Annotated in this window: 49 protein-coding genes, 2 tRNA genes, 2 pseudogenes and 2 CRISPR repeat arrays (2 of these 55 cut by a window edge); of the genes and pseudogenes, 19 read left to right on the forward strand and 34 right to left on the reverse strand. The window is 68.5% G+C overall.

The genetic code is table 11. The annotated features are described in order from the left end of the window. The 4 genes from AMK10_RS35255 to AMK10_RS35270 form a co-directional block, all read right to left on the reverse strand. Positions 1-861 carry the 5' portion of a bifunctional DNA primase/polymerase gene (locus AMK10_RS35255; RefSeq protein ID WP_079181001.1) on the reverse strand. Its footprint begins 252 nt before the window's first position, so the window shows 861 of its 1,113 coding nt (coding positions 1-861); its start codon is at positions 859-861; the stop codon falls past the left edge of the window. Between the two features lie 673 nt (positions 862-1,534). Continuing rightward, a complete protein-coding gene (locus AMK10_RS35260) occupies positions 1,535-1,915 on the reverse strand; it encodes a DUF6009 family protein (protein ID WP_073753644.1) in 381 nt (126 codons plus the stop codon). A gap of 127 nt (positions 1,916-2,042) precedes the next feature. Continuing rightward, entirely contained in the window at positions 2,043-3,590 is a 1,548-nt protein-coding gene (locus tag AMK10_RS35265) for a DNA primase family protein (RefSeq protein WP_073753645.1), read from the reverse strand. After that, positions 3,587-4,603: a bifunctional DNA primase/polymerase gene (locus tag AMK10_RS35270; RefSeq protein ID WP_073753646.1), complete on the reverse strand. Its 1,017-nt coding sequence runs from the start codon at positions 4,601-4,603 to the stop codon at positions 3,587-3,589. The genes AMK10_RS35265 and AMK10_RS35270 overlap by 4 nt, the downstream gene beginning before the upstream one ends. An 894-nt stretch (positions 4,604-5,497) precedes the next feature. Here AMK10_RS35270 and AMK10_RS35275 point away from each other — a divergent pair. After that, the gene (locus AMK10_RS35275) at positions 5,498-6,340 is read left to right on the forward strand and encodes a glycosyltransferase family 2 protein (RefSeq protein WP_241839794.1); all 843 of its coding nucleotides are present in this window, start codon (positions 5,498-5,500) and stop codon (positions 6,338-6,340) included. 39 nt (positions 6,341-6,379) lie between these two features. Here the strand turns inward: AMK10_RS35275 and AMK10_RS35280 are convergent, their stop codons facing one another. Further along, on the reverse strand, positions 6,380-7,132 hold the full coding sequence (locus AMK10_RS35280) for a transcriptional regulator (protein WP_073753648.1): 753 nt from the start codon (positions 7,130-7,132) through the stop codon (positions 6,380-6,382). Positions 7,133-7,658: 526 nt separating this feature from the next. On the opposite strand from AMK10_RS35280, the gene AMK10_RS35285 reads away from it, so the two are divergent. Continuing rightward, positions 7,659-8,144, forward strand: a complete 486-nt coding sequence (locus AMK10_RS35285; RefSeq protein WP_073753779.1) for a glycine-rich domain-containing protein — start codon at positions 7,659-7,661, stop codon at positions 8,142-8,144. Between the two features lie 802 nt (positions 8,145-8,946). Here AMK10_RS35285 and AMK10_RS35290 read toward each other — a convergent pair. The 5 genes from AMK10_RS35290 to AMK10_RS35310 form a co-directional block, all read right to left on the reverse strand. Further along, a complete protein-coding gene (locus AMK10_RS35290) occupies positions 8,947-9,573 on the reverse strand; it encodes an NADPH-dependent F420 reductase (RefSeq protein ID WP_073753649.1) in 627 nt (208 codons plus the stop codon). 181 nt (positions 9,574-9,754) lie between these two features. Then, positions 9,755-10,126 carry a fic family toxin-antitoxin system, toxin component gene (locus AMK10_RS35295; RefSeq protein ID WP_073753781.1) on the reverse strand — a complete coding sequence of 124 codons (372 nt, stop codon included), beginning with the start codon at positions 10,124-10,126 and terminating at the stop codon, positions 9,755-9,757. Between the two features lie 2 nt (positions 10,127-10,128). Continuing rightward, the gene (locus AMK10_RS35300; protein ID WP_079181002.1) at positions 10,129-10,389 is read right to left on the reverse strand and encodes a hypothetical protein; all 261 of its coding nucleotides are present in this window, start codon (positions 10,387-10,389) and stop codon (positions 10,129-10,131) included. Between the two features lie 633 nt (positions 10,390-11,022). After that, on the reverse strand, positions 11,023-11,547 hold the full coding sequence (locus AMK10_RS35305) for a S1 RNA-binding domain-containing protein (RefSeq protein ID WP_241839795.1): 525 nt from the start codon (positions 11,545-11,547) through the stop codon (positions 11,023-11,025). A 258-nt stretch (positions 11,548-11,805) separates the two neighbouring features. Further along, entirely contained in the window at positions 11,806-12,456 is a 651-nt protein-coding gene (locus AMK10_RS35310; protein ID WP_241839797.1) for a TetR/AcrR family transcriptional regulator, read from the reverse strand. Between the two features lie 116 nt (positions 12,457-12,572). On the opposite strand from AMK10_RS35310, the gene AMK10_RS35315 reads away from it, so the two are divergent. Together AMK10_RS35315 and AMK10_RS35320 are read left to right on the forward strand one after the other, a co-directional pair. Continuing rightward, positions 12,573-13,271, forward strand: a complete 699-nt coding sequence (locus AMK10_RS35315) for a hypothetical protein (RefSeq protein ID WP_073753652.1) — start codon at positions 12,573-12,575, stop codon at positions 13,269-13,271. Between the two features lie 251 nt (positions 13,272-13,522). After that, positions 13,523-13,596: transfer RNA gene (locus AMK10_RS35320), tRNA-Ala, on the forward strand. A gap of 193 nt (positions 13,597-13,789) precedes the next feature. On the opposite strand, the gene AMK10_RS35325 is transcribed toward AMK10_RS35320, so the two are convergent. From AMK10_RS35325 to AMK10_RS35350, 6 genes are all read right to left on the reverse strand, one after another. Continuing rightward, complete coding sequence (locus AMK10_RS35325; protein WP_073753653.1) at positions 13,790-14,125, reverse strand: hypothetical protein; 336 nt, start codon at positions 14,123-14,125, stop codon at positions 13,790-13,792. A 287-nt stretch (positions 14,126-14,412) separates the two neighbouring features. Beyond that, positions 14,413-15,711 carry a ParB/RepB/Spo0J family partition protein gene (locus tag AMK10_RS35330; RefSeq protein ID WP_073753654.1) on the reverse strand — a complete coding sequence of 433 codons (1,299 nt, stop codon included), beginning with the start codon at positions 15,709-15,711 and terminating at the stop codon, positions 14,413-14,415. Then, positions 15,708-16,865, reverse strand: a complete 1,158-nt coding sequence (locus tag AMK10_RS35335) for a ParA family protein (protein WP_073753655.1) — start codon at positions 16,863-16,865, stop codon at positions 15,708-15,710. Before AMK10_RS35335 ends, AMK10_RS35330 begins: the two co-directional genes overlap by 4 nt. Before the next feature lie 204 nt (positions 16,866-17,069). Continuing rightward, positions 17,070-17,342: direct repeats of the CRISPR family, unit length 29 nt; unit sequence CTGCTCCCCGCGCACGCGGGGATGGTCCC. A gap of 283 nt (positions 17,343-17,625) precedes the next feature. Continuing rightward, on the reverse strand, positions 17,626-18,375 hold the full coding sequence (locus tag AMK10_RS35340; protein ID WP_073753785.1) for a hypothetical protein: 750 nt from the start codon (positions 18,373-18,375) through the stop codon (positions 17,626-17,628). 302 nt (positions 18,376-18,677) lie between these two features. Then, on the reverse strand, positions 18,678-19,538 hold the full coding sequence (locus tag AMK10_RS35345; protein WP_073753656.1) for an oxidoreductase: 861 nt from the start codon (positions 19,536-19,538) through the stop codon (positions 18,678-18,680). Continuing rightward, a complete protein-coding gene (locus AMK10_RS35350; RefSeq protein WP_073753787.1) occupies positions 19,535-19,756 on the reverse strand; it encodes an Atu4866 domain-containing protein in 222 nt (73 codons plus the stop codon). The genes AMK10_RS35345 and AMK10_RS35350 overlap by 4 nt, the downstream gene beginning before the upstream one ends. A gap of 200 nt (positions 19,757-19,956) precedes the next feature. Between AMK10_RS35350 and AMK10_RS35355 the strand changes: the two genes are divergently transcribed. Then, positions 19,957-20,799: a helix-turn-helix transcriptional regulator gene (locus AMK10_RS35355; RefSeq protein ID WP_073753657.1), complete on the forward strand. Its 843-nt coding sequence runs from the start codon at positions 19,957-19,959 to the stop codon at positions 20,797-20,799. On the opposite strand, the gene AMK10_RS35360 is transcribed toward AMK10_RS35355, so the two are convergent. Continuing rightward, positions 20,703-21,212: a hypothetical protein gene (locus tag AMK10_RS35360; RefSeq protein ID WP_338014687.1), complete on the reverse strand. Its 510-nt coding sequence runs from the start codon at positions 21,210-21,212 to the stop codon at positions 20,703-20,705. The genes AMK10_RS35355 and AMK10_RS35360 overlap by 97 nt on opposite strands. A 408-nt stretch (positions 21,213-21,620) precedes the next feature. Between AMK10_RS35360 and mobF the strand changes: the two genes are divergently transcribed. Continuing rightward, positions 21,621-25,706 carry a MobF family relaxase gene (gene mobF, locus AMK10_RS35365; RefSeq protein ID WP_073753658.1) on the forward strand — a complete coding sequence of 1,362 codons (4,086 nt, stop codon included), beginning with the start codon at positions 21,621-21,623 and terminating at the stop codon, positions 25,704-25,706. 310 nt (positions 25,707-26,016) lie between these two features. On the opposite strand, the gene AMK10_RS35370 is transcribed toward mobF, so the two are convergent. After that, positions 26,017-28,578, reverse strand: a complete 2,562-nt coding sequence (locus AMK10_RS35370) for a helix-turn-helix domain-containing protein (protein ID WP_198959862.1) — start codon at positions 28,576-28,578, stop codon at positions 26,017-26,019. A gap of 178 nt (positions 28,579-28,756) precedes the next feature. On the opposite strand from AMK10_RS35370, the gene AMK10_RS35375 reads away from it, so the two are divergent. From AMK10_RS35375 to AMK10_RS35395, 5 genes are all read left to right on the forward strand, one after another. After that, positions 28,757-29,845, forward strand: coding sequence for an alpha/beta hydrolase (locus tag AMK10_RS35375; protein WP_073753660.1), 1,089 nt, complete (start codon positions 28,757-28,759; stop codon positions 29,843-29,845). Between the two features lie 58 nt (positions 29,846-29,903). After that, positions 29,904-31,064, forward strand: coding sequence for a serine hydrolase domain-containing protein (locus AMK10_RS35380; RefSeq protein ID WP_073753661.1), 1,161 nt, complete (start codon positions 29,904-29,906; stop codon positions 31,062-31,064). 299 nt (positions 31,065-31,363) lie between these two features. Next, a complete protein-coding gene (locus AMK10_RS35385) occupies positions 31,364-31,588 on the forward strand; it encodes a hypothetical protein (protein WP_073753662.1) in 225 nt (74 codons plus the stop codon). Between the two features lie 443 nt (positions 31,589-32,031). Then, positions 32,032-34,059: a Hint domain-containing protein gene (locus AMK10_RS35390; protein ID WP_073753663.1), complete on the forward strand. Its 2,028-nt coding sequence runs from the start codon at positions 32,032-32,034 to the stop codon at positions 34,057-34,059. 104 nt (positions 34,060-34,163) lie between these two features. Next, positions 34,164-34,568 carry a hypothetical protein gene (locus AMK10_RS35395; RefSeq protein WP_143195006.1) on the forward strand — a complete coding sequence of 135 codons (405 nt, stop codon included), beginning with the start codon at positions 34,164-34,166 and terminating at the stop codon, positions 34,566-34,568. Positions 34,569-34,782: 214 nt separating this feature from the next. On the opposite strand, the gene AMK10_RS35400 is transcribed toward AMK10_RS35395, so the two are convergent. From AMK10_RS35400 to lanL, 10 genes and pseudogenes are all read right to left on the reverse strand, one after another. Continuing rightward, entirely contained in the window at positions 34,783-35,940 is a 1,158-nt protein-coding gene (locus AMK10_RS35400) for a tyrosine-type recombinase/integrase (RefSeq protein ID WP_241839804.1), read from the reverse strand. After that, positions 35,940-36,479 carry a hypothetical protein gene (locus AMK10_RS35405; protein WP_073753669.1) on the reverse strand — a complete coding sequence of 180 codons (540 nt, stop codon included), beginning with the start codon at positions 36,477-36,479 and terminating at the stop codon, positions 35,940-35,942. Before AMK10_RS35405 ends, AMK10_RS35400 begins: the two co-directional genes overlap by 1 nt. A 123-nt stretch (positions 36,480-36,602) precedes the next feature. Continuing rightward, positions 36,603-36,794: pseudogene (locus tag AMK10_RS35410) on the reverse strand (type I restriction endonuclease subunit M); the annotation flags it as partial. 772 nt (positions 36,795-37,566) lie between these two features. Continuing rightward, positions 37,567-37,731 (reverse strand): DUF6228 family protein, encoded by a 165-nt coding sequence (locus tag AMK10_RS38565; RefSeq protein WP_338014688.1) that lies wholly within the window; start codon positions 37,729-37,731, stop codon positions 37,567-37,569. A gap of 4 nt (positions 37,732-37,735) precedes the next feature. Continuing rightward, positions 37,736-38,173, reverse strand: a complete 438-nt coding sequence (locus AMK10_RS35415) for an Imm1 family immunity protein (RefSeq protein ID WP_073753671.1) — start codon at positions 38,171-38,173, stop codon at positions 37,736-37,738. 215 nt (positions 38,174-38,388) lie between these two features. Further along, positions 38,389-39,138 (reverse strand): hypothetical protein, encoded by a 750-nt coding sequence (locus tag AMK10_RS35420; RefSeq protein WP_073753673.1) that lies wholly within the window; start codon positions 39,136-39,138, stop codon positions 38,389-38,391. A gap of 1,133 nt (positions 39,139-40,271) precedes the next feature. Next, positions 40,272-41,069, reverse strand: coding sequence for an ABC transporter permease (locus tag AMK10_RS35425; protein ID WP_073753789.1), 798 nt, complete (start codon positions 41,067-41,069; stop codon positions 40,272-40,274). Between the two features lie 71 nt (positions 41,070-41,140). Next, complete coding sequence (locus tag AMK10_RS35430; protein ID WP_079181006.1) at positions 41,141-42,259, reverse strand: ABC transporter ATP-binding protein; 1,119 nt, start codon at positions 42,257-42,259, stop codon at positions 41,141-41,143. 300 nt (positions 42,260-42,559) lie between these two features. Further along, positions 42,560-42,715, reverse strand: coding sequence for a VenA family class IV lanthipeptide (locus AMK10_RS37875; protein WP_198959863.1), 156 nt, complete (start codon positions 42,713-42,715; stop codon positions 42,560-42,562). 44 nt (positions 42,716-42,759) lie between these two features. Continuing rightward, on the reverse strand, positions 42,760-45,441 hold the full coding sequence (lanL, locus tag AMK10_RS35435) for a class IV lanthionine synthetase LanL (protein ID WP_073753675.1): 2,682 nt from the start codon (positions 45,439-45,441) through the stop codon (positions 42,760-42,762). A 702-nt stretch (positions 45,442-46,143) separates the two neighbouring features. Between lanL and AMK10_RS35440 the strand changes: the two genes are divergently transcribed. Beyond that, positions 46,144-46,217: transfer RNA gene (locus AMK10_RS35440), tRNA-Ala, on the forward strand. 458 nt (positions 46,218-46,675) lie between these two features. Next, positions 46,676-47,131, forward strand: a complete 456-nt coding sequence (locus AMK10_RS35445) for a hypothetical protein (RefSeq protein WP_073753677.1) — start codon at positions 46,676-46,678, stop codon at positions 47,129-47,131. Positions 47,132-47,509: 378 nt separating this feature from the next. Here AMK10_RS35445 and AMK10_RS35455 read toward each other — a convergent pair whose 3' ends face one another. Further along, positions 47,510-47,839, reverse strand: a complete 330-nt coding sequence (locus AMK10_RS35455) for a DUF6233 domain-containing protein (protein ID WP_073753681.1) — start codon at positions 47,837-47,839, stop codon at positions 47,510-47,512. Between the two features lie 5 nt (positions 47,840-47,844). Further along, entirely contained in the window at positions 47,845-48,198 is a 354-nt protein-coding gene (locus AMK10_RS35460) for a hypothetical protein (protein WP_073753683.1), read from the reverse strand. Positions 48,199-48,430: 232 nt separating this feature from the next. Then, a CRISPR array of direct repeats spans positions 48,431-48,704; the repeat unit is 29 nt; unit sequence GTGCTCCCCGCGCACGCGGGGATGGCCCC. A gap of 886 nt (positions 48,705-49,590) precedes the next feature. Between AMK10_RS35460 and AMK10_RS35465 the strand changes: the two genes are divergently transcribed. After that, the gene (locus AMK10_RS35465) at positions 49,591-50,415 is read left to right on the forward strand and encodes an MBL fold metallo-hydrolase (protein WP_073753685.1); all 825 of its coding nucleotides are present in this window, start codon (positions 49,591-49,593) and stop codon (positions 50,413-50,415) included. Positions 50,416-50,603: 188 nt separating this feature from the next. Here AMK10_RS35465 and AMK10_RS35470 read toward each other — a convergent pair whose 3' ends face one another. Then, positions 50,604-51,131 (reverse strand): GNAT family N-acetyltransferase, encoded by a 528-nt coding sequence (locus tag AMK10_RS35470; protein ID WP_079181007.1) that lies wholly within the window; start codon positions 51,129-51,131, stop codon positions 50,604-50,606. Further along, positions 51,128-52,114 (reverse strand): XRE family transcriptional regulator, encoded by a 987-nt coding sequence (locus tag AMK10_RS35475; protein ID WP_241839798.1) that lies wholly within the window; start codon positions 52,112-52,114, stop codon positions 51,128-51,130. The genes AMK10_RS35470 and AMK10_RS35475 overlap by 4 nt, the downstream gene beginning before the upstream one ends. 496 nt (positions 52,115-52,610) lie before the next feature. On the opposite strand from AMK10_RS35475, the gene AMK10_RS35480 reads away from it, so the two are divergent. The 4 genes from AMK10_RS35480 (at position 52,611) to AMK10_RS35500 (ending at position 55,888) form a co-directional block, all read left to right on the forward strand. After that, positions 52,611-53,090, forward strand: coding sequence for an ATP-binding protein (locus tag AMK10_RS35480; protein ID WP_143195007.1), 480 nt, complete (start codon positions 52,611-52,613; stop codon positions 53,088-53,090). A gap of 219 nt (positions 53,091-53,309) precedes the next feature. Continuing rightward, positions 53,310-53,987 (forward strand): hypothetical protein, encoded by a 678-nt coding sequence (locus tag AMK10_RS35485; protein WP_241839799.1) that lies wholly within the window; start codon positions 53,310-53,312, stop codon positions 53,985-53,987. 339 nt (positions 53,988-54,326) lie between these two features. Beyond that, on the forward strand, positions 54,327-54,773 hold the full coding sequence (locus AMK10_RS35495; RefSeq protein ID WP_073753697.1) for an NUDIX hydrolase: 447 nt from the start codon (positions 54,327-54,329) through the stop codon (positions 54,771-54,773). A 263-nt stretch (positions 54,774-55,036) separates the two neighbouring features. After that, complete coding sequence (locus AMK10_RS35500) at positions 55,037-55,888, forward strand: arylamine N-acetyltransferase family protein (RefSeq protein WP_073753699.1); 852 nt, start codon at positions 55,037-55,039, stop codon at positions 55,886-55,888. Between the two features lie 187 nt (positions 55,889-56,075). On the opposite strand, the gene AMK10_RS35505 is transcribed toward AMK10_RS35500, so the two are convergent. Continuing rightward, positions 56,076-56,816 carry an MBL fold metallo-hydrolase gene (locus AMK10_RS35505; RefSeq protein WP_198959864.1) on the reverse strand — a complete coding sequence of 247 codons (741 nt, stop codon included), beginning with the start codon at positions 56,814-56,816 and terminating at the stop codon, positions 56,076-56,078. Between the two features lie 268 nt (positions 56,817-57,084). On the opposite strand from AMK10_RS35505, the gene AMK10_RS35510 reads away from it, so the two are divergent. Then, a complete protein-coding gene (locus tag AMK10_RS35510) occupies positions 57,085-57,657 on the forward strand; it encodes a MerR family transcriptional regulator (protein WP_073753703.1) in 573 nt (190 codons plus the stop codon). On the opposite strand, the pseudogene AMK10_RS38830 reads toward AMK10_RS35510, so the two are convergent. Next, a pseudogene (locus AMK10_RS38830) lies at positions 57,645-57,671 on the reverse strand (transposase) (its annotated part continues 288 nt past the right edge of the window); the annotation flags it as partial. The gene AMK10_RS35510 and the pseudogene AMK10_RS38830 sit on opposite strands and share 13 nt — an antisense overlap.

A 57,671-nucleotide genomic window follows, 5' to 3' on the forward strand; every position in this document is an offset into this window, starting at 1 on the left:
GGATCGCAGGGCGCCCCCGGTACGGGCCCGGCCGTCACCGCCGGCCAGGACGGCCTGCAGCGCGCGGGGCGGCACGGGGTGGGACCCCGGGACGCGCGGGACGGGCAGGTGCCCCGTGCGCTCCAGCTCCTGCGCGAGCCAGGGGGGCAGCGGTGCGGGACGCCTCACCGCTCCGACCACCTTGTAGGTCCCCGCACCGGTGGTCGTCCCGGGCGCCACGATGTAGCCGCCGTAGGCCCGTACGTCCACCTGCCAGGCGAGGGCCCGCCCGCCCCCCGATCCGGCCGAGGACCTCCACCGGCGGGCGTCGGGGGCCAGATACCAGACGTGCAGGCCGCCCGAGGGGGTCCGTACCCGCAGGGTCGACTCGTCGGTCGCCGGATCGGTCGCCCCGCGCAGGGCGGCCAGCACCGCCAGGGTGTGGAACCCGTTGGCGAGGCCGGTGAGGTCGACCTGTTCGGGGACCGGTATCCCCGGTAAGAGACGGTCGCGGCCCGGGAGGCCCTGTTCGTGGGCATCGATGTCGATGACCACCAGCCGGGCGGGACCGCAGGAGACGCCCACCCCGAACTCGGGGTGCTCGCCCCACCATCGGCCGATCCGGGCGGGGTCACGGGTGGCGGCGTGGAAGCCGTGGCACCAACGGCCCGCGGCCGCGCAGGGGCAGCCCTCGCGCGTATGGCCCGGCCGTCGGCAGGCGTCGCAGTTCCCGGCCGGCGTCTTGCGCCCGGCCGCGAGCGGATGGACCGGCCAGCCCTGCCGTGCGCACCACCGGGCCGTGTCCAGGGACCGGGGAGCTGTTGAGTCCGCCGAAGCCGCACGCGGGGATCGGGTGCTCGGGACATGCAGCTCAGTAGCCATGCGCACCCCCCTGATAGCGACTGAAGCGACCCAACAACGCACATAGATTAGCGAATACTTGCCAGTGTCATGGGTGGCTGCTTCACGAATCTCACATCATGCAACCGGCTCGGCGGCCAGCGACCGGGATCCTGGGGCGGAGCGACCGGGGGAGGTTTCGGTAGCTGTCCGTGCCGCGCCCGAGAACAGCAGGTCAGACCAGGCGGGCGGGGCCGGAGAGCGACCGAAGCGACTGAAGCTCGCTATATATGACGCACACGCACATCTGTGAATGCCTTCATATACCCGAACCTTGGGTCGCTTCGGTCGCTGCCAACGCTGTCACCACCTGTGTGACCTGTGTGTCCACGGGGCCAACGGTCAGCGACCGAAGCCGCGGCCGGTCGCTGGCCTTCGGTCGCTCCCTCGCGCCCGCGGCCCGCCGCGTGAAGTCGCGGCCCGCCCCACGCGGCGGGCCGCGACTTCCGGGGACGGCTGGGTGCGGTCGCCCGGATCAGGGAACTGCGTCGGACACGGCGACCGTTGTGAGCGCTAGCCCGCGGGCAGAAGTGGGGCGGTGCGGGACGACGAGGCCAAAAGCCCAGAAGCAGCCGTCCGCGATCGCAGTGGTCCTGCCGACGGCGTCCTTGACCTCGGGCAGCTCCATGCCGTGACTCTTCGCGGTTGCCCACCGTCAGGAGGGCACTATCTCGTTTCTGCGCTTCCCCTGCGAACGCGGGGTCTTCTCCCCCACTCGCCGCGGCTCGATCGTCCGCGGGTCGACCGCCTCACCCGGGGCACCCTCCTTGTAGAGGCCCTCGGGCTCGTTCGGCCTGTCGTGGGGCAGCAGGAAGAACGTACGGCGCTGGAAGAGGCCGCTGTCGGGATTGGCCTCGGCGTCCTTGTCCAGCTCCGCGTAACCGACCATGCGTCCGTCACGGGCGTAGCGCGGCTTCCCGCCGCGGCGGGCGCTCTTGTCGAGCGCCTGCCGCACGTAGTCGAGGTCGTCGAGTTCCTCCAGCCACACCACGTTCGCTTCGTGTGCAAGCTGGCTCTTATGCAGCAGCGAGCTCATGAACGTAGCTCCTTGTCGGTGGTGTGCTGGTAGTTGCGGCTGCTCGGTACGGACCGGGCAGAGAAGTGGTCCGGAACGTTCCCATAGTAGGACGATGCCCGGATCCTGGGCAGAAAGCCGTAGTGCCTCATGGGCGACCACCTGCCGGTCCGTCGGGACGGACGATGTCGTCCTTCAGCAGCGCCAGGGCGGGGTAGTACTTCTTTCCGCTGGACTTCAGCATCTCGGCGGGGGACGCGAGCCCGACCTCCTGCCGGATACGGCCGGCGAAGGCCCGGGCCGTGTCGGCCCGGATGCCCTCCGAGCTGCACCAGCCGGTGTACGTCCCGTAGAGGAGCCCCTGTTCGACGCGCAGGTCCCCGGTGTCCGGCCCCTGGCGCAGGCAGCACTCCCCCAGGAAGCGTCCGACGTGGTCCTCGGTCGTCTCGTACGCGGCCGTGGCCATGCGTACGGACGACGGGCCGCTCAAAGGGTCCCGGGTGGTGAGGTAGCGAATCGCACCCTGGATCAGCCAGTGCAGGATGCCCGGTCCCTCTTCCTGGACGAGCTCGCCGGCCAGATTGTCGATCTTCCGGTCGGCGGCGACGACGCGTTCGAAGGGGATAAGCCTGATACGGCGCCAGAAAGCGTGTCCGCCGGTTCCGACCTCGGGCTGGTGGTTGCCCAGCAGCCAGAGCTTGTGGGTCGGAGTGAAGCTGAAGTAGTCCTGCCGCATCCGACGGGCCTTGATCTTGTCTCCGCCGGTGAGGAGTTTGACCCGGGCCTCGTCGAACTTGTCGTTGGGCTTGAGCTCGCTGCAGACGAAGATGCGACGGCCGTGCAGCTCGGTCAGCTCCGTCGAGTGTTCGGCGAAGTTCCCCTTGTCCATCAGGAAGCCGGGTGGGGCCGCGTCCGCGTAGTCCCCCATGACCTGGATCATGACGTCCAGGAGGACCGACTTGCCGTTGGCTCCCTTGCCCCAGAGGAAGGGCAGGACCTGCGCGCCGACATCGCCGGTGATGGAGTACCCGAGCAGCAGGTGCAGGAAGTCGATCATCTCCTGGCCCTTGGCGTCGGCGCCGAAGGTGTCGTCCAGGAAGGCGTGCCAGCGTGGGGTCTGCATGGCCTGAGGAGCCACGCTGGTGGCACGTGAGTGCAGGTCCTTGAGTGGATCGGGCTTGTGCAGGCGACCGTTGCGCAGATCGACGACGCCCGCGGGGGTGCACAACGAGTAGGCGTCGCCGTCGAGGACGTCGGGGTCGAGGCTGAGCACCGGCGCGGCCTTCGCCTGGTGGAGCAGAGCCTTCATTCCGCTCGTCGACATGGTGCGCCGGCGGTGCTGGGCGATCTCCCTGTCGCTGAAGACGCCTCGGGGATCGGTGGCGGACATCTGCTCGGCCATGTCCCCGGCGGCCCACAGGGCGGCTTTCTCGCCGCCGACCCGCTTCCACCTGAACTGGTCCCAGCAGTACCAGCCGAGGCCTTCGACATGGCGGAACTGGTCGCTGTAGAGCTGGGCGAAGAGCTTCGCGTTTCCGCGGTCGGTGAGCATGGGCGGCAACAGAACCGGCGTATCCGTCACAGCGGGCGCCTGTACCTGCTGAGGGGGAACCCACGCGGGGGCGGCGGCCTCGAGGTCGAGCATCTGCTGAGCGGCGGCAGCCGCGTCGAAACGGCTGCTCTCTGCGCTACTCATGCGAGTCCTTTGGGGTGGAACGGGCGGCTGGCGCCTGCGGAAAGGGCTGCGTCGATGATCGTCTCATTACGGCGGGTCTGGTGGGGACGAGCATAGTGAGCGGCTTCTGCCAGTTCTTGTCGGGCTTCGGCTTGATTCAGGTGCCCCGCTCCTGCGAGTCCCCCTGCCGTGTAGGCCGCGCGGTTGAGTTTCTCGGTGAAGCCAGTGCCTTCCGCGCTGGCGGCACATTCACGAACGGTCTCGATGAGCGACCGCACGAGCGCCTGCGCGGCGCCGGCCCGGGGAACCGGTGCTCGCCGGGCCGGCCTCGGGCCGGGAACCGGGGACGTCTGTATGACATGGCCCGTGCGCCTCAGTTCAGCGGAAAGCCATGCGGGGAGCGGAGCGGGCTCCCGGACGGCGCCGAGGGGGGTGTAGAGGCCCGCTGACGTACGGGTGGTCGGAGCCACGATGTACCCACCGTGGGCTCGTACGTCGACCTGCCAGGCGAGCGCGGTCCTGGGGCTGGATCCGGTGGAGGACCGATAGCGAACGGTGGGCTCGGAGTTGACGTACCAGATGTGGAGTCCCCCGGACGGCGTGCGGACACGCAGGGTCGTCTCGTCCTCGGCCGGGTCTGGTTCCCGACGGTAGGCGGCGAGGAGGGCAAGCGTGTCGAAGCCGGAGGCAAGCCCGGAAAGATTGACCTGCTCGGGGATCGGGATGCCCGGCAGGAGGCGGTCACGGTCCGGAACCTGCGCCGCGTGGGCGTCGATGTCCAGGACCACGAGGTGCGCCGGCCCGCACGACACGCCCACACCCGCACGGGGCTCCCGGCTCCACCAGGCGTCGATACGCGCGAGATCGGTGGTCGCGCTGTGGAAGCCGTGACACCAGAGGCCTTGTTCATGGCAGGGGCAGCGCGAGGGTTCGTGGCTGCGGACCCGGCACTGCTCACAGTTGGCAGCGGGCGTCTTGCGTCCTGGAGCCAGAGGGTGGACCGGCCACTGACGGCCTGCGAGCCAACGGGCCACCTCCGCGGGTCGCGGCTGCGGCGCGACTCCTGACGAGGCGGTGTCGGCGGGGCGCTGCACTGTTCGTCGATCCGTTCCTCTTGTGTGGTCAGGCTTGGTCCCTCGCACCCAGGCTCCTGCTGTTTTCCCAGCTCAGGGAAGGTTGCACGAGGGACTGAGGGACTGAAGGGACTGACTTTCACATATGGCGGATCGAGCCTAGCGCACGGGTCTGCCCCTCCGTGGGAGGCATGAGCACCTAGTCCAAAATCAGTCCCTTCGGTCCCTCGGTGCCTGAGTCGGGCGGAGCCACGGCGGAACGGCCCGTCCAGCGGGTGGGGGGGAGGGACCGAAAGCCTGCCAGAGGCGAGGGACTCAACGGTCCCCTTTCAGTCCCGGTCCCATTTCCGCAGGTCAGAGCACATGTGGCCAGGGACCGAGGGACTGAAGGGACCCATTTTCGTAGTTATCAGCGCACCAGGATATGTAAGGGTCAGTCTTACGTACGCGTGCATACACGCGCGCCCACGCAGCTGGAACAGGGAGTTTCGGTCCCTTCGGTCCCTTCAGTCCCGGGCGGATCGCTCTGACCTGGTGTTTTGCAGGGGGACTGAAATGAGGAGGGACCGAAGGAGTTCGGTCCCTCCTACCGGGTGGAGCGCTTCCCGAACACCTGCCCGGGCCCTCCCCCTGTCAGGCTTTCTCTGACCTGAGGTCAGGCCGAGTCGGCTTGTGAAGAGGGTGCTCGGCGGTCACTCGCCAGGTAGGTGCCGAGGGACAGAACGGGCACGGGATTCTCCTTGCCTGGTGCGGTGCATGGGGTGCAGGCGGCTAGCATCACGGGCTCGGGCTGGGCCGATGAGTTGGTGGGAGTGTGTGGTGACGCGTCCGCGTGTGGGTGTGGCGGTGCTGACAATGGGCAACCGACCTGCCGAACTGCTGGCCCTGCTCGAGTCAGTGGCCAGACAGGACGAAAACGCGGTGCGCATTGTCGTGGTCGGCAACGGGGCGGGCTCGCTGCCCGTACTGCCCGACGGGGTGGACGGGGTGGAACTTCCCCATAACCGGGGAGTGTCCGGCGGGCGCAACGTCGCCTGGGAGCATCTGCGTGAGTGTGGCGACGTAGACGTGCTGGTCGACCTCGACGACGACGGGCTGCTGGTCGACACCGACGTCATCCGGCAGATCGCGGATCTGTACGAGAGGGACCCCGGCCTCGGTATCGTGTCGTTCCGGATCGCGGACAAGCATGGGCAGACGCAGCGGCGTCATGTGCCGAGGCTGCGGGCCAAGGACCCGATGCGGGGCGGGGAGGTCACCACCTTCCTCGGCGGCGGGCACGGGCTGTCGATGCGGATGCTGGAGGAGACCGGCGGGTGGCCGGAGGACTTCTTCTTCACGCACGAGGAAACCGACCTTGCCTGGCGTGCGCTGGACGGCGGCTGGACGGTGTACTACGAGCCGACGCTGTTGTTGCAGCACCCGAAGACCAGCCCGGCGCGGCACGCGGTGTACTACCGGATGACCGCCCGCAACCGGGTCTGGCTCGCAAGGCGCCATCTCCCCGTTCCTCTTGTCCCGCTCTACCTCGGGGTGTGGGCCGTGCTCACGCTGGCCCGCACCCGCTCGGCAACCGGGCTGCGGGCGTGGGCAGGTGGCTTCGCAGAAGGAGCCCGCCGGCCGTGCGGTGTGCGGCGGCCGATGCGCTGGTCGACGGTGTGGCGTATGACCCGTCTCGGCCGCCCCCCGGTCATCTGACCGGGGCTCCCCGCTCGAACGGGCTACACGGTGCTGCGGTCAGGCGTCCGGCCGCTTGTTGTACGCGGCCAGGGTGGCCTTGTTCGTCGACGCGTCCTGGAACACCAGCTGCCAGGGCCCGGTGTTCACGTCGAACTCCTTCCCGAAGCCGACCCACTTGCCAGTCATCCGTCGGCCGGTCGGCTCGATCAGGAGCTGGATCGCACCGTGGTAGCGGGCGCCCCGGTAGTAGCCCTCGTTCGCGGTCTCCTCGGTCCAGGTGCCGGTGACCACGTGGCCGTCGATCTCCAGGTCCATGGTCAGCGGGCTGTCGGAGGCCCCGGGCAGGCTGCGTGCGGTCAGCCGGTTGCCGTGTTGCAGCAGGACGACGTAGTGCTGACCAACGAACGCGGCATCCCGCCCACTGGAGAAGTACTCGTAGCGGCTGAGCCACACGCCGGAGTGGTTGCTGCGGCTGGTCTGCGCCTCGCCCTTGGGCGAGGCGGGGATGGGCTGGCCGGCAACTGGCTGCATGTCGTGGCCGCCGTGCCCGTCGTCGGAGATCCGGATGGTACCGGTGGCGGCGAAGCCGAGGGATTCGATGGGCAGCCCGGTGACCGTTTCGAGGGCGCGAGCGTAGACGGGGCGGGGTGCGGTGGTGGCCCCTGATTCCCAGCGCTGGACGAGCCGCTTGTTCGCGTCGTTGGGCTGGCCGGTTCGGGTCCCCGCGTCGCGGACCGCGCGGGCGAAGTCGTCTTGGGACATGAGCAGGCCGAGGCGGACCGCTCGCAGAGTGCTGTTCGGTGTGGCCATAGCAGCGCGGTAGCGGCCAACCCCCCTTGAATGACACCGAAATGACGCCCCGTATGTCGCCGGTATGACGCCTGCACCGACGTCGCGCAACTCTGTGTGGTCACGCCATCTTGAATGCGTGACGACTACAGGCAGCGGCCCCCCCGGCCCGGGCTCACGATCAGCGTCTACCGCGTCAACACGCAGACCGGCACCCGCACACCGCTCAAGCAGTACGAGACCATCCCGGCAGACGGCCCCCCGGCAACCGGCGCCTACCCGCCCTGCACCTGCCCGCGCTGCCGATGAGCCCCATGTGGGACGACGAGCCCACCCGCGGCGCAGGTATCCGCGCATCGTGCGGCCACGCCACCGAGCACGGGCGCGTCCACTGGGTCCCCCGCATATCCGGGCCGGACATACGGATCGTCACGCACGCCGACCCCGGCAACTGCCCGCCACCAGTCGACACCACAGACTCCCGCCCGACTGCGGATTCCCTGGAAGGACAACAGCCGGGCGGGCGATCCCCAACCAGAAGAAGGAGATCACCGTGAGCGTATTACCCGTCATCGCCCGCGCACTCATCACGGATGCGCAGTTCACCAGCTGCCGCTCCACCGTCATGGACGCCAACCCGGACATGAGCGCCGAGCTGGCCGGCCGGATCGTCGAGGAAGGCCTCAAGTTCGTGGCCGCCTGCGCGACCAACCCCGGTACCGGCCTGGCCCCGTCGCGCATCGTGGACGAGGGGTGGCACGCCTTGATCCTGCACACCGCGATGTACGCCGAGCTGTGCGAGGAGCTCGGCGGGAACTTCGTCCACCACTTCCCGGGCTACGACCCCACCAACTACGATCCGCCGATCATCGACCGCACCCGCGAGACCATCGCCGCCCTCGGATACACGGCCGACCCCGAGCTCTGGGGCCCGCCGTCGGACGAGACCCTCGTGTTCGTGGCCGCGCAGTGCCAGCACGCCCCGGACTGCACCATCGTCATCACCCCGAAGCCCAAGCCGCGCGTCAGCTGAGCGATAGCCTGACGGGAGGAGGTGCCCCCATGGCGCAGGAATGGACCGACCCGCGGTACACCGAACTGGTCGCAGAGTGGGAGGCCGGGCAGACACCCGACTCCCGCGACCCACAGGAGCCCCGGCCGGTACGGGGATTCCTCGTCCCAGCAGAGCCTGAAGCGTAGCCCGCTCAGATCGACCGCAGCCCCCGTCTGTCGCGAGACGGGGGCTGCCTTGTGCCCGCTCTCCGTCCCCCGCCAGGCCGGGGCTCCCTGTGTGCGCCTACCAGTTCAGCCAGGTCCTCACCGAGGGCGTATGCGATTCGGATCAGTGAGTCGAGCATGGGCGAGGTGTGCCCCTGCCCGATCCGGGGACCATCCCCGCACGCGCGGGGAGCACGTCCCACCGCCTGGTCGTGGTCAAGCCCGGGGATATCCTGCTCCCCGCGCACGCGGGGATGGTCCCGACCTCGGCTCCGAGCGGTCCCTGGTCGCCGTCTGCTCCCCGCGCACGCGGGGATGGTCCCCGAGTACGGCGCGGCGCACGGGGCCGAACGTGCTGCTCCCCGCGCACGCGGAGATGGTCACCCTGGGGCGGAGGACCGCTGGACGCCTGAATACAGCCGCGCCCTGGCGACGCTCGCCCGCTGGGATCGATAGCCGCTGCTGTGCTGGAGGTCATGAGCCAGCGTCGACAGTCTGTTGTCCGCGGACAACAACGTGACTCCGTCTCCCCCATGCCATGGTGTTGTCCGCGGACAACAGAAGCGGCTCCGTCTCCCTCACGCCAGTGTGTTGTCCGCGGACAACAAGCGGCCGGGCTAGGCAGAAGGGCGGGTGACCACGTTGATGTTGAACGTGTGGTTCCCCAGGCCGCCCGCGATGCCCATGAAGAGCAGGGCGAAGTGCTCCTGTCCACGTGCTGTGGTGATGCCGCCGATGTCGAGCTGGGACGAAGCAGGCCAGCCGAGATCGGTGAGCAGTCGGCCGGTGGTCCGTTTGGCTTCGGCATCGTCGCCGGAGAGCAAGACGCTGCTCGGGCCGTCGAGACCGTCCGGGGCGGTCATGACGGTGGAGTCCATGGTGCAGAGCGTCTTGACGACGGGGGTCAGGGGGAAGGCCTCCTGGATCTGTTCACCCAGGCTGCTGTTGGGATGCGAGAGCTCGGTGAAGTCGTCGGAGAGGCCGACCCCGATATCGATCAGCAGGGTGCCGGCCAGGGCCGGCGCCCCGATGGAGCGAAGCAGCTCCACAGAGACGGCTCCCGGGGTGGCGTTGACTAATGCCTCTGCGTGAGTGGCTGTCTCGCTCAGGCCTGCCACGGGGAGACCGAGGTCTGTTCGATCCTTGGGCTGGCGTGAACCGAGAAGCACGTCATGTCCTGCGGTACTCCAGCCGTGGGCCAGTGCTTGGGCGACGTTGCCGGTGCCAAGTAGTCCTATACGCATGCTGTGACGCTAGCCGTCGTAGGGGCTCGGCGAATCGGGCCGCGGACCCGGGTGGACCGGTACCACAGACGTAGTTCTGTAGCCCCCCGTCACTCGCTACGATCGGCCGAGTCCTACCTCGGGCGGCCGTCACCCTTGCATCGCTCCTGTATGGGGCGTGACAGGGATGACCTCCTAGGGCTCAGTCCTGCCAGGTCCGCAGAAGTGCTGCGATGCGCGCGGCCGTGCATTGCGGGTCGTACAGCTCGCGTGCCAGGGCCGACAGCTGCTCGCGGGTCGGTGCCACGGGGATGCCGCTGGCTTCGAGGTACATCACCGCGACGGCGGCGGCCACGCTCAGGTTGGACTGCTCCAGCCAGCGCAGACGCCCCAAGGTGTGCACCAACGCCGCGGCTCTGGCGAAGGCGCCCTGGTAGACGGGAGTTTCCAGGAGCTGGGCGCGGTGTCGCGCGACGGCGGCGAGGGGGACTCCCAGATCTTCGGGCGCCGGGTCGTTATGGCCGGCGCGTTCCGCTACTTCGAGGATCCAGGACAGATCTACGTGCAGGGACATGCTCACGCAGCGGCACCCCGACGGGGTGCGGCGGAGTGCTGGGCGTCGAGGTCCCTTTCCAGGGCCTCGAGGAAGGAGCCGTGCTCATCCAGGAGGCGCTGGGCGCTCGCCATCCCTGCGGCCCTGGCCCCGGACGTGTCCTCGGAGATGAGCCGCTCGACGTAGCGGTTGAAGTCGAGGCCACGAGCTGCCGCGGCGTCCTTTCCAGCCGCGAGCACTCCTGGCTCGAGCCGGAGCTGGGTCTGCTTCTTAGGGGATGCCATACAAGCAAGGTAGCAGGGTGGTAGCAGAGAGGCGATGGGCGAGCCGCCTCCCGGCTCCGCTGTACGTCGGTGTGCCCCGGTCCGCCGCTTAAAAGCGTGCACGAGCTTGTTGGGTCACTCTCTCTCGAGCTCTGTACGCACAGCCTGGCCAGCGGCAGGGCCACCGCCATCACAAACACCCAAGCGGCACGTCCAAGCCGAGCAGCCACGCCCTGCCCCCTCACCTCTCATCGGCCCTTCCCGGAACCGTTTGGAGGAGTACAACACAGGGCCGGAACCGAGTGATCTTCTTTTAGGGCTTATCGGTGCTGCATCCCGGCGGCTGGCCGGCAGACACTCGGTACGCCTCGGGAGGCGTACCGATCATCGATCCAGTCGGCCGCCGCCGGGCGGACCGTCGAGCTGGTCGGCACGTGCGACGAACAACCGTGATGGGGTGCCACCGTGATCGCGCCAGGGGCTCAGCGACTTGATCTCGGGCTGCATCGTCCAGCCGTGGGTCGGCCGCCTGACGAAACTGACTCCTGGTGCTCTGGCGGGGAGGGTTCACCGGGGCGAATGCGCTGTCTCCTTTCGCAGCCAGAGTGCCTCAGAGCACTCGTGCAGGGAGCTCGCCCTGGAGACGCGAATGAGTCATTGAGGGCGGGACGCTCGGCGTAGGGAGAACGACAGTCGCCGTCGTTGCCGGTCGATGTCGGTGACGACGACCGTCATGTCGTCGCCGACCTGGGGCATGTCCGAAGGGTGCAAGGGCGTCAAGGCGAAATCCCGAAGATGGACCAGGCCTATGAGTCCGCCCGCGACCTGGACGAAGACGCCGATCGGGGCCAGCTTGGTGACCTTCCCGTGCAGCTTCTCCCCCGCCGTGGTGCTGTCGGCGAAAGCCTGGAAGGGGTCCGGCTGCGTTGCTTTCAGGGACAGCCTGGCCTCCAGGTTCCTGGTGTCGAACTGGAGGAACTCGCACGAGACGCGTTGCCCGACCTGCACGATCTCGGTGGCCTTCTCGAAGTAGCGCCAGGAGAGTTCGGCGACCGAGATGAATCCGACACCGGGAAAGACCGGGTGGGCAGGGCCGTCGTCCAGTGCCACGAACACGCCGAACGGCTCGATCGCTGCGACGGTGCCGGAAAGGAGCTCCGGACGGTGCAACGAGTCCAAGAAGGCCCAGAGAGCCGGGTACTCCGACGGTCCGCCTATCACGCTCGGTAGCTTTTCACGGGAAGCTGCACCTTGGGCAGGGCCTGGTCATGCCCAGTCCTGAGGAGATGGACACCCCGGCGGACGCCTTGTCTGTGAGTGCGGCCCTTTGCCGTCGTTCGGCGGCCAGGACGTAGAGCTGGTGCTGCGCCGCCTGGTCAGCCGGGCGCTTCATCCCTTCCGTACGCCGTGAGGATCACCTGGCAGGGCGCGGGCCGCTCAGGCCTGTGCGGTGCGGGGGCGGCTCGGTGTGAGGAGGTAGGCGATCGCCATGTCGCTGAGCTCGTCCGCGTACTGGGCCCTGGCCGCTTCGCCGGTGACAGGGTCGGGGCGTACGGAGTTGTGGAAGCAGGCACCCAGGATGGCCCGGGCCGCCGTGTCCAGGGCCGCCTCCGGGTTGGAACGCCGGATCTGAGCAGCGTAAGGGGCTGCTGCTTCGAGCAGGAGGCGGTGTATTTCGGTGATGGTGCGGGCCCCGCGGTCCAGTGACTTGCCTCCGCGCGCGCGGAGCAGCTCAGGGAAGAGGTTGCTGCTGTCGGCGAAGGACTGCAGAAGGGCGTGCGCGTAGGCGTCCATGACGCCGGAGAGCGACGGCTCGGCCGCGTGCAGCTGCTCGGCCACGTACTCTTCGCGCCGTTCCAGCATCTGCTCGGTCAGGGCGGTGACCAGCTGCTCTTTGTCGTCGAAGCGGCGGTAGATCGTGCCGACCGAGACGCCGGCGCGTTCTGCGACACCGGCGATCGTCATCTCGTCCAAGCCGGACAGGGAGGCGATTTCCTCGGCCGCTCGCAGTACGCGAGCCAGTGTCGCGGTGCTGCGGGCCTGCTGCGGCTCTCGGTAGCGCAGTGGGCGGGCCGGCTCGTCAGTCATGTCCCGCATCGTATCGGCGGCGGTCTCACCAGGACCTTTTGACAAGTGCTGCACTCCCCTGGCTACTCTGAAGATGTGAATGCGAATTCGCGTTCACATTACCTGGAGGTTCCACCATGCCCGACAACCAGATATCCGCGCCCGTGACCGTGACGCTCGAATCAGGGCCTACCGGCGCCGGGAGCATCGACGACTTCGAGCTGTTCTACGCCCGCCGCGCGCTGGACCGCTTCAGGAGGCGCCTGGGCCGCCAAGGGATGCTCGACCTGCTGGCCGCGGACATCGAGGAGGGCAACGCCTTCCTTCGGGAGAGCGCCCGTGCCTCCGACGGCAGCTTCAAGGCCGGTACGACGGTCCTCGCCACGCGGGGCCTGTCCTCCGGCGCGTTCATGGCCTGGATGGAGAAGGCATTCGCGGGCGACGAGAACGCACTCCTGGCGGCGCACCCTGAGCACTACGTGATGGCCCCCGGGGCCGACGGCGCGTTCAACGTGGTGGAGAACATCGGTCCCCACGTCTGCTCGTTCTACATGGGCGGCTGGGGGACGGACGCGATGGCCTGGGCCGCGGACGCGGACGAACTTCTCCCCGAGTCCGAGTATCCGCACAAGATGTCCTCGAACCTCTTCCTGGCCGACGGCACCGTCGTCGGGCGGGCACTGACCCAGTTCGGCGACACCGCTGACGGCTTCACCGCAAGCTTGACGGTCTACGTGCCCACCGCGTGCCCGCAGGACGTCCTGGAGCACCACCTGCGGCACTACGCCGTCGAGTTCAGGAACTGGATCATCGCTGCTGCAGCGGCCCGCGCCTGAGGTAATGGGGTCAGACGTCGGGCTGCTTCGGCACCGGTGGGCCGTGCGGTCCGACGTCGACCGGCTGTCGTCGACATCAGGGTGCTCGTTTGAAGCAGTGGCGTGGTCTGGCGATGCGCACAGTGGCTTTGCCCACGAGTACGGGCTCTGGCTCAACTTCTTCTGTGAAGCCACGCGTCGAGTGGTCCGTCACCCCTCGACAATTCTTCGAGGCAGCGGTGCGCCGGGGCTCGTATGATCCCGGACAGGATGGGGCTCGTAGCGCAGCGGTTGTCGCGCCTTCACCGCATGTGGGAGGACGCCGGTTCGAATCCGGCTGGCCCCATCCTGTCTCCTTCGAAGCGCCGCGATCTCGGATGAGGGCCACCGGAAAGGTTCACCGGCTCGTGACGTCCGGCGCGGTATCTCGCCGCGTTGTCGCATCACCCGAGTACATCCAGTACATGGCCGATGCTCCGCCTTGCGATGCACCGCACCGGACGCCGCGAGCTTCTCGGCGAACCTCTCCAGTCACGGCACTAGCGCATGTCGGCGCGCCTCCGGGTGGCGATCACGGTGACGGCCGTGCCCGCCGTTCCGTACAGCGTGTACAGCAAGCCCTGGCCCAGGAGGTCGCCGCGCTTCACCTCCTGGGCGTACTTGAGCTGGTCGTACGTGGCCGTGCCAGTCGAATCGCCGCCGTGGACGCTGTAGTCGAGCGCGCAGGTATAGCCCTGCCGCATGGAGCCGGGGTGGTCCTCACCGTCCTCACCCAGCTGGAGCCCCGGGCAGTCCGGGACGCCGTGGGCCGCCCCGGCCCTCAGCAGGGTGATCACCCCCCACGCCAGCGGGACCAGGAAAAATGCGATGAACACTCCGCGCGACCTCACAGCGGCACCCTAGTGCCGCGAGCTTCTCGGCGAACCCTTCGGTCACGGCACTAGTCGGTACGTGGATGGAGGGCAGCCTGCCCGGCGACCCGCGCCCCACGTCCATGCGACGATCCCTCATCTGATGACGAGAGCCCGCCGGGTCGAACGAGTCCCGGTCTCCTCTGTAGGACGTGAACAGCCGGGCTTGGATACCAGCCGCCAGGCAGGCCTCGAAACAGGAATGCGCCGGGGGTCGGCTGACCCCCGGCGCACGATTGAGTGCTGTGCTCTCACACGTAGGCGTGCAGCTCCTCGACCAGCTGCGTCAGCTGCTCGGGAGTGAGCCCGGATGCGAGCGTGCGGGCCTGTTCCTCGACGGATGCGCCGAGCTGGCGTACCAGGTGCAGACTGCGCTCGTCCGCGGGTTCAGCCGTCTCGCTTCCCCGGCCGTTCGTCGCTGCCGGAGCAGCGGCGGTGCCGAGCTTGTTGTCCGCGGACAACAGAGGAGCGGGAACGGACACCACCGGGGCCGGCGATTCCGCCTCGGCGGCATCCTTGTTGTCCGCGGACAACACGCGTTCTTCAGCAGGAGCCGACGTCGCGGGAGTCGGCGTCCGGGGCGAAGCAGGCTGAGCGGTCTTCGTCTCGCGGGGTGTGTTGTCCGCGGACAACAACGAACGAGTGTTGTCCGCGGACAACATTGAACCCGTGTTGTCCGCGGACAACACGGAACTCGGTGCGGGGGAGTGGTCCAGCACCTCCGCGGTGTCGGCCGGTACGGACGGCCGTGCGGCTGCAGTCTGCCTGGCCTGCTGGAGGAGAAGCCTCTCCTCCTCGCGCGCACGGACCTCCTGCTCCCGGGTCTCCTTGAGATGGGCCAGCAAACCGGCTCCGTCGAGTCCCGGCTGGTCCTTCAGACGTCGCGCGAGCAGACGGCCGTCACGCTCGGGGAGATCGCCGGAACTGAGCATCGCCTGCAGTTCAGCCGGGAGCTCCAGGAGAGCGAGCTGGTTGGTGACCCAGGAACGGTCACGTCCGAGCCGCTTGGCCGCCCGCGTACGGGCGCCCTTCTCCGACTCCTCGCTGCACACCCGCACGAGCTCGAGGACGCCGCGCGCACGTTCCACGACATCGAAGTCCTCCCGCTCCAGGTTCTCCTTGAGCAGGTGGTCGACGAACTCCTCGCGGGAGGCGGCCAGGTCGTCACGTACGACGAAGTCCAAGGCATCCAGGGCCACATGGACCGCGCTACGGAAACGACGCTCGCCGTTGACCAGTACGTAGGCGGAGTCACCGATCTGCGCCTCGTGCTCGGGCCACAGCCTCAGGTACGCGGGACGGGACACCGCAACGCATGCGGCGAGCTGGGCGACACGCAGCTCCTCACCGAAGCGGGTGAGGTCATCCTCCGAACCGAAGTTGCGACGAGGGTTGAGTGGCGTCGGCGCGACATCTTCCAGCGGCAGACGCCGAAGCTCGTACGACGGGACGTCTCCCTGCACTATGGCCTTCGCCCGGCCCCGGGCGCTGCGGCCACGCGGCACGCCCCCGAAGGACGAGCCCGTGCCGAGCCGGTCGGCGACACTCATGACATGACCTTCCGAGCGATGGCGCGCATGACCTCGGACTGCTCGCACTCCGGGGCGTAGGACAGCAGCGGCTGCTTGAGACGCACCGACTCACGCTGCTCCTTGAGCTCGGGCATGACACCGACGACCGGCGGGTCGCCGATCTCCTTCCAGCTGTGGAGCGACGACGTCGCGATGTAACCCTTGCGGCTGTCATACATGTTGACGATGAAGCCGAGCATCGAGATGTCGACCTCCATGTCGGCGCACAGGTCCTGGATCTGGTCGTAGAGCATGTCGTACGCGTCGGCGGACGAGTCCTCGGCGAGTACGGGGATGAAGATGCCGGACATGCCCTGGGCCTCGCCCTCGCGGGTGCGGCAGTAGTACAGGGCCGTGTCCATGGTGTAGCCGAGGCTGGGCGGACAGTCGACCACGATGTAGTCGAACTCCTTCTCCAGTGGCTCCAGGGCCTTCTCGAGCGCCGTCTCCTTGATGCGCACGAAACGGCTGGTCGCGAGCTTGGCGTCGAGCAGGAACGCGTCCTTGCAGGCCGGCAGCATGAACAGACGCCCGCTGAAAGCGCCGTCCTCTATCGGGACGAGCAGCTCGCGGAGCTCTCCCTTCGCCTCGCCCAGCATGTGCTTGGCGAGGCTGGGGGATTCGATGTCGAACAGCTCGTACCCGAGCTGCTTGGTGAGGTGGCCCTGGGGGTCGAAGTCGATGAGCAGGACGCGGTTGCCTGCTTCGGCCAGTGCCTGCGCGACACCCGAGGACGTCGCGGTCTTGCCGACCCCGCCCTTCTGGTTGCCGAAGATGAGCCGACGGGCCCAGCTGGGTCGCGTTGCCGGCCTGCGGGGGGAGGGGTGCGTGTCGAGCCACAGGCGGATCGCCTGGGCGATGCCTTGGTTGAAGGGGATGCCGCGTTGCTTGCAGTCGTCCTTGAACTCCCCGTACAGCCCCGTGGGGAGATAGGTGGAGAACGAACTGCCGCCCGTGGTGTCCACGGGGACGCGCTCGACGTCATCTGCTCGCCATGCCTGCACGCCTTCGGTCACGGCGTCCTTGATGTCGACGCCGAACTCGGCTGCTCTGACCTTGAGTTCTTGACGCAAGGCCGCCGGCAACTTGGCGACTACCTTTTCCCTGTCATCGGGGGAGTATGGGACGGTCATGCGGTTACCTTACTCACTCGGGTGGGATGTGTGTCGCAGGCGGGGTCGGAAATCTGCGGCGTGTCACCCGGATGGGGGAGGGATGCTGAGGTGGATCGCCAATGTGGAGCACTGGGTGAATTGGGGCTTGGGTGAGCAATGTCGGATTCAGTGAAAGTGCATCAGAACAGGCCTGACCGCTGATAGAACAGCAGGTCAGTGAGTCTGCTCCCCGCGCACGCGGGGATGGTCCCCAGGCCGCGTGCGCCGAAGCGCTCATCTGCATCTGCTCCCCGCGCACGCGGGGATGGTCCCACGGCTGCGCCCCGGACCAGGGCCGGTCCGGGCTGCTCCCCGCGCACGCGGGGATGGTCCCGCGGTCGACCACTGGACCAAGGCCGGCATGTCTTGCTCCCCGCGCTTGCGGGGATGGTCCCGTCGGACTGTGACGCCGCCGGATGATCGATGGCTGTTCCCCGCACATGCGGGGATGGTCCCAGCCTTTCCTTCTTGAGGTCGGTGCCCGCCCCCTGCTCCCCGCGTATGCAGGGCTGGCTCCTCTTGTTGTCCGCGGACAACAAGAGGCTGACCCGACCCGCTGGGCGGGGTCGGCAGCGTGCCGCAGGCGGCGCGTCGTAGCTGGTTGGCTGAGACGTCGAGCCTGGCCGCTGTCGCGACGCGGAACGTGCCGGGCAGCCAGGCGCTTGAGGCAGCGGCTGCGGAGTTCACCGGCCAGCTCCCCGATGCCCGTGAGGCAGGTTTCGCCGGTGGCGCGTCCTGGTCAGTTGCTCCAGCGAGCCACGATGGCGTGATCGACGCGGAAGAGCGCGTCGCACTCCGCGCAGTACGCACTGCCGAAGACGTAGGTCAGATTGCTTGCCACCTCGTGCTGGCCGTCGGCGAGAGCACGAGCGTGGAGGCGCCGGGCCAGCCCTTCCAAGGAGGCGACGGCCGCGGGCCGCAACTCCCTGCGGTGCCCAGCAGTCTCTTTCATGTAGAAGGCGTCGGTCGTCGAGAAGTAGCCGTACTCGCCGAACACCACGAAGTTCTCGGCCTCGCACTCAGGGCAGGGGACCTCGAACTCCCCACCGCTGAGACCGTGCAGTTCCTCCCCCCACACCTCGACTCCCTCGAAGGCCAGCAGGGCTTCCAGCAGTTCCACGTAGCGGTCCGGACTGTCGGCCGGCGACGGATCGCGCAATGCCTGCTCCACCAGCTCGATCAGCTCGGCGATCTCGGCAGCGTAGGAATCCTCTGGACCAGGAGTTCCGTGGGGCCGGTCGGTGCTTGCCACGATGGAAGCGGCCAGGAGCAGGGGCATGGTTCGGTCCGTAGCCGTCAGTCGGCGGGCCTTCTCGGTGAGCGCCGGCAGGGCAGCGTAGCTCGCGAGGTAGACCGTTCCTTGGTGGCAGAGTCGTGACCAGAGCTCGGTCCACGCGGGACTCCGCGGGTCAGGGCCGGCTTCCGCGAGGAGGGCGGGTATGTCTTCGGCAGTGCCGTAAGCATGGGTGAGCTGCGACCAGTCCGTCATAGGGATGATCCAAGCAGGCACCCTCAGCGTCAGAGTCCGCTGCCTGGCGTGCACCCTGCGAAGTATCCGCACGGCGACATCGTCGGCCGCTTGCTCGTCACCGTGCTCCACAGCCCCGGATGCTCCCCGAGACGCCTGAACCCACTGACTGCGCCCCACGGCCGTATATCGGCGCCCAACCCACTGACAGCCGTCGTCTCGACCCTGGCGGCGAAGAACGCGGCCGAGGCGTCGGGGCCGTCGTCGGCCCGGGACCCGGTCGTCGTCCGGCGGCCGTCTGTTGCCCTGCCGGGCAGGGGCGTCTACTCGTCCGCCCTTTCCTCCGGGAGGAAGTCGGTGGAGCGGGCGAGGACTTCCCAGGTGTTCAGGTCGTGGTCGACGGCGTCGCGTCCGGCGCGGATCAGGCGCAGTGCGTCGGAGCCGAGGACGAGGTGGGCGGGTGGGTTGGGGGTGCCGAGGATGTGCAGTACGGCGGCGGCTGCCCTGGCCGGGTCGCCGAGCTGTCGGCCGCTGGCCTGTCGGCGGGCGGCGCGGATGGGTTCGAAGAGGCCGTCGTAGTCGGGGATGGTGCGTGGCGTACGGATCATCGAGCGTCCCGCCCAGTCCGTGCGGAAGGAGCCGGGCTCGATGGCCGTGACGTGGATGTGGAAGGGGGCGACCTCCTTGCCGATGGCTTCGAGGATGCCTTCGAGCGCGTATTTGCTGCCGCAGTAGGCGGAGACGCCGGGGAAGCTCGCCAGACCGCCCATGGAGGTGACGGCCAAGACGTGCCCTTGACGGCGTGCGCGCATGTGGGGCAGGACGGCTTGGATGGTAGCGGCGGCGCCGAAGACGTTGACGTCGAACTGGGCACGCACGTCGGCCAGGGGTGTCTCCTCGAAGGTTCCCTCCAGGCCGTATCCGGCGTTGGCGATCAGCACGTCGATCGGGCCCACGGACTGCTCCACCGCGTCCACGGCCGCGCGGACCTCCGCGTCGTCGGTGACGTCGAGGATGCGGACGTGCGCGCGCTCGCGGTGCAGGGCGGTGAAGGCGGTCGCATCCACGTCGTTGCGGACGGTGCCGACGACGGTGTGGCCGGCGTCAAGGGCGGCCGTGGCGAAGGCGCGGCCGAGGCCGCTGCTGACGCCAGTGATCAGGATCGTCTTGGCCGTGTCGGTCATGCCTGCTGCTCCTTGTAGAGGACGAGGTGTTCGTGGAAGAGCACGCCGTCGCGGATGTCGCCGGTGGCGGTGAAGCCGGTGTCGTCGACGTAGTCGAGATGGCTGCCCGTCACGGTGTAGCGGCCGGTGTAGGCGCTGGGGCGGGAGCCGCGGGCCTCGTCGTAGCGGCCGTCCGCACGCAGTTCCTGGCGGATGTGCCCGTCCGCGGTCACCCACATCCCGACCACGTCCACGGCACCGCCCTGCTGCCCGGTGGACTCCTGCGGCGGGTTCGACTGGTGTCTCACGAGGGGTTCCTTGTCGTTCGCGGGTGTGGTGACCACCAGCCTCGGTGGGCCGTGGAACGGGTGCCAGGACAAGTCGTGCCTGGGTACGGCGCACCCAGGCACACGCGGCAGGGGCGGCTTAGCCTGGGAGGGTGACCAGCAACGATCTCGGAGATTTCCTGCGCGCCCACCGCGCCCGCTTGCGCCCTGACGACGTCGGGCTCGCCTCGTACGGCGCCCGGCGGGTGGCGGGGCTGCGACGGGAGGAGGTCGCCGTTCTGGCCGGTATGAACAGCGACTACTACGCCCGCCTGGAGCAGGGCCGGGAGCGCAGCCCGTCTGCGCAGATCCTCGAAGCGATCAGCGGGGCGCTGCTGATGGACGACGCGGCCAGGGAGCACCTGTTCCGCCTGGCGGGCACCGCGCCGGAAGGCGAGCGCCCCCAGCCGAGGGAAGCGGTGAGTACCGCGCTGCGGCAACTGCTGGATGGACATGCCAGCGCCGCGGCGTTCGTCCTGAACCCGGCCAACGACTTCCTGGCCTCGAACGCGCTGGCCGACGCCCTGTTCTCACCGTTCGAGACCGTGGACAACATGGCCCGCATGACGTTCCTCGATCCCGCTGCCCGGAGTTTCTTCGCCCAGTGGGAGCGGGCGGCGAAGGCGGTCGTCGCGGGACTGCGCCACGCCACGGGCCTCGATCCGCACTACGCGCGCCTGCATGAGTTGGTCGCTTCTCTGGCCGAGGAGAGTGAGGAGTTCGCCGCCCTGTGGTCCTCGCACACCGTCCATGGGAAGTCACGCGACGGCAAGGAACTGCTTCACCCCGACGTCGGACTGCTCGATCTCACCTACCAGACCTTCGACGTGCGCGGCGCGCCGGGCCAGCAGCTGGTGATTTACCACGCCGAGGCGGGCAGCCCGAGCGCGCAGGCGCTGGCCCTGCTCGGGAGTCTGCACGCCACCCGGAGCCGGGAGAGCGCCTCGGAGCAGTAACCCGGGGGCAGACACAGGGGGGTCCCGCACATCCCAAGGGTGTGCGGGGCTCCCCCTGTGCGGACGGTGGCGTAACCGGCGAGGGTGGACATCGCGTAGGCGCCGAGGTCGTCGACGTCCGGCATGATCCGCCGCAGCTGCGTCTCCCGGGCATGCCGGTGTGTGTCGACGAAGCCCGGGGGCAGGATCGTGCCCGCCGCGTCAACGACCACCGAACCGTCGCGGTCCAGGCCGGTGCCGATCGCGGTGATCGTGTCACCGACGACGAGCAGGTCGGCGCCGTGCAGGACACCGAGGTCCGCGTCCATGGCGACGATGGTCGCCCCGGTGAACGGGATGCGGCGCTTCGGGTCGGCGGACCGCTGCTGAAGCTGTTCGAGCACGGCCGGACTGGTGGTGTCGGAGGTACTCAAAGGAGGTCCTGTTCATCGGGCCGGGGTGCAGAGCCCTGGCCGGCTGGGCGATGCCCTCAGCCTCGGTCCATCCGGCAGGAGCAACCAGGCCGCCGTTTGCCCAGGTGCGGCACATCCCGCTACGGCCTCCGCCTCACCGATGCTGACGACGTCAGCACCTACTGACACACCTCATGGCAGAACCGCTGACATCCAGCGGCAGGCTCGGACGTCCCGATGGCAGACGGCAGAAAGCCGCCCTGCGCGGGACGAGTACGGTAGTGACCGCCCATCGCCGTGCATGATCAAAAACCCATGATCAGAAACTTGGGAAGCACTAAGGGGGTTCCCCTGACAGGGAACCTCGCGCGCCGGGAAGGCGTACACACACAGGCCTGCCTGACAGGCCGTGGAGAACGGGGACGGCCTGTGGCCTGGGTGACAGCGATCCGCGACGACGAGCAGGTCGAGTACCGGCTCAAGGAACAGGCCGGCTGCTCGGTCGTCGCGTCCGATGGCGTGGTCCAGGAGGCAGCCGACTCAGCGCCGGAGTACCGGTCCCGGCAAGAGAGCGACGCTGCCCTCGTGTGGATGGGCAGCGGTCTCGCCGCAGTCGGGCCGGCCGAAGGCGCGGTTCTGGACGACGAGGGAAAGGAGGCGGCCCGGAGGCTGATGGCGGGCTGCCACCCGGAGACCGGGGCTCGGCTGATCCGTACACAGACGTCGGTCCGCGCTCACGCGAAGGCGAAGCTGACCACCGCCCGGCTGGTCGAGGCGATCGAGGCCGCCGCCGAGGACAGGGGAGTGGCGCCTGCCGATCTGCTGGAGGGGAAGCCGAAGCAGCAGAAGGTGCTCGCGCAGCAGCAGCGGATGGTTCACCGGCAGGGCGACCGGCACCGGATGCAGGTGACGACCTTGCACAAGCTCGCTCGTGCTGCCGGCCTCTCACTGCAGGACGTCTACGGGGAGACCGAGCTGGCAGAGGCTCGGGAGCACGCGGACCAGCGGGTCGATGACCGGGTACGTGGCTGGGATCTGATGCTGGATCTCCCGAAAAGTGACAGCGTCCTGTCGGGGCTCATGCCCGAGGTGGACGAGCGGCAGTTCCGCGGCCTGGTGCACCTGGCCAAGGCCGACACGATCCGCGAGGTCGAGCGATGGATCGGGTACGCGGTCGGCTCCGAGGACGGGCAACCGGCCCGGCTCGCGACCGGCGGCCTGTTGGCGTGGTCCGTGGAGCACCGTTCGGCACGGCCCATGGGTGATGGCATGCCCGGTGACCCGCATCTCCACCTGCACGTGACGATCGCCAACATGGGTCTGTGCGAGGACGGCGAGTGGCGTTCGGTCGGCAACAGCGGCCAGGACCTGCATCGTCACGCCGCGGCGGCCGACGCCTTCTTCAAGGCACGCGTCCGCGCCCTCACCCATGCCCGGTTCGGTGTGCGTCGGCAGCGGGCCGAGCACACCGGCGCCTGGGAGGTCGACGGGATTCCCGAGCCGGTCCGGGACCTGTTCTCCCGCCGCCACGGACGGATCGTGGACCTCGCCGGGGACGAGGCCGGGCGCCAGGAGCGCGACCGTGCCGCCGCTGAGACCCTGCGCGCCAAGCACCGTGGTGACGCGTCGGCGATGCGGGGGAGCTGGCGGCAGCGTGCCGAGCAGGCCGGGGTCGATGTCGACGCGATGGTTGCGGCCGCCGCCCCCGGACCGCCCGGCCCGGACAGCGGCCCCACCGTCGACGGACCCGGCGGACCGCGGATTCCTCCGCCGTCCGACCTTGCTGCGTTCGTCTTCGACCCGGAGAGCGGGCTCACCGCGAGCGCGAAGACGTTCTCTCGCGCGCAGCTGCTCGCAGCTGTCGGCAACGCCCTGCCGTTCGGGCTCGACGCGTACGACGTCGGCCGCCTGGACGAGCTCGTCGACGACGTCCTGGACGTGGCCGGGTACGCGGTGCGCGTGCCGGACTACGGGTCCAACGTCATGACATCGATCGCCCGCTACACCACCCAGGACATCCTCGACGCCGAGGAACACGTCCAGGTGCAGGCGCTCGCCCGGCACGGCGAGGAGGCGGTCGCGCTGACCGACGACGAGGCCGCGACCGCCGTCGACGTCTGCGAGGTCGCTGTCGGCTTCGAGCTGTCGGCCGAACAGCGGGCGGCAGTGACCCGGCTGCTGACCGTCGGCCACGGGATCGACGCCGCTGTCGGTGTGGCGGGCGCGGGCAATTCGGCATTGATGGAGGCGTGCCGGATCGGGTGGGATGCCAAGGGCACCACGTACGCCGGTGCGACGCTCGCCGCCGTCGCCGCGCAGAACCTCACCGACACCTCCGGTATCCCCACGAGGACCGTGGCGGCCTGGGTAGAGCAGATCCGCGACGAGGGGTCCGCACTGGACGACGTCGACGTCCTGGTCATCGAGGAAGCGACGACGGTCGACGACCGCTCAGCCGAGGCGCTGGTGCGGGAGGCCGCCCGCACAGGGACGCAGATCATCGGCATCGGTGACCCGGTCCAGCTCCAGGCGATCGGGGCCGGCGGATGGTTCCGCGAGGTCCACCGGCTGGTCGGCGGTCTCACCCTGCACGAGAACCGCCGCCAGGAGGACGCCGCCGAGCGGCACGCGCTGGAGGTCTGGCGCACCGGCGACCACGACCAGGCGCTGCGCCTGCTCGCCGGCCGGGGCCGTGTTCACCCCACCGAGAGCGCCGACGAGGCCCGCTCGCAGATCCTCACGGTCTGGGACACGCTCCGCCGCGATCGCAGGCCCGACCCCCGTGACCTCATCGACGAGCTGGTCGTCCTGGCCGCTCGGGATGCCGACGTCGACGCGCTCAACGCCGGTGCCCAGCAGATCCGCCGTGCCGCCGGCGAACTCGGCACCGAGCACACCTACGCCCTGCCCCGCGGCAACCGGCTCACGCTGGCGGTCGGGGACGTCGTACGGATGCGCGTCGACGACAACCGCAGCCGCCGAGGGGAGCGGCCGGACCTGCTGAACGGTTGCCGGGCTGTCGTCAGCGAGATCACCGAGGACGGGCGGATCGAGATCACCTGGCGTATCCGTGCGCACGTCCAGGACGATGCTTCCGCGGCGGCGTGGCTGACCCCGGAACAGATCGCCTCCGGCGCCCTGTCACTGGGCTACGCCATGACGATCGCCGCCTCACAGGGCATGACCTGCGACACCAGCCTGGTGTACGGGCACGGGGCCAACGCCTTCGCCACGTACCCGGGCCTGACCCGGGGCAGGACCGCCAACCACCTGTGGCTGCCGCTCGTGGTCATCGAGAGCGAGGACACCCGGGCACGGCTCGACAACGCTCGTACCGAGAAGGAGCGCTTGGAGCTCGCCTTCGACGCCTTCGCCCGCTACCTCGGGCAGTCGCGGCCGGACACGACGATGTCCGACCTGCACCCCGAACCGCCGGTGCCCGCCGTCGTGCCGTCGCCGACCCGCACCAGGGCCGTCGTCGCCGGTGCCGCACACGCACGGTCGGCGGCCACACCTCACGACGCATCCCAGGGCCAGGCCCAACCGCACGAGCGCGAAAACCGGCTGACGGGCGAGCAGGATCAGCGGCCGGCCGACATGGAGGAGGAGCGGAGGCTCGCCGGTGTGCAGGCCTGGAACCACCGCCCGTACGGCGACCGGACCGACCAGGAGCTGACCCGGCTGATCGCCACCGGCCCCGTCGAAGCCCTGCGCGAAGACCGGACGGCAGGCGAGGCGGAGCAGACCGAACGCGCGCTGCTGGCGCAGATCGCGGAGGGGCAGGCACGCGGGGAGACCCGGGGCCGGAGGGAGGTCGCACCCATCTACCCGCTGCTCGACCTTGCCGGGGAGCAGCTGCGTCTCGCTCGTACCGAGCAGGCCCGCGAGACCGCGGCGGTCGCGCAGGCGGCCAAGGCGGACGAGTACCTGCGCCAGCTCGCAGCCGCCGATGGGAAGGGCCGGATCGCGCTGCGTCTGGCGGGCACCTCCCGCAAGGAACACCAGCAGCTGAAACAGCAGGCCACCGAGGAGCGCGCCGCTGGATGGCGGAAGGCCGCAGACGCGCGGGCAGCAGCGTCCCGTGCTGCAGAGTCGGCGTGGACGATCCTGTGCACGAGCCCGTACGCCGCAGTGCTGGGTGCCATGGAGCAGCAGGCGCCGGACGTCGACACCCTTGCGGCCCGGCTGTCCGAGATGCGCGAGCAGCGGATCCCCGCCCGCGTCCAGCAGATCGACACCGGCGATCTGCAGAGGGCCTCGCGCGCACACGGTCAGGCCGTCAAGGCCCGGGAGAGCGCGGCCAGGTACCTGGCCATCGTCAGTGACGCCCGCACCGAGGAGGCTCTTCGGGCGAGGATCGCCGAACTGCACCCCAGGCTTCATGAGTCCGAGGTGAAGGCCCGCGCCGATCTCCAGAAGGTTCAGGAGACCCGGACCGCCCTTGTGGCGGCCCAAGGCAGTCGCTCATATCAGCCGCCGACTCATGCCCGCCAAGGTCCACGCCGAAGCCTCTGACAAGACGGGCTGGTCAGTGACGCCTGGTGTGCCAGGTGCCAGGTGCAGCGCCGAGTACCAGGACCCGTTCGAGGGGACGTCCCTCCCCGTTCACCAGGAGGTTCAGGTTTCGGGCACGTGCGCTGAGCGTTGATCTCCTCGCGTGTGATTGCCTTGCCCTCGTAAGTCAGGAACTCGTCGTCGGCCAGATCGGTGGACTTCAGCTGGCGGGCGTTTGGAACCATCCCGCGCGTGCGGGGCCGCGCAGTCCGTTGTCGCTGTTCTCTCGCGGAAGGCAGACCCGTCCACCCGTCCGCCACCGAACAGACCCTCAACGGCCTTCCGGCGACGCCCTCTCATCGGATGCGCGGCGCCCTGGGCCCGGTTTCACGGAGCTGGTGACGCGGCCCGAGCGGTCGTAGACGCGAGCGAGGTGTTGCTGCAGCCGGATGTGCCGGAACTGGTACACGGCACCGGCTTGCCGGAGCACCCCCCGGCGATAGGCGTCGTCCAGGAAGGAGGCGGTGTCCCACGGCAGTCTGCGCGTCAGCGGCAACCAGAACCGGGCCACCGTCAGCCACTGCCCCCACGCCGTGAGCGCGAGCACGTACGCCGCCGAGCCGCCCAGTCCGCCGACCGCCCCCAGAAGCAGAGCCGCGTCCAGCGGCCACACCAGCGTCCAGGGCAGCACCTGCTGGAGCAGGCTGACGACGACATGTCCGCAGAGAGCGAGTCCGGCGGTGACAGCGGCAGCAAGCACGAGGAACTGCCGGGTGGCCGTCGACCGGTTGACGGACAGCAGCCGCATCGGCGTGGCCGCGGCGGCGATGTCCACGGGTGCCTCGAAGGCTGCGACGAGTCCGAAAGACAGGCCGGCCGTCAGGCCGAAGATCAGTCCCAGGGCCAACGTGTCCTGCAGCGCCGCGTTGATCAGATCCGCGCGCGGGATGGTTCCGGCCAACGCGCGAAACATCGCGTTCGACCAAGCGTGCGCGACGCCCAGTACGGAGCCGGCCAGCAGCCCGACCCCGAAGCGCGTGAGGATCTCTCGAACCGGCCTGTGCTCGACCCCGGGGGCCACGGCCGCCAGTCTGAGCCGTACCTGGGTCGGAACGGCCGCGGTACGGCCCACCGCGGCCAGGGCACAGTGCGCGAGGCCGAAGACGACCGCGGAGCAGAACCCGAACATCGCCACCTCGAGCATCGTCGGCCCTTGCACGGAGGGCAGGCGCCCGATGGAAGCGGCGAAAAGTACTACAAGCCAGTTGGCCGCGAACATGCACAGTCCGCCCAGCAGCGCGGTGTGCAGGATGCGCATCGGCAGCCGTACGGACGCGCCGAGCCGCCACCAGGCAAGGTCTCGACGCTCGTGGGCACCGGTGGCCAGGCTGTGGGCGAGGTAGCCGAGCCAGCGTTCGGCTTGGTCAGGGTCGCGGTTGCGCTGTCCGGGGGCGGGGTCGGCCCGTTCGGGGGTGCGGTGCCGGTAGACCGTGGGCACGAAATTCGCCAGCAGGTGTTCCTCGAGGTGGCGTCCGGTGGGAAAGCGCGCGGTGTCGAGCAGTTCGACAGGGTCGTTGCCGGGCACCTCGCTGTACATCGTCCTGGCCAGGGTCACCATCAGCGGCGTTCCCAGGACCTGTCCGAGCCGGCTGCTCGCCGGGGTGTCATGGACCCGCAGTTCGTCCAGAACGGCATCCCACACGCCTGTGGAACCGCGGTTGCCCAGGGTTTCGCCGAGACGGTCGGTCCGGGGCAGGTACGCCGCCAGATCCTCGACGGTCAGGTCGGCGAGTTCGACGCAGGCTGCCAGTACCAGAGGCGTGTGCACGTCGCGGACCGCTCGGGCGTACTCGTCCCGCCGGCTGGTCAGGACCACTGGGTGGGACGTGGCGTTGAGTGCTTCCAGCGCGGGGCCGCGCAGGGCTTCGGCGAGCTCGTCGAAACCGTCCAGGACGGGCAGGATCAGATCGGAGTCGACGAGTTCGGCGGCCAGCGTCGCACCCTCGGGAGTCGTACGGGCCAGATGCGGGTGGTCCCGCAGAAGATGGTCGACCAGCAGGTCGCGCGGTGTGATGGTCAGCGGGTCCCAGGATCCGATGCTGAGAATGACCGGTACCCGGAGGGAGGGACTCGGGGCCGCGAGGAGATCGAGGACGAACCTGATGGCCAGAATGGACTTCCCGGAGCCGGCGCGACCGAGAATGACCAGTCGCTGCGACTCGACACTCCGATAGGTGCCGGCGACGGTCCGCAGGTCGCCGTCCAGGTCCAGATCCCGGGCGGGGACTCCCGGCTGCAGGCGCTGGATGTTCTCCGGACGGTCCATCAGGACGGCGGGAGCGGACCGATATCGCACGGGCAAGGGGAACGGGTCGTGGACGCGACGATGTTTTTCCTCCCGCTGCCAGCGTCGGCCGACCTCGCGGGCCAGTGAGGCGGCGGCGTCGACGAGCGGACCGGCCGGCGACGGTGCGGCTTGCTCGGGGACGGGGACGGGGACGGGGAGCGGCACGGCCGGTGCCGGTGGCCCCTGCTGGGTCCGGGGCTGAACGGCAGGTGGCGGTTCCCCCGGCTGACCGGTCGGTACCAGCTCCTCGGGCTGAGCAGCGGGGGTCGGCCCTTCCCACGTACTGGCGGGTGCCAGCACCTCGGCCGGACCGGCGAGGGCCGGCTGCCCGTCCAGGGACGCGGTAAGCCGTTGCCATTCCTCCGGCTCCACGTTCAGGACTTCCGCCACCTTCTGCAACGTCCTCAGCCGGTGCTCGGGGAGCCTGCCGTTCTCCAGCCGGCCGATCGTGCTCACGCTCACCTCGGCCAGCTCCGCCAGCTGCTCCTGGGTGAGGCAGGCGCGTTTGCGCAGCTGACGCATACGCGTGCCTAACTCATTGGTCACTCCGGACTCACCTTCCATGGGCACCGGTACCGCCCGAGGCTATCGAGACCACCGGTCACGGATGACCGGTCACAGATGACCTCCCCCTGACCTGCACATGCCCTGTTCTCCGGACCCGGTGGGCCGCATCGTGGTCGTGCCGGCGGACAGTCGGTCACCTCGCACAAGGAGTACCGGAGTGAGATCTCCATCAGCCCGCCACCGTCGCCTCGTCGGCGTCCTGTTCGCGGCGGCACTGCTCCCGGCCGTGTCCTTGGGACCGGCCGCCTGGGCGGACGCCCCGGCCGTCCCCGGCACCGACTTCACGGACGGCTTCGGCCTGAGCCAGGTCGCGGACGGCACCGAAGCACGCTCCAGCACCGACTTCACGATCACCGTCACCACCCCGGAGGTCGCCGGCCCGCACCGTATCCGGATCTTCCTGCCCAGCGGGTACGCCGACGATCCTGACCGGCGATGGCCGGTGGCGTACTTCCTCCACGGGAGCGGCGGCAACGTGGACGATGCCGCCGCCGCCCCGGCCCTGCACTCCGACGCCATGATCACCGTGGTCCCCGACGGAGGTCTCAAGAGCTGGTACGCCGACTGGTACATGCAGAACACCGCCGTAGGGGCGGCCAACTGGGAGACCTTCCACCTCGAACAGGTCGTCCCCTACATCGACGCCAACCTGCGCACCCTCCCCGACCGCGCACACCGGGCGGTCACCGGGCTGTCCATGGGCGGATCCGGCGCACTCCACTACGCCCAGGCCAGACCCGACCTCTTCGGCCACGCCTCCTCCCTCTCCGGCGGAGTCGACTTCTCCATGGCCACGGTCCGCGCTGCCGTACTCGCCACGGAGCTCAATCTGCCCGGCGCCTGGTGCGCGCTCAGCACGTCGGGCAGCCAGGGCTGCCCGACCTACGGACCGTACGTCGACAGCGACGCCGTCTTCGGCTCGCCGTATCCGGTCCTGGGCGCCGACCACCGCTGGAACGCCTACGACCCCGCCGCCCCGGCCAACCTGTCCAAGCTCGGGAACACCCAGGTCACCCTCTACACCGGGGACCAGGGCGTGATCGACGCCAACACGGCGACGGCCGCCCGCACGGTCAAGAACCGCCTGGACCAGCTCGGCATCCCCAGCCGGCTCGTCGACTACGGCAACGGTGCCTCCCTGTCCCCCCAGTGCGACGGCAGCCACACCTACGGGTGCTGGGGCCCTGCCTACGCGGACTACATCCCGCGCCTGGAGGCCGCCTTCGAAGCCGCCGCGCAGAACTGAGCCGGCAGCACCGGCACAAACCCGACCGAGCGAGACCTCTCCGAGGAGCGGACACCGAATGACCACCCGAAACGGTACGAAACTGGCCTCCGTCATCGGCGCCGTGTGCGCGACGGTACTGACGCTGTCCAGCTCGGCGGCACACGCCGCCACCGCCGGGTCCGACCACTCCGGCACGCTCGCCGCGCTCAAGGCGTTCCAGGCGGCGGCGGGGCCCGGCGCAGCCGTCCACGCCGGAAACGGAAGCGAGTCCTGGACCCTGTCGGCGGGTACGGGAACCATCAACGCCGACAGGCCCGTCAAGGCCGACGAGCACATCCGTATCGGCAGCCAGACCAAGACCTTCACAGCGGTGGTGGTGCTGCAGCTGGCCGAGGAAGGCCGCGTCTCCCTGGACGCGCCGATCGACGACTACCTGCCGGGTGTCGTCACCGGCAACGGCTACGACGGCACCCGCATCACCGTGCGCCATCTGCTGCAGCACACCGGCGGCCTCGGCGCCTACACCCCGTCCCCCGGGCTGAAGACGCCTCCGTCGAACCCGGACGGCACCTTCAGCCTGTCGGCGGTGGTGCGGTACGCGCTGGACGCCTCGCCCCCGGTCTCAGCCCCCGGTGAAGGCTTCACCTACTCCAACACCGACTACTACATCCTCGGAATGCTCATCGAGAAGCTGACGGGGCAGCCGGTGCACAAGGCCGTGACCGAACGCGTCATCGAACCGCTCGGTCTGCCCCACACGCTCTTCCCCGCACCCGGTGACCGCGCCCTGCCCACTCCGGCCGTCAACGGCTACCACGGCGTCCGGGTGGGCTCCTTCTACCTGTGGGTGCCGGCGGTCTCGTACGACCCCTCGCTGTTCAGCAGCGCGGGAGCCATGATCTCCACGCTGGAGGACCTGAGCGCCTTCTACCAGGCGCTGGCCAGCGGAAAGGTCCTCAACGCGAAGAGCCTTGCCGAGATGCGCACCGCGCGGCAGGTGGGCACCGGCACGGGCTACGGCCTGGGCCTCCAGACGTTCGAGCCCTCCTGCGGCGGTACGGCACGCGGCCACTCCGGTGGTGTCCCGGGCTACGAGACCTTCACCCTGACCATGGACGACGGACGCTACGTCTCCCTCGTCACCAACGTGTTGGTGCAGGTCGGCCAGCGCCCGGACGCGCAGCTGCGGCAGCTGCTGGACACGGCGCTGTGCGAGGACGCACCACAGCGCGACTGACGCCGACACACATCGACCCCGCGCGGCGTCTTTTCACCGCACCGTGGCACCACCGTGCGGTGTCTCTTCACCGCACCGTGGCACCACCGTCCGACGGCCGGTGTGCGCATCGTGTCGGCCCCGTCTCCCGGGACGCGCCGTCGCGTCGGGGGAGCGCACACCGGCCGCCCGTCCAGCGCACTCACCCTCCTCCCTCCCCATGTCCACGAGCGCGCCCTGCGGGCCGGCTCTGCGTACGCCGGCGCTCGGTGTTCGCGCACCTCTCTCACCTCTCCGTCCCACGGCACCAAGGAGTTGACATGGCACACCGGTACCGGTGTGGCGAATGCAGGTTTGCCACCCGGTGGACCACCGAATCCGAGGTCGGCGATCTCGCGGCTGCCCACTACGCCGAGAACCACCCCGGACTCGCACTCGGCGGCATCGTCGAGATCAACCAGAAGAACCCCAACTCCCTCGGGTACCTGCCGATGCTCGGGATCGCGCTCCTCCTGCTGATGATCATCGCCACCTGCCGGCGGTAGGCCGCCGGCAGCCCGAGCGGCCGGCGTCGTGACGGGCCGCACCTCCCAGTACGAGGCCGCCGCGTCCCCGCGGACATGCGTCTGGGCGGCCCGGGCCTCACGCGGTCCCTCGCTCAGCCACGCGGTCTGCAATCGCCCCCCCGGAGAACGCCCGGTGAGAACGCGCTCCCAGGACTTCAGCCGGACATACGAAAGGTCACAGTGCCATGGCGGACGACAACATCCCCCGTCTCACTCACCAACCGGACACAGCACGGGCGCCGGGCGGCCCGGCGGGGCCGAACGCGGCGGCAGATCCGGCGGCGTCTCCTCCGGTACCGCCGACTCCGCCCGCGGTGCCGGGGCGGGCGCCCAACGCCTCGTCGAGCCCGTGGTTCTCCGTACCAGGGCTGTTACGGGCCCGCCCCAGGCGTCGGAGTGCCGTCATCCTGGGTGGTCTCACGGTGCTGGTTCTCGCCCTGATCGGCGGACTTCTGTCGCTCACGTCCTCGTCCTCCGACTCGAAGGAGACGCAGGCCGCCCACCGTGACCTGGAGCCGTTCAGGGAAGCGGTCGACGATCTGGCCACAGCGCAGGGGCTGCGCTACGAGGACACCTCGTCCTTCGGCATCACCGAGAACGAGATCAGCGTCACCGCGAGCGGCAGCCAGTTCGGCAGCACGTCGTCCGGGCGGGACGACCACGGGCGGGACGTACTGCGCATAGGCGGCAAGACGTTCATACGGTGGCAACACGACCCTGCCCCCAAGGAAGACGTGAAGGCAGGGGCGAAGGCCCCGCCCAGTGAGTGGACCGTGGGACTGGACGACGGTTCGGAACTCATGGACGAGGCGCTGGCGCGTACCGTCGCCCCGCCGAAGCTGGCCGCCGTGCTGGACACGGCGCTGACCGACCTGGAGAAGTCACCGCAGTCAGGCTCGGGGCTCTCGAACTCGTCAGGCAAGCGTCCGCCGACGGTGAACGGAACTCCGGCACTCGGCGTCGACACCTCGGCGGGACGCCTGCTGGTGACCAAGGCGAAACCGCATCGCGTACTGCGCCTGGAGGCGTACGACCTCCGCGAAGACCTCTCCGGCATCAGGGAGCAGATCGAGAACGGAGAAGTGCCCCAAGCTCGCCCCAAGGTGACCACGGGGCCACTGGCATCCGGCGACGGCGAGGGAATGGACCTCTTCCCGATCCACCCCGACACAGCCGACACGATGTTCGACACGCTGGTGAAGTACGCGGACCAGCTCAAGGACGCGACCGACCACGGCATCACCTTCACCATGGACGGCGCGGGAGACATGAACTGCAGCTCGTCGGGCTGCACCGCCACCCAGAGCTTCACCGGCTCGGTCAGCTCCATCGCGCGGAAGGAACGCGTCACCAAGGGCGAAGTCACCGCGGTGATGAGCGCCACGTTCTCCATCGACGGCAAACCCGCCGGCGAGTGCACCAGCCCGCAACGCACCTTCCCCGTCCGGGGCAACAACGTCTCGGGCACCCTGAAGTGCTCCGACCCGGCAGCCGGACCGCTCTACGCCTCGGTCGCGGCCCGCGTACAGGCACAAGCCCAAGCCGACGCCGATCGCTGCGGCTGCAAGGTCCGCCTCACCTACCCGCTCCGCGCCAGCACCCTCATCGACGCCCGCGCGCTCGCCAAGGTCGAAGCGCGGAAACTCGCCGACCGCGCGAGGGGGGAACGCGACGCCGCGACCTGCGCCAAGCCCCACAGCTTCCCGTCCGGCACCCACGTGCTGCTCGCCGACGGCACCACCCGGGCCATCGAGGACATACGCATCGGGGACCGGGTCGCGGCCGGCGATCCGCGCACAGGGCTGACCGCCACGCGGCCGGTGACCAACACCTTCACGACTGAGGGCGACAAGGACTTCACCCGGCTCACCGTCACCACCGACCATGGGCCGGCCACGATCACGGCGACGGACAATCACCCGTTCTGGCTGGAGGGAGACCAGAGGTGGAAGGACGCCGGTGACCTCCGGGTCGGCGACAGGCTGCGCACCCCGAACGACGCCAGTGTGGCCGTCACTGAGGTCCGTGATCAGCAGGGCCCGCAACGCACACACGACCTCACTGTCCATGGCCTGCATACGTACTATGTGCTGGCTGGTCAGACTCCTGTCCTCGTTCACAACAGCAACTGTATCTACGCTTCAGTTGCCTATCAGGACTGGGCGACGAAAGGTGCCCACGTCCACATCGGGAAGAGCGAAGTTCGAATCTTCCCGAACGACAAGGGTGGAATTGGGGCCGAAGCAATTCGACTGAAGAGCGGAACGGCGAGCTCGAAGGAAGTGCAAAAAGTCCTGAACGAGATTCACTCGAACCCTGCCCTGAGGGCTGACATCATCGCAAAGGCCACATCTGCTCGTGACAGCATGAATGCCGGTGAATTCGGGATGCAATCCAATCGTGCCGCAGAGATGAATTTCCTTATCAAGAATTTGGAGAAACTCGGATGAGTGCGCTTCAATTCTTGGTCGAGGTTCTCGAGTCCGGGACCGTCCAAGGACTCGGGCTGGACGCGCGACCTGAAGATTGGGAAGCGAAGCTTGGCTCCAGGTGCATGGACGACATGCGCAAGGGTCGGATGCGTCGTGACTACGGGTTGGTGGAGCTCTCGTTCATCAAGAAGGGTGAGATGTGGCAGTGTTTCGAGGTGAGCTTGCAAGTTCACAGGCTGGCCAAAGGTATTCCCGATGTTGCGCCGGGTTCCCTGATTGAGGAATATGGGGAACTGGAGTCGAGAGTTCGGTTCGGTGACCTCCAGGGGAGCGTTACTGCCGAAGGTCTTCGAGTCGCACAGATCAGTGACCGTGCTCGCCATCTTCACTCCAGATTTTCGGTGATGGAGTCGAGGGCGATCGTGCACGTCCTGGAGGCTGACTCCGGAGACATCTTGCGGCGGGGTGATGTTTGGTCGGTCTCTCTGGCCCGGGATTTCACCGCGCGAGCAGCTCCGATCTCGTGAGGGTTCCCAGGAGTTCCCAATAGTAAATCTGAAACCCCGTCAGGTGGCACGTGGCACCTGACGGGGTTTTCGCGTGGTCTGGAAGAGTGTCTTATCCCGTCCCCGCGGAGCCGGCCATGGGCCGGCGTCCGCGCAGCCGGCACACGGCCTCGGCCGGAGCGGTGCACATCCGCGCGAGGACGGCGAAGGCTGCCCGGGGCATCGCCTTCCAGGGTTACATCAACTTCTCGCGCCGCTTCGCCTGCACCTTGAGCCACGGATTCTCCGCTCTGGACTGGGCCCGGTCCAGATACTCCCGCTTCACGACCGCCGAACCCGGTTTCCACCGGCCCTGCTTTGTCGGGTCGCCGCCGGCCTCCGCGATGGCCTGGGCCCCGCCGCGGCGTAGTCCATGGGCGGTGATCTGCTGCCAGTTCTTCGCACCGGCCTTGTGGGCACGGCTGCGGACCCAGTCGTTGATGGCGTCCCCGGTGACGTAGTCCCCGCGTTCCTTCGCGACGGCGCGGTTCTGGAGGGTGCCGCGGGAGGTGAGGGCACGGAAGAACGCGCCTTCGCGGACGCCGAGGTGGTGGAGGGCGGTGAGCCAGTCCCGTACGGCCGCGACGGGGTCCAGGAGCGGATCGTCCTCGGCGGGGATGTCGGTGTGCTCGCCCTTGGCTTCCTGGTCGGTCTTGGAGGACCGGATGTGCAGGGTCACGAAGTCGTCGTCGACCGCGACGTCCGCGATCGACAGGTCGGCGAGCTCGATCCTGCGGTTGAGGGCGCCCCGGCCGAGGAGGAGCATGCACCGGTCGCGGCGGCCCGCGATGGTTCGCAGGTCGCACGTGGCGACCATCGCCCGCAGCAGTTCGTCCGTGATCGGGGGCGCCTTCCGGACCGCCATGCGCTTCGCCCATGTCTTCTTGTACTCGTTCAGGATGCCCCGGGCCTGCCTCGTGCCGGGCTTCTGGTCCTCGGGCATCCAGGTGCGGATCGCGGACATGGCAGTGTTGATGGCGTTCGGGGAGCGCCCCAGCTCGATGAGGTGGACGACGTACTCGACGTACGTCGCAGTGGTGCAGGGCCGGCACACACGGCCTTCGTCGACGCACCAGGCGGCGAACTTGTTGCGCTGGGAGGCGTAGTTGGCGCTGGTGTTCTTCGGCGCCGACTGGTTCTCCAGCCGCTCGGCGGTCTGCTCGGAGACGTACAGGTCCCGCTCGGTGTACGTCGGCTGGTCGGCCTCGGTGGGGAGCCCCTGGCCGGGGTAGAGGATGGTGTGCCGGTCGACCACCGGCGCGGACATCGGGCGCGGCTGGATGGTGGTGGCGGGGAGGTGGCCGTCGTCCACCAGTTCCGCGTCCACCACCCCCAGGTCGTCCTCGGGTTCCATCACGCCGCCCCCTGTCCGAGCCCTGCTGCCCACTTCGCCAGTACGCCGAAGTCGTCCGGCAGGAGGCCCAGGCGCGGATCCACCCAGTGCAGGAGCGCCGGAGCTTCGTGGTTGTCCCGGACCCACTCGCGGTCCTCCTGGCCCAGCTCATCATCGACCCAGGCGAACGGGCGCCCCTCGGCGTAGGCGACCAACACCCTTGTCTTCCAGTGCAGTCGGGCATTGCTCTGCGGCGTCATGGAAGGCCAGTCGACGAATGGAAGGGTGGGCAGGCCGAGGTGCGGGCCGATCCAGTCGTTCGCCTCGTTCTTCCACGTCGTGGCCCACACCAGCTCGTAGGGCAACGCCAACAGGTCCGCTCCGTGGTCGTGGTTGAGCCAGACCCGCAGGGGCTTGTCCCACGGATTCTCCCACCCGGTCGGGCGCATGCGGTGCGTGCTGTACCCCGCCGGCCGCCTCTGCGGCGCGGCAGCGTACGGATTCAGAGGGCCGTCCACATCGAGCAGGAGCAACGGACGCCCATCCCCCTCGTTCCCCACGATCCCTCCCAGCGAAGCAGCCACGTACAATGTAAATTATACGAGGGTGGCCGGAGGTGACTGTGTATCAGTAGCGGGGCGACCAGCTCCCAGAGCCAATCAGGAACTAGACGCTTCGACAGATCAGCCCTTGCGGCCGCCGTCATGCCGCTCGAACATCAAGTCACGTGGCCCAGCCTTCTGTGCCTTGGCCAATGCGGCCGATATGTCGGCCTGCTCGATCTTCGCGTAGTAGGCGTCGCGGGCTTCCTGATCGATCTGCATCTCATGTTCGGGGTGCATCCCGGTTCGGCCGTCGACGCCTTCGCGCACGAGTCGAGAGGCCGGCGTTTCGGGTCGCACGCAAGCTACGACCTCGGAACCCACTCAGCTTGCGCTCATTCCGTGGTCGGGCCACGTCGACGTCTCTTCGTAAAGTGCGTTGATCTTGCGTGATGCTTTCAGGAATGCATAATCGATTTCTCCGTCGATCGGTCGAGATCTGCGACTCTTCGTGTCCATCAGGAGTCTATGAGGAGGGTCGTCCGTGTCGAATCCGAAGAGATACTCGACCGATTCCGCAGATTCGGCAATCTTTCGAAAATATACCAGTGAGGCCATCGCCATTCACCTTCCAAGTCGTCCCGCTTGAACAGTGGAATATGCTGTTTCCAGTTGTGCTGCTAATGGCTGTACCGATGGTCCCCAAAGCCGGGCACGGACAGTCTGTTGTGATGCACTCGTACCCAGGGGCCGAGACCGCGCACTGCGTGAGGGTCGTCGGGGGTTGCACCTGTGCCCGGAGTGATCAGTCGGTCGGAAGCCTCGGTCTGCCATAGGTGGTCAACCTCATCGAGGGCGGCTGGCCCTGTCTTTTCGACGCTGCTGGTTGGCTCCATCTGCACACCCCGCACGTAGTGGATGGCTGTTACGGGCGGGGGTGCCGAAGCGGGGGATCCCCCTCCAGTAGGGTCAAGTCGCAGGCAGGTAGAATTTCTCGCCAGTTCCGGGAAATCTCTTCAGGTATTTCTACTCCCGATTTTCTAAATGATGGCCCGTCTAAGGCGTCATCTCATGTGGTGAGGGCTCGACCTCGGAGCTCGTCCTGCTACTCGGCGACGCTCGCAATGAACGTGTGGATTTCGGCAGTGAGGTTGCGCATGTCCTCCCCTGCCGCGTGCACCGTGTTGGTCTCGAACTGCCATTCCTCGGAGGGCGCCCGGTCGCGGATGCCCCAACGCCCACGGTAGCCAGGCCTCTGTTGGTTATTCAGGAAGTCAAACCCCCGGCTCCTCCTGCCATTCGATACAGGTAGGTCGCCGCCCTCCGGAGAGGAGAAACTCTTTTACTGCCTCACGTACAAGGGCAAGTGGAATTTCCGCCGTCGCGGGAAATTCTCTTGGATTATCCGCAACATGGTAGACAACCTCCCCGCCGAATGTATTTGTAGAATCAATCGAGAGATAGTTCTTGACGTCTATGAAGCTAACGACCCCGACTTTTCTCCCTCCGTCTGCACCAACCAGGAATTCATGGTCCGGGAAGCCTGAAGGGAGGAGTTTGCGCTGCTGACTGTGGAGAACGGCCATAATCCCCATGCCTTTCCCCGAGGAGAGGGCGTCGATGAGTGAATCAACGCCCTCGGGCGAACGAACCGCCATTGGCTCATCGGCGTGCTGGACCGAATAGTAAGCGTGCACTCGAAAGTTCGTCATTTTCCACCCATTCCTACATTTCGTCCCCACGTGTGGGAAACGAATCCGTCCGATCACGCCTGATCAGATCACCACCACGGGTTGCTGCAACGCAGGGCAGATGCGCCCCGTACGCCCCCGGGAGTCTCCGCGGATGACTGTCGGCCTGACCTGCGTGTGGCCGTCAGTCCTCCATGGAGGCCCACAGCACGTCCTCCGTCGTTTGAGGGCCGCCATCAATCGACGTAGTCCTCGACCATGTTGGCCACAAGAGAAAGCAAGGCATCTGCCCGATGTCGGTCATAGCGCTGGTTCCGCAGGGCATCATCAACTGCTCGGAGCCGGGCTACCGCGGCCGGCTCGTGATCTTCCACCTCGAAGATCACCGGTTGGGTAATCAGATCAAGGCACTCGGTGAGCAGCTGGTGAGTGGCGAGGGCGGGCGGGTTGGGGTCAGGCTTGGCGAACGCGGTGGTCAGGTACTGGACGGGATTGGTGAGGCTCCACCCGACGACGTTGCTGTGCTGAATGACAAGGGCCAGATCAGGGGCGATTTCGACCCGGGCCTCAATTGGGTCGGCCAGGACGTCGAGATCGCGCAGACTGGTGAGCACGGTGTCCCCGGGGGTGCGGCACAACACCGTGGTGCTTCTGTGTCGGAAGTCCCTGGCTTCGTCCGCGCGAAGCCCGCCCGGGCGGGCAGTGGGCGCGACGGGAAGGCGGGCAGCGTCCTCAGCGGAAGCTGATTCTTCCGGCAGCTGAAACTCAAGTCCTGCCAGCTGCCGACCGGCGGGATTGAAGCGTAGGACGTCAGGAATGTCCCACAAAAATTCCTGGCTACCGAACGTGTCTACGAGAAACCTTTCTCGCTCCACAGCATTTGTGCAGGGCGCGACGTGCACTGACTTTCCTGTGAAACCGGGGGCAATGTTCAGAGGATCGTCTGTCACCATCGCGCACCAGTTGTCATCAAAGGTCAGTTTCATAATTACTTCTCCGGTTTGATTTTCATCGCCGGGGGCATATATCCGTCCTTGCCCGGGATCCTGCCTTGCACGATGTCCTCTTGGGTCACGGGGCGACCCGGGTCTGTGGCCTTGCCGCCGAGTGCCGCGGCTCTGGACTCTCTCATTACTCCCGATGGCCCATATGTCGTGACGGTCTGGCCTGCTTCAGAGCCTCCCTTCGCCACGACGATGTCGTCGCCTTGACGGAAAATCAGATTTTCGGCCCCGCCAGTCGAGTGGTACGGGTGTGAGTAGTTGCGGTTCAACCTCAGTAGTCGGCAGGCGTGGGCACGAGGATGGCCTCTCAGAATGTCACCAGGCTGGGCAGCGCATCCTCGGCCAGCTTGATGTCGGTGAGAGAATCTCGCAGTCCCAGTCGGTGGCGTCGGAACAGTCCTTGTCGTCGCTCCATCCGTCGCCGTTTCCGTATGAGCCGATACCCCAGTCGGCACAGAGTCCGCCCCCGTCCGGAGTGGCGTGGGCAGTGTCTGCAACACCCGTCGGCGGGCCGGTGATCGCCCCGTCAGCCCTCAGGAGGGGTGAGGTCTTCGACGGCCGAGCCGAGGGGGCATTCAGTGCCGGGGTGTCGAGTTCAGGACATCGCGCTTCTCCTCGGCAACAACCGGCCTCACCGGCTCGGGTGCCGATGCATCCCGCGGTGGCGTATCGGCAACAGGCCAGTCGGCCAGGTCAGCCAGTTTCGAACGCCGGGCAACCGGTTCCGCTATGTCATCCCCGTTATCGAACACGCGTCGAATGCTGTCACGACAGTCTTCCCAAGAGCAACGAGCAAAAGTGGCCAGCTGATCACGGCAGCACTCCCGGTAGGCAGCAACTGTTCCTACGAGCATGTGGTCCATGCCGACGTGCTCTGCGGCGGCCAGGGAGCGGTTTCCATAAGGTCAGCGGCGAGGTACGGCCATGGCGCGATTCCTACGTGCGATCGCTCTACTGCCGAGCAGCCCGTACGAAGACAGCCCGTACGGCACTCACCGAGCGTCGGGCTCGATAGTGACCGTGGCAGGACGTGCCCACCTTTAGCGATGCGCCCGCAGCTCCACCCCAAGGGGCCACCTGCGCCGGACGTCGCGGGACGTCCGGACGCCCGGTGTCTACTCGGGGCGGCCGAAGCGGTGGGCGGCCCACAGGAGGGCCAGGACGCCGATCGTCAGGAGGCCCGCCGCTTCGAGGGCGAGCGGGGGCTGGCGGCCGAACCATTCGATGCCGGCCACGGCAGCCTGCTGTGGTTCCCTGACCCCGATGGAGCGGCGCAGCAGGTCGATGCCGTAGGCGAGCGGGTTGAAGGCCGCCAGGGTTCGGGCCCAGTCCGGCAGGTTCGCCAGGGGGAAGAAGCCGCCGGAGAGGAAGAGTAATGGCGTCATGACCAGGCCGAGCAGCATGTGGAACATCTCGGCGCGCGCCAGGCTCACGGCCAGGGCCAGTGACATCGAAGTGATGGTGAAGGAAACCAGCACTACTCCGGCCAGGAGCAGGGCCAGCAGGAGCGGGTCGTAGGGCAGGCCTGCCAGCCCGGCGAGGAGGAGGAGCAGGGCGCCTTGGACCGCGGCGACCGCGGTGCCGCCGGCGCAGCTGCCCAGGAGCAGCGTGGAGCGGCGTACGGGTGCCATCAAGAGTTCGCGCAGGTAGCCGCTCTGCCGGTCGGTGATCAGCCGGATGCCGACCATGATGGCCGGGGTCTGGACGGTCATCATCAGCATGCCGGGGAACAGGTAGGTCTGGTAGCCGACGCCCAGGGCCGCGTCGGGGATCAGGGCGGCGAGGCCGCCTCCGAGGATCAGGAGATAGAGCACCGGCTGGGTCAGCATCAGCGCGGTGTGGAGTCGCTGAGAGGCAAGGCGCAGCAGGTCGCGGTGGACGAGGGCGTGGACGGCGCGCAGTTCGCGGCGCAGGAGTGGCGCGGGGTCGGGGGCGGGGGCGTAGGGGGTCTGCGGAACGTCCGGCGGCCGCACGGCGGATGTGGTCACGGGCCCTCCCCGTTCGTCGTCGTGGTGTGCGTCGCGGCCGCGCCGGCCGCGCCGGCCGCCGGGAGGGGGCGTGTGCCGTGGATGCTGCGGCCGGTGTGGTGGAAGAAGACGTCGTCGAGCGTCGGCGGGGTGGCGGAGGCGGCGTGCACGGGGATGCCTTGGGCCGCCAGGGCCCCGCACAGGCGTGGTATCCAGGAGCTGCCGTCGGGCAGGCGCAGGGAGATTCCCTCGCCGTCCAGCGTAGTGGCGGTGCCTGGCGGCGTGGCCGTGCGCACGACCTCGCGCGCCGCCTGGTCATCACCGGTGCGCAGCACCACGCGGTCGTCCCCGATCGCGGCCTTCAGGGCGAGGGGGGTGCCCTGTGCCACCAGGCGGCCGCCGTCGATGATGGCGAGGCGGTCGCAGTTCTCGGCCTCGCCGAGGTAATGGGTGGTGACGAAGAGCGTGATGCCCTGCCGGTCGCGCAGTGCGCGCAGGTGCTGCCAGACCTGGGCGCGGGCGTGTGGGTCGAGTCCGGTGGTGGGCTCGTCGAGGAAGAGGATCCGTGGTTCGTGCAACAGGCCGCGGGCGAGTTCGAGGCGTCGTCGCATACCGCCGGACAGAGTGCGCACCGGGGAGTGGTGCCGGTCGGCCAGTCCGACCGCCTCGAGCGTCTCGGCCGCGCGTCGGCGAGCGTGGCGGCGGCTCAGCCCGTAGAGGCGGGCGTGGATGCGGAGGTTCTGCTCGGCCGTCAGGTCCATGTCCAGGGCGCTGTGCTGGAAGAGCATCCCGACCTGCCGCCGTATCCGGTCGGGCTGATCGAGCACGTCGGCGCCGGCCACCGTGGCGTGTCCGGCGGTGGGCCGGGCGAGGGCGCACAGCAGGGAGATGGTGGTGGACTTGCCCGCGCCGTTGGGGCCGAGGAAGGCGAAGGTCTCGCCCTGCTGCACGTCCAGGTCCAGGCCGCGCACGGCCTCGACGGCGGTGCCGTCCGGGCCCGGGTAGCTCTTGACCAGACCGCGCGTGCTGATGGCGTACGCCGGTCCCTGCTCCGTCCGCGCGGCGTCCGGGTCGGTGGGGGCGGCGGCCAGTAGGGAGGCCCGGGCGGGGGCGTCGTCGCCGGCATGTGGCTGCATGGTCGGGTCCTCGTCTGCGGGGTGTGGTCTGCGGACTCGGGCGGGCAACGGGTGAGCCGGGCGCGGACGGGCCGTGCCCGGCTCCCGGTGGAGCGGGTGTGTGCTCCGGCCGGTGGCCGCCGCCGTGGGCGGACCACCGGCCGGAGGTCGTCCGGCCCCTGTCGCTCCGTCCCCGCGCGGCACTGGCGGGCAGTACAGGGGCTCCCCACCTGCGGAGTCCGCTGCTCAGCGTCCCGTCGACCTGACCGCTGTCGTCGGGGCCGCCGTGCAATGGCGGAGCCGAAGGGGCCTACCGCCGGGTCAGGCGCAGCTGATGCCCACACAGACGGTGTTGAGCAGCGTCAGGAGTCCGACACACGCGCAGGTGTCGGCGAACGGGACGCCGTCGACGCCGATCGGGTCGGTCTCGGGAAGGGCGTGAAGGTGAGCCAGCAGTTCGAGGTCGCGGTTCTCCATGACTTTCTCCTTCTCTCTGAGGTGGGCGGCAGGTTCCCTGCCGCTCAGCCCGGCTGCTGGATCGTCCAGTGCCGGGAGTCTGTGTGCCGGGTCCGCAGGAGGAACGCGAGGATTCCCGCGGATCCGTCGCTCCAGCTCGTCGAGACGTCCCCGTATTCGGTGGGGAAGACGACGTGGCCGTCGCGGTGGGCCCGTTCGGCTGCGATGAGGCGGGCCAGGTCCTCGGCCATCGCGTGGTAGGAGGGATCCCCGGTGGCCGAGGCCATGTCGAGGAGGAAGTCGCCGTTGCCCGCCAACCCGTGGCACTGGGCGAGGGGCGCCCGGCAGGCGCGTTCGACGACGGCCCGGGCGGCGCCGCGGGCGAGTTCGGCATGGCGTTCGTCGCCGGTGGTCCGCCACAGCCGGAGCAGGAAGGAGCCGATGCCAGCCGAGCCGTGGCACCAGTAGGGCGCAGTGGGAACGTCGCCGGCCTGCGCTGGCCACTGGGCCGCCCCGCCGATGCGCACGGCGCTGGCCACCAGCTCCTCACCGGCTGCGACGGCCAGGTCCAGGTAGTCCCGGCGGTCAGCGACGGCGGCTGCTTCGAGCAGGAAGTATCCGATGCCGGACGTTCCGTGGGCGAAGCCGAGGTAGCGTTTGCCGGCCTCCTTGGCGACGGCTTCGGCCGGGATCGGCCAGCTCACGCCGGAGGGCCCGTGCTGGGCGGCGGCGGCCAGCCGGTCGGCGGCGGCGACGACGAGGTCGGCCAGCCGGGGGTCGCCGGTGCGGTGCCACAGGTGGGCGGCGGCCAGTCCGCTGCCCGCGTGGCCGTGGGTGATGTCGTAGCTGAGCGTCGACTCCTGCGGGGCCAGGGCCAGGGCCATCGCGTGGTCGACAAGGCCGCGGTGGTCGACGGCGCGTGCGGCGTCGTACAGGGCCCATGCGGTCCCCCTACCGCCGAAGTGAAGGCCGGGGCGTGTGGAGCGGGTGTCGGTCCGGTCGGCGATCCAGCGGCCCGCGGTGGATATCACCTCGGGCAGACGCGGATCGCTGGTGAGTTCGAAGTATCGGGTCAGGACGGCCAGTACGCCGGCCGCGCCCTGCTGCACGGTACAGGGGTCGGTCTCTCCGGCCCGGGTGGATACGGGCCACAGCCGCTGCGCGTCCTTCGGCGTCATCGAGTCGACGAGGTGCTCGACGATCCCCGCCGCCACGACGGCCGGTGTTGCGGCGGGCCGCGGGGCGGCTGGGCGGCGCCTGTCCGGGGCGGCGGGCGGCTGCCGCCGCGTCCCGGACAGGCGGCGCAGGGCAGCGCGGGCCATTTCCGGGTCCCAGCGCTCGGCGGGGTCGTCCTTCATCAGCCCGAGGACTATCTCAGGCAGGCCGTCCGGGAGCGGGAGCGCCCCGTCGGCGGCGGTCAGCCACTCGGCGAGCCGCTCGTCCGGGGACCGGTCGGCGGGCTGCTCGGGCAACAGGGTGGGCACCTTGCCGACGAGGACGAGGCAGAGGGTGGCTCCGAGGCTGTAGTAGTCGGCCGTCGGGGAGACGGGCGCGTCCAACAAGCGTTCGGGCGCACTGAATCCGGGGGTTCCGACCGTCGTCGGGAGGGCCTCTTCGTCCTCCAGGACGGCGAGTTCGAGGTCGATGAGGCGCAGTTCGCCGTCGGGGCGGACCATGATGTTGCCGGGGGTGAAGTCTCTCAGGACGCCGCCGCGTGCGTGGGCCGCGGCGAGGAGGTCAATCAGCCGGCCGGCCTGGGTGAGGGCGTCGGCGCGGTAACGTTCGGCGCCGGCGTCGCGGAAGTGCTCGGCCACCCAGTTGCGCAGGGGGACGCCGGGGATCTCCATCTGTGCGAGGAAGAGGTGGCCGCCGTGCTCGAACATCGCGAGGAGCTCGGGGGCCAGGCCGGTGCCGGCCAGTTTCTCCAACGCCCGCGCTTCGGCGCGCAGCCAGTCGCGTACGTCGGCGCCCGAGGCGTCGGCCTCGACGTGCGGGCGGGCCTCCTTGATGACCACCGGCGCGCCTGTGGTGACGTCAGTGCCCCGGTAGACGCCGCCCTTGTTGGTGTGGCGGATCGCCTCCCGCACAGAGAAGCGGCCGCCGAGCAGGACCGGGCCCGCCGGCGCCTGCTGCTTCTGCGGCGGGACTGGCACCGATGGGGGGAAGGGGCTGACCGCCCAGGACGGGGGCGTGTACTGGCCGATGCGCACGTCCTCGACGGGGTTACCGTCGGGGTCTTCGAAGTACCAGACCAGCAGTCCCTCGTCGGAGAGCCGCCGCTGGCCGACGAAGGCGCCGTAGCGGTAGTGGACCAGGCTGTTCACGGCGTAGGGCTGGTCGGAGAGGATCCGGGGGCCGGCCAGCCCTGCCGTGGCGGTGTGCAGTTCCTGCGCGAGGCGGGCTGCGTCGGCGTCGGACCGGGGGTAGACGGTGATGAACTTGCCCGAGTTGCCCCGGGGTGTGGCGCGGGAGTTGAGCGCGCTCACCTGGTCCAGGGACTGGGCGAACTTGAACGCCGACTCGCCCCACAGCAGGACGCCCAGCGCCTTGGCGAGAACCACCGGCGCGGAGGCGGACGTCGCCGACACATGCAGTTTCCAACCCTGCTTGGGGAGGTTCGCGGACTCGGGTGTGAGGTGGCACCACATCCCGTCCGTGTCGGTGGTCCACCGCGTACCCGCACCGCTGGATTCCAGTACCCGCCGGAGGACTTCTTCGAGGTCGACTTCGGTTGCGTGGCTCGTCATACCGGTCCCTCTCAACGGTGAAGACCATTGGTTGGACTATGCCTTCGGTAAGAAAAAAACGTACAACCGGGGCCCGGATCTCGTCCCTTGCTTCGACAGGCGCACGGTGGTGTTGGAAGGCCGGATGGTGTCAACCGGCGCAGAGAAGACGTGCGGGAATGGTGCGCGCGGTGATATTGCTCCGGGCGCCGGTTTGGCGCTGAAACTGATGGGACCACAAGGGACTGAACCGCCCCGCGTCCAGCAGCCCGTAAGTACCTGTTTTCAATCCTGAGCTGCACGTTTGCCCAGCTCAGGGATTCGAACGGTGCTGGTTCGGGTGCTTGCCGCAGCTGCTGGGAACGCGAAGTCGCCGAGTAGGTGTTTCTCTTACTCGGCTTGATCGAGTCCGTTGATCACGGTCTTGCGGCGGAGGAAGGGGTGGCAGTAGCGCGAGGCGGGGTTCGTCGTTGTCTCGGGCATGATCCTTGTGAGTGATGACAGAGATGGTCTGATGTTTGCTCAGTTGACGGGTGCCTACTGGTTGGACGATGACGATGACGATGACGAAGACCAGAGCGCCGAGCGGCCTTCGCCGGCTGGCTGCATAGGTGGAAACCGGATCTGGCACAACTTCTGTGAAGCCGTCACGGCGAGTGGTCCGTCGGACCTGAAATGTTCGTATCGGCGGAGTGCTGGGGCTCATATGATCCCTGGCAGGACAGGGCTCGTAGCGCAGTGGTCGTCGCGCCTTCACCGCATGTGGGAGGACGCCGGTTCGAATCCGGCCAGCCCTGTCCTGCCTCTTCTCCGGAAATCTGCTTCGACGTCTGAAAGACGTTCCACCTGTTGCTCGGAGTGCTCAGTCACAGAAGTTGTGCCAGAGCCCCCTTGAGGGCGAACCAATGCCAGGACTCACCGACATTCGCTCTCCGCTCTCACCTACGCAGCCAGGCGCTTGGCGACCCAGCCGTGGTCATGTGGGAGGCGCCGCAGCGCACAGCTACGAACCTGTCTGAGCCCTGTAGCGTCCCGTTCAAGGCACGTTCTATCCGGTGCCCTCGGAGGCGGGCTGGTACTCGGCTACTCGACCGGCTGGCTCTGTTCACGAGAACGTTCTCGTGAACAGAGCCACGACGGGGAATTGCAGGATTCTGCAACGTCGCTCGCGACCTTCTGCGATGATCCGGTCGCGACGCACCGGCGGCACACCCGTCGCCACGTGCGTGACATGTCCCTGCTATCTGGAGAGTCCATGAGCAAGAGGAAGACGATATATACGGTCCTCGGGACCGCTATGGCGTTCGCGGCGTCCGTCATGACCGCACCGCCAGCGGCGGCCGCCTACCCGGTAGATGTCCAGTGCTGGGGCGAGAAGGTGAAGCGCTGTGTACGCCTGGACCTCAGCGGTGGGGTCAACGCGGTCGCGAGCATCACGGACACACAGTCCGACAGCGAGAACTACGACGTCTCAGTCTCGAGCGTCTCGCTCGTCCAGAGGTGGACCGACGTGTTCTCTGTGATCGGCAGCGCCACCGGGGAGGCCGGATGGCAAGTCGAGTGGGACCGCGCCGTGACAGGCAACACCTCCTGCTACAGCGGAGCCACCTTCCAGGTCGCGGCCACCTTCCGCTGGCGGCTGGCGGGGACCACTGGGGACTTTGCGGGCTCCCCCGAAGATCGGTGGTCCGCCACCTACACGTGCCCGTGACGCGTCGATAGTACGACGCGGACGACTGCTGAGGTTGAACTCGCGACCAGGTGTTCTTCTGCCTCCCCCGGCGGGTGAGCGGAGCGGTTACCCGCCGGGGGATCTTTGGTGCGCCTGAGAACTTGTTTTCGATCCTGGTGCGCCATGCTGGCCCCATGACGAGTAAGGGGTGGGCCGTAGCAGCCATGGCCTGGGGCGTGATGGCGGTGCTGTTCGTGGGGGTAACCCTCTGGGCGGGAGCTCTGGGAACCGTCCGGCTGGAGTCCTAAGCCACTCACCGGGCGTCGGGCTCGATAGTGATCATGACGGGACGTGTCCACTCTTGGCTACGTGCCCGCAGCTCCACCCCGAGGGGCAACCTGCGCCGGATGTCGCAGCTCACTCCAGCCCGGTCTGCGGATTGCAGATCTGGCACGTCTCGATGTCGGGCTCGGCCAGGGCGATGACCGCTTCCTCGCGGCTGATGAACCCGAAGTCGTTCTTGTACAGCGTGCAGTTCCCGCGGTGCAGCAGCGCGCTCTCGCTGGAGCGCTGAGGCTGGATCTTCCATGACTGCTCAGCTCGTGCCTGCTTCCGCCTGCGTTTGTCCTGCTGCTCCTGGGCCTCGAGCTCGCGGACCTTCTGGTCCGCGCACCGCAGCTGCCACGCGAGGTACTCCCGCGTGGCCCGCCACTTCTCGAGCCGGGATATCCCACCGGATTCCGACACCGGACTCAGGCCGCCTCGGCCGCCGCCGGCTGTTCATGGGCGTGCTGGAGAACCATCCGGCCTTCCACGACATCGCCCCGCTCCAGCGTCGCCCAGAACGGGTGGGTCGCCACCTGGGTACTCAGCTCGAGGAGCTCGGCCCGGAACCGCGCGACCTTCTGGCGCTGCTCGTCGGTGTAGCCGGGGCTGTCGGGCTTGGCGGACCGGTACCCGCTGTGCAGCTGCTTGTCACCTTCCCAGCCGGGCATCGGCTCGGCCGACCACGGCAGGGTCCGGGCGTACCGCTCGTAGGCGGCGCGGGTCTGGTGGAGGGCGAGCTGGGCGTCGCACAGGTCCTGGGGGAAGGTGTAGGTCGGCACGCCAAAATAATACGTCTGTTCGAATTACGTGTGCGAGTCCAACGCCGCCGACCGGCTCGCGTTCCATCCGATCGGCCCACCGCGCGCCGGCGTCGTGGGCCGCGGCTGTCCTCGCGTGGTAGCGCCGATGCATCCTTGAGGTGGCTTCTGGGTTGGAATGTGAGCTTTGCCGGAATCGATGAAAGTTATGCAGAACGGCGCTCGCGGGTGACAAACTCGCAGTTCAGCGAGAGTGCTCCCCGCGCACGCGGGGATGGCCCCGGAACGCGCGGCTAGCTGCCGACGCGAACGGAGTGCTCCCCGCGCACGCGGGGATGGCCCCAAGGCGGGCGAGCTCAGCGGGTCAACTGGCGTGTGCTCCCCGCGCACGCGGGGATGGCCCCGACACCAGGCGGTCGGCAACGATCACGAGCTCGTGCTCCCCGCGCACGCGGGGATGGTCCCACGACGGCGCTCTCCATACACATCAGCCCGGCGTGCTCCCCGCGCCCGCGGGGATGGCCCCATGCAGCGCATCATCATCGCGGGTGCCAAGCAGTGCTCCCTGCCTCCGCAGGGATGGTCCCAAGGACAAGATGCTGCTGGCCGTCCATATGCGGTGCTCCCCGCCCCTGCGGGGATGGTCCTCGGAGGTGTAGTGGTGCTGCCGTCACGTGCTCCCCGTGCTTGCGGGGATGGCTCCTCACCGAACCGAAGCGTCGGGGTGAACCGCTGCTGTTCCCCGTGCCGCGGGCTGCCCCCGGAGCCGTTCGGCATGGCCAGGCGCTCCTCGCTGAAGCCGAACTCGCCCCCCACCCCGTCGTGCAGGTCGTCCAGCGAGCCGTCCCCCGCCTCGGTGGAGATGGCAAGGGCACGTTGCGCCCAGGACATGTCCCCGAGGGGGCCCGTACGCGCGGGCCTCGATGGCTGCGAGGCGACGGCGGGCGACGTCGCCGAGTCCGGGCAGCATGGCGGCCCGCCGGGCGTACTGCGCCGCGTCGGCGGGGCGGCCGGAGAAGTAGGAGATGTAGGCGAGTGTGCCGTCGTGTAGGCGCGCAGCGGCTCGAACCGTGCGGTCTCGCTGTACAGAGCGGCCGACCGCGCGAGGCGTGTGGCGCCGTCGAACGAGCCCCGAGCCCAGATCGAACACAGCCGTGGCGAGAACGGCGCATGCCTGCCCGGCAAGGAGGAGGTCATCACCTGACACGGCCTCAACATTGAAGAAGCAGCAGCCTCCGTGGACGGGCTCGTCGTAGGAGTCGTCATCACACACCCCCGGCCGGTTGCGTTGATGTGCGTCAGTCCCTCTGGCAGGGTGACGCTGCACACCGGGCAGTGAGTTCGATCTTGAGCAGGACCAACGACCCAGCGCCGGTCAGGACGCGGCTGCGGACATCAAGCGGGGAGGGCCCCATGCTGAAGCAGGTCGCCGAAGGCGTGCTGATCCACCGGAGTGAGTTGCTCGAGAACAACACCGTTGTCGTGCATGGCCGGGACGGCGTGCTACTCGTAGACGCCGGGATCACCAGTGCCGAAATGACCTGCTTGGCGAAAGACCTTCGTGGGCTGGGCCGGCCCGTGGTGGCGGGCTTCTCGACGCATCCTGACTGGGATCACGTGCTCTGGCACGCCGAACTCGGTGAAGCGCCTCGTTACGGCACAGCCCGCTGTGCGGCTGTTATGCAGGATGTGTTCTCGAACGCGGACTGGAAGGTCGGCGTCGCCGAGGGGCTGCCGCCGGAAATCGCCGAGGACACACCACTGGACTTGTACGGCCTTATCACTGGATTGCCTGCTGAAACCGCGCAGCTTCCCTGGCACGGCCCCAAGGTGCGGATCATTGAGCATCCGGCGCATGCCCCGGGCCATGCGGCCCTGCTGATCGAAGAACGCCGAGTTCTCATCGCCGGCGACATGCTCTCCGATGTCTTCGTTCCCATGCTCGACGACAGCGACAACCCGATTGAGGACTACCTCGTCGGGCTGGGGCTTCTTGAGGGCGTAGCGGACGACGTCGATGTCCTCATCCCCGGACATGGGTCCGTCGCCAGGAATGATGAGGTACGCGCAAGAATCAAACTGGATCGAGCGTACGTGGAGGACCTACGTGACGCCCGGGTTTCCAGCGACCCACGGGTCGTATCACCCAAGCCCGGCTGGGAGTGGGCAAGCGGCATTCACGAAGCGCAGGCCCGAAACCTCGCCCGAGGAAGTGAGCGCGAAGGGACGCCCGACTAGAGAGCTGCTTCCGCCACAAGGCGACCGTGAGATGTCCTCTTTCGGGTAACGATGAGGGCACCGCGACGCTTGAGTGGTGGGCCAACCGATCGACAGGTACGGGCAGGCTCCGTGCGCAGGTCGCGGTCCGTACCGCCGGAGACATCTGGACGTCCGGAGCGACGCTCGGATCTCCCCTGGGGGGGCGTTCAGGGATGCAGCCTCTTCACCATCACGGCGTACACCGGTGAGTCGGCGAACGGCTGCTGCTCGCCCGCCTTCTTGTAGCCCCACGTCTCGTACAGTTCCTGGACTCTTGGGTGGGTCACGTCGACCAGGAGCACGGCGAGGTCTTCGTTCCGCTCCTTCAGCAGGGCTTCGTGCAGACGATCCGAGATGCCCTGCTTCCGCCACTGCGGGCGCACCATGACCTCGGAAACGGCATAGGTCGCGGTGTGGCCGTTGTCCGGCTCGAAGGTGGTGGAGCGCCACCATTCGCGGCCCGATTGCTGCGGGGCACCGTAGGCGAAGCCGGTCGGCTCGTCGCCGTCGAAGGCGACGACGCAGGTGAAGCCGTTCATCTCCGACCAGTGGTCCACGAACCAGGGGAACCGCTGGTGGAACTCGTCACCCATGGCATCGGCGTAGGCGTCGGCGTGCACATCGATCAGCATCTGCCTGAAGCTGTCCGGAAGGCTTCCATGGCCGTAGTGCTGCAGGTCGATCACCGTGGTCACGCTCGACTCCATTCATCTCGCATACGGTCTGCCCAGTCGCGGGCGTACGTCGTGGACGGCGCAAGCCGGAACAGGTCTCGGTGGAAGTCTCCGATCAGAGTCCGCATCCGTCCAGGCAGTGGGGCCCCATCCATGATCGTGAAGACGGAGGACGCGGTTCTCGTGGCCTGTTCCGGATCTCCTTGACGGAGCTGGGCCGTCGCGAGCTGGCATGTGGCCAGGGCGCGGTTGCGCTGGAACTCTGCCGGGATCTTGGCCAGGGCCCGATGCGCCATGGCCTCCGCCTCGGCCGACTCCCCGTTGCGGTTGAGGATGACGGCTGCCAGGTGACTGAGTTCGGCCGGTCCGTAGAACGCCGTCCATCGCGGACGCTCGGCCTCGGTCGCCTTCTGGAGGGTGTCCTGTGCCGCGTCCAGGGCGCGTTTGGCGGCCCGCAGGTCACCCAATGAGGAGTGGGCCAGGGCGAGACGGACCCGTCCCATGGAGCCGAACAGCGGGTCCCTGCGGGCGGCCGGGGAAGCGTTGGCGGCCTGCGCTGCCGCGAGCTGCTCCGGCCAGTTCTTCCGCTGGTAGGCGAGCATGGCCATGTTGATCCATACGCGCATTCCCGTGGCCGGGTCCTGAGAGAGGCCGGCGAAGGTCGCGGACTCGTGCAGGTATCTCTGGGCGGTGTCGAGGTCGTGCAGGTCGATGCAGGACCAGGCCGCGACGGTGGTGTACTCGGCCGCGAGTGCGTAGAGGGCACGGCGTACGCGCTCGCCGGCGTTGCGTCGCTGCAGTTCCAGGACCTCGGCGCGGCCTTCGAGGGCCGCGGTCGCCAGGGTTCTGTGCCCGCCCTCGCGGTCGTCCCTCTCGACGAGCAGATTCATGCCGGCTGCGGCGCGGGACACGTCCGTCATACCCACCGACCGGCGCTGTTTGCCCACGGGGACGACAGCGGCCGCCGCTCCGGTGGTGGAAGCGATGAAGTCGCGACGCCGCACGGGGCCCTCCGGGGGGTGCTGCATGGAGCTGGGTGCGCTGAACCCCAGGTCCGCCACGGGGCAGCCGAACACACGCTCAAGTGCTGCGCAAGTGCGGCCGATCGGGCGACGGCTCGACCCGTTGAGCAGGTTACGGACCGTACGCGACGAGATCTCCCCTGGACGGCCGGTGATCTCCTGTAGCGCCCCGTTGAGTCGTGCAGCCAACTCCTCCTGCGTGAAGCCCAGTTGATTGAGACGACCCTGGAGGATGAGATTCGCTCCCATGCACCGAAAGTAATGCCATCGTCACCCTCGCCACCAGATCGCAGGTAATGCGGACGTAAAGTCTTCCGGTTGGTCGGTCCACACGGACTCGGGACTCTGCCTGTTCTCACCCGTCCGCGACTCGTTGACTGGTTGTCAGCTGCCGGGCCGGGTCCGGTACGGCGGCGTCGAAGGGAACCCGGCCCTGGCCCCGTACAGGGCCGGGTTCCCCAGCCGGAGGGAGGACATCGTGACCGTGATCGCCGAAAGGCCGGGGCTGCCGAGGCCTTCTCGTCTTCAGCCGGCTGCCGACGCGGCCCCCGTGCTGGCGGAGTGGTCGGGCAAGCTGCCCACAGCCCGCCTGAACGCGGAAGCTGCCGCAGCTCAAAGCGCACGCGTGCGCTGCAACCTGTGGCTCACGGCCTTTCAGTGGCCGGAGCCCGTGGAGCACGCCACCGTCATCGTGCACGAGCTGGTGCGCAATGCCGTTCTGCACGGGTCCGGCACGCGGCACAAGGACGTCACGCTCAGGTTCGCACTCACCCAGGCCGGCGCTCTGCTCATCGAGGTCACGGACGGGCTCCACACGTTCCCCGGCTTCGACGTCGCGGGGACCACCCTCGGTGGACTCGCTCGGGTACGTCGTCGCGCGGCCGGGCTCACGTGGTTCCCGACGGTCGACGGCAAGACCGTGCAGGCCCGGCTCCTCGCCCATGAGGTGCGGCCATGAACCCCGGTCCCGGTCACGAGTACCGCCGTGTCCGGACGGCCTCGTGACCGGCCGCCGCCGGGGGCACGCAGATCGCCCCATGTCCCGGGGCCGGCGCCCTTGCTTCCACCGATACGGCACGGCACGACTCCCTGGACCACCGGAGCGTCTTTCCCGAACCGCCGGATCAGCATTCCGCAGCGTCCCGACCGAGACATGCCCAGAGAGACGATTTGCCCCGTGCGCCCGACAACTCAGCAGGCCGTCATCCCCTACGTCACGCAGAGAGCGGGAGAAGAGGCAGCACCGGACAACCTGGTGCTGCGCCCCTCGAACGTCAGTCGCGGCCGCGGTCACTACCGCCTGTTCTACGCGGACGAAGAGCCGATGGACCGCGACCTCCGGCAGGCCCTGTGGGCGCGGGTGTCCTTCAACCCGTACGACCAGCGGCAGCACCCCACAGGAGACCCGGAGTGGAGCCTCATGCACCCCTTCCGGCAGCGGGTGACGATGGAACGGTTGCGGTGCCAGGTCTGCACAGCCTCCGCGACCACTCCTCTGGGACTCATCTTCCTCGCCGGCGCCCATGACTACGAGCGCAAGGAGCCACCGCTCCTCACGAACCAGCCCCCGGTGTGCCCGAAGCACGTCCGGACTGCCGCCGCGCTCTGCCCTCACCTGCGGAAGGACCCTGTCGTCCTCCTTGCATCGAGCGCGCCCATGTACGGAGTCCTCGGCACGGTGTACGGCCTCGTCGACGGCTCGGTCCAGGTCGTGGCACAGCCGCCGGAGCCTCTTCCCTACGGACATCCGAACCTGCCCACGCTCCTCGCATCGCAGCTCGTCCGCCGACTGGCCCGATACAGCGTCCTCACCGTGAGCGAGTTGACCCGGAGACTGGGGGAACTGCCGACGTAGGCCGCCGTCCAGCGACCTTACGGTTCCGGGCCGGCCGATGGACAGCTCCCGCATTCGACGTGGACGGACGCTCGAACTGGCTCTCCCGGGGCGCACAAACCCCGCCGACTCACCTCGACCGAATGTTCTGAAGGGCACCCATGTCCCGACGCCTGTGCCAAGTGGCAGTGTTCCTGACTGCCATTGTCCTGATCGTCACCGCCGCCGGATGGTGACGTGCACAGCTCGACCGCACATCTGCGGAGCTCCCCCATGCCTGTCCTGACGACCGATCACCGTGATCCCCGATTGGCCGATAGCGTCGGCTGCTTCACCGCAGTCGACACCATCTCAGGGACCATGACACCGGAACCACTCGCAGAGCCCGTCATCGACACCCACGTCCTCCTGCGCGCGGGCGACAAGCTGCTGTTCTCCCAGCGCGGCGGCCCCTACGGCTACGGCCGCTGGCACATGCCCTCCGGCAAGCTCGACCAGGGCGAGCCCCTGCGAGCCGGGGCCGCCCGCGAGCTGCTGGAGGAGACCGGCGTGACGGTTGACCCGGCACACCTGCGGATGGTGCAGGTGGTGCACCACCGGCAGAGCGCCGAAGTCGAACGGATCGGCTTCTTCTTCGAAGCCACCCGGTGGAGCGGGGAGCCCGTCAACAGGGAACCCGAGAAGTGCCTGGGCCTGGAGTGGTTCAGCGTGCACGAGCTGCCCGAGGACATCATCGAATACCCGGAGAAGGGGCTCCTCGCCTACCTGGAGGGCGACGGGGCACTCACGGAGCACGGGTGGGAGTAGCCGGTCCTGGCAGGCTGCATCAGGCGGAGTTCCGGGCCATCTCTGCCCGGCTCGAGGGCAGTGAGCCTCCGTCAATTTGAAGTCGCAGGTCAAAGGGCTGGTGTGACCGGCTCTCGGGATGTTCGCGCTGGTCGTGGGCAATAGTCTGCGGAGTGGATCATCAGGAGCCGTACGAGCTGATCGAGGAACCACGATCTGGTGCTCCAGCAGGATTTCGGGTACAGACGATTAGGCTGATCATCCGTTCGAGCGGTGGGGGGAACATGATCGACGTCGACGGGTATCTGGCCGTGCTGGGGGTGCCTCGGCCGACGGCCCCGACCGCCGAGGCGCTGTGGGCGCTGCATCGGGCGCAGGTGGAGCGGGTCGCCTACGAGACCCTCGACAACCAACTAGGACGGCCGACGGGCATCGGCGCCGCGGAATCCGTGGCCCGGATCCTGCGCGGGCGTGGCGGCTACTGCTTCCACCTCAACGGGGCCTTCGGCGCGTTGCTGACGGCCCTCGGCTACGACGTGACTCTGCACCGGGCCGGGGTGCAGGGCGAGGTCGAGGACCCCCAGGGCCCGGGCGGCGACCATCTCGCGCTCACCGTGGGGCTCGACGGCGAGCGGTGGCTGGTCGACACCGGGCTCGCCGGCGGAATGTACGAGCCACTGCCGTTGCGCGAAGGCACCTACACCCAGGGGCCGTTTACCTACGCGATGGCCCCGTCGGTGGTGGTGCCCGGCGGCTGGCGGTTCACCCATGACCCCCGGGGTGCGTTTACGGCTATGGTCTTCGCGCCGATGCCTGTGGAGCTGTCCTCCTTTGCCGCGGAGCACCGCCGGCTGTCGACTTCTCCCGAGTCCGGGTTCGTCCGGGTTCTCCAGGCCCAGCTCCGCGACGCCAAGGGCGTGGACATGCTGCGCGGCTGTGTGCTGCGCCGGATCGATGCCGAAGGCACGTACGAGCGGACCATCGATTCGGCCGACGACTGGTACGACGTTCTGGCCGAAGTGTTCCACCTGATCCTGACCGACGTGGACGCCCCTGCGCGGGCGGCGCTGTGGCACCGCGTCCACACCGCGCACCAGGAGTGGGAGGCCGCGGGGCAGGGTGCAACAGCGCTCTGACGGGGTGGTCGGCTCGCCGGTTCCTGCCCGCGATGGTTGGGCGGTCTTCTGCGATCGGGTGCGTGTTGGATCCCGAGCTGCTGGAACGGATCACCGGGTGGCGCGTCCACGGGGCGTGAGGACCGGGATCGGATCGGCCTGTGTGCCGGACGGCAGCCTGTGTGTCCGCAGGAGTCCCTCTGAGTGATCAGGTCGGCAGTTGCTGGGCCGCGCGGTGGTCGTGCGTCGGGATGATCGTGACTCGGTCCTTGACGGCGTGCAGGCGGTGCAGTGTCCGGAAGGTCTCGTGCCGGTCTTCGTCGGCGAGCTTGCCGGGGTAGCCGGCCTTTTGCCGGATGAGGTCGATCTGGTGGGTGTGCCAGGCAGCGTCGCCGGCGAGCAGCACCCAGCCCGCTGCCGTGTGCGCCAGAACTCCAATGCTGCCGGGGGTGTGTCCCGCGAGGTCGACGAGCACGACGGAGCCGTCGCCGAAGAGGTCGTGGCTGGCGGTGAAAGTGAGGATCGGCGGGCCGTCCAGTTCGTACTGGGCAATGTTCCGGCCGCGCAGGGCCTCGCGGACGCCGCCCACGGGTGCGATCGGGCCTTGCGTGACCCAGTCGTGTTCGCGTCGGTGCAGATGTACCGGCAGTCCGGGAAGGTCGAGGAGTCCGCATACGTGGTCCCAGTGCGTGTGCGTCGGCAGCGCGAAATCCAGGCCGGAACCCGACCGCTCACGCAGTGCGGTAATGGTGGCGACGGTGTCCGCCGGGGGACGCACCGCGACCCGCAGGAACGTCGGCAGTTCCGCAACGGCGCGGCTGTCGACATCCAGGCAGACACCCGGATCCACGATGAACGTCGTTTCCGGGTGGGTGATCACGAACGACAGCAGCGAATTCGCGATGCGCCGCGGTTGCCGCAGCCCCTCCACGATCAGCGCGGTGGGCACCGACCGTGGTACCTGTCTCAGTGCGGACACGGTGACCGACACCGCCGTGTCCGGTAGCCCTGCGTCGGTCAAGCTGCGCAGAAACCGCTGGTCGCGGCGTCGGGGGCGAACAAGTCCCGTGGCCAGGCTTGCGACCGCGCCACAGCATGCGGCCGGCGTCGGTGATCTCACAGCGTCGGACATGACAGCCCTGTCCCTCTCGCGATCGGGTGGTGGGTTCGATGACGGGACGGTATAACTTCAGGCCGACCTGAAGTAAAGGAGCGTCATGTCCGCAGTGGAGCTGAAGATCGGCGGTGCGGCCGCCCTGCTCGGGGTGGCCACCCATGTCCTGCGGCACTGGGAGGACATCGGACTGCTCACCCCGCGCCGGCTGCCCTCCGGGCATCGTGTCTACGACGACCAGACCGTCGGCCGGGCCCGCCTCATCCAGATCAGCCAGCGGGCCGGGCTGTCACTCGCCGAAATCGGTGAACTTGCCGCGAGGGAACGGGCCGACCGCATCGGCCTGGTCAACGCGAAGCGCGCCCGGATCGCCGAACACATCACGAACCTCGAACTGGCCGACCGGTTCCTGGCCCACCTGGTGCACTGCGTACACCCGGTCATCTCCGACTGTCCGGAGTGTTCCGCCCTGGCGGAGCGGGGCGCGCGGTCAGCGGTCACCGGAGTTGCGGCGGATCGTGTCGCGATGGACCGGCTCCAGCCCCGGCCCGACGCATCGGGGGGAGACCCTCCGGCTCCTCGCCGAGCGGGCGGACCGCAAGTCGTTCCAGACGAGGCCCACATCCGCAGCCGGTTGCAGACGCCCCGCCAGTTGCCGTACTTCTCCGGGACGTGATTCCACTGCGATCC

The organism is Streptomyces sp. CB02058 (assembly GCF_001905505.1).
In the GTDB taxonomy this organism is placed as follows: domain Bacteria; phylum Actinomycetota; class Actinomycetes; order Streptomycetales; family Streptomycetaceae; genus Streptomyces.

Excerpts from the sequence above, each read along its gene's own strand:
- AMK10_RS35310 (WP_241839797.1), bottom strand. The coding sequence starts at position 12,456 with ATGACTGACGAGCCGGCCCGCCCACTGCGCTACCGAGAGCCGCAGCAG.
- AMK10_RS35330 (WP_073753654.1), bottom strand. The coding sequence starts at position 15,711 with ATGAGTGTCGCCGACCGGCTCGGCACGGGCTCGTCCTTCGGGGGCGTG.
- AMK10_RS35385 (WP_073753662.1), top strand. The coding sequence starts at position 31,364 with ATGGCACACCGGTACCGGTGTGGCGAATGCAGGTTTGCCACCCGGTGG.
- AMK10_RS35260 (WP_073753644.1), bottom strand. The coding sequence starts at position 1,915 with ATGAGCTCGCTGCTGCATAAGAGCCAGCTTGCACACGAAGCGAACGTG.
- AMK10_RS35275 (WP_241839794.1), top strand. The coding sequence starts at position 5,498 with ATGGGCAACCGACCTGCCGAACTGCTGGCCCTGCTCGAGTCAGTGGCC.
- AMK10_RS35340 (WP_073753785.1), bottom strand. The coding sequence starts at position 18,375 with ATGACGGACTGGTCGCAGCTCACCCATGCTTACGGCACTGCCGAAGAC.
- AMK10_RS37875 (WP_198959863.1), bottom strand. The coding sequence starts at position 42,715 with ATGGAGAACCGCGACCTCGAACTGCTGGCTCACCTTCACGCCCTTCCC.
- AMK10_RS35280 (WP_073753648.1), bottom strand. The coding sequence starts at position 7,132 with ATGGCCACACCGAACAGCACTCTGCGAGCGGTCCGCCTCGGCCTGCTC.
- AMK10_RS35265 (WP_073753645.1), bottom strand. The coding sequence starts at position 3,590 with ATGAGTAGCGCAGAGAGCAGCCGTTTCGACGCGGCTGCCGCCGCTCAG.
- AMK10_RS35350 (WP_073753787.1), bottom strand. The coding sequence starts at position 19,756 with ATGTGGGTGACCGCGGACGGGCACATCCGCCAGGAACTGCGTGCGGAC.
- AMK10_RS35295 (WP_073753781.1), bottom strand. The coding sequence starts at position 10,126 with ATGTCCCTGCACGTAGATCTGTCCTGGATCCTCGAAGTAGCGGAACGC.
- AMK10_RS35510 (WP_073753703.1), top strand. The coding sequence starts at position 57,085 with ATGTCCGCAGTGGAGCTGAAGATCGGCGGTGCGGCCGCCCTGCTCGGG.
- AMK10_RS35395 (WP_143195006.1), top strand. The coding sequence starts at position 34,164 with ATGGACGACATGCGCAAGGGTCGGATGCGTCGTGACTACGGGTTGGTG.
- AMK10_RS35400 (WP_241839804.1), bottom strand. The coding sequence starts at position 35,940 with ATGGAACCCGAGGACGACCTGGGGGTGGTGGACGCGGAACTGGTGGAC.
- AMK10_RS35445 (WP_073753677.1), top strand. The coding sequence starts at position 46,676 with ATGAGCAAGAGGAAGACGATATATACGGTCCTCGGGACCGCTATGGCG.
- AMK10_RS35430 (WP_079181006.1), bottom strand. The coding sequence starts at position 42,259 with ATGCAGCCACATGCCGGCGACGACGCCCCCGCCCGGGCCTCCCTACTG.
- AMK10_RS35335 (WP_073753655.1), bottom strand. The coding sequence starts at position 16,865 with ATGACCGTCCCATACTCCCCCGATGACAGGGAAAAGGTAGTCGCCAAG.
- AMK10_RS35420 (WP_073753673.1), bottom strand. The coding sequence starts at position 39,138 with ATGAAACTGACCTTTGATGACAACTGGTGCGCGATGGTGACAGACGAT.
- AMK10_RS35495 (WP_073753697.1), top strand. The coding sequence starts at position 54,327 with ATGACACCGGAACCACTCGCAGAGCCCGTCATCGACACCCACGTCCTC.
- lanL (WP_073753675.1), bottom strand. The coding sequence starts at position 45,441 with ATGACGAGCCACGCAACCGAAGTCGACCTCGAAGAAGTCCTCCGGCGG.
- AMK10_RS35290 (WP_073753649.1), bottom strand. The coding sequence starts at position 9,573 with ATGCGTATAGGACTACTTGGCACCGGCAACGTCGCCCAAGCACTGGCC.
- AMK10_RS35500 (WP_073753699.1), top strand. The coding sequence starts at position 55,037 with ATGATCGACGTCGACGGGTATCTGGCCGTGCTGGGGGTGCCTCGGCCG.
- AMK10_RS35380 (WP_073753661.1), top strand. The coding sequence starts at position 29,904 with ATGACCACCCGAAACGGTACGAAACTGGCCTCCGTCATCGGCGCCGTG.
- AMK10_RS35315 (WP_073753652.1), top strand. The coding sequence starts at position 12,573 with ATGCCCGACAACCAGATATCCGCGCCCGTGACCGTGACGCTCGAATCA.
- AMK10_RS35300 (WP_079181002.1), bottom strand. The coding sequence starts at position 10,389 with ATGGCATCCCCTAAGAAGCAGACCCAGCTCCGGCTCGAGCCAGGAGTG.
- AMK10_RS35345 (WP_073753656.1), bottom strand. The coding sequence starts at position 19,538 with ATGACCGACACGGCCAAGACGATCCTGATCACTGGCGTCAGCAGCGGC.
- AMK10_RS35415 (WP_073753671.1), bottom strand. The coding sequence starts at position 38,173 with ATGACGAACTTTCGAGTGCACGCTTACTATTCGGTCCAGCACGCCGAT.
- AMK10_RS35465 (WP_073753685.1), top strand. The coding sequence starts at position 49,591 with ATGCTGAAGCAGGTCGCCGAAGGCGTGCTGATCCACCGGAGTGAGTTG.